General features: G+C 46.0%; 51 protein-coding genes, 1 pseudogene and 1 riboswitch (2 of these 53 running past the window's edge). Of the genes and pseudogenes, 12 read left to right on the forward strand and 40 right to left on the reverse strand.

Annotated features, from left to right (window positions below; translation table 11 throughout):
- The 3 genes in view from E0496_RS01405 to E0496_RS01415 are tightly spaced (at most 53 nt apart) and all read right to left on the reverse strand, a layout consistent with a single transcriptional unit that may run on beyond the window.
- On the reverse strand, nucleotides 1-1106 hold the 5' portion of the coding sequence (locus E0496_RS01405; protein ID WP_141499844.1) for a sensor histidine kinase. 670 nt of this gene lie to the left of the window's left edge; the window shows 1106 of its 1776 coding nt (coding positions 1-1106); its start codon is at nucleotides 1104-1106; the stop codon falls past the left edge of the window.
- Nucleotides 1107-1109: 3 nt separating this feature from the next.
- Nucleotides 1110-2684, reverse strand: coding sequence for a response regulator transcription factor (locus tag E0496_RS01410; protein WP_338325809.1), 1575 nt, complete (start codon nucleotides 2682-2684; stop codon nucleotides 1110-1112).
- 53 nt (nucleotides 2685-2737) lie between these two features.
- The gene (locus E0496_RS01415) at nucleotides 2738-3643 is read right to left on the reverse strand and encodes an ArsR/SmtB family transcription factor (protein WP_141499845.1); all 906 of its coding nucleotides are present in this window, start codon (nucleotides 3641-3643) and stop codon (nucleotides 2738-2740) included.
- A 161-nt stretch (nucleotides 3644-3804) separates the two neighbouring features.
- Here E0496_RS01415 and arfA point away from each other — a divergent pair, with 161 nt between their 5' ends.
- Nucleotides 3805-5316, forward strand: coding sequence for an arabinosylfuranosidase ArfA (gene arfA, locus E0496_RS01420; RefSeq protein ID WP_141499846.1), 1512 nt, complete (start codon nucleotides 3805-3807; stop codon nucleotides 5314-5316).
- An 89-nt stretch (nucleotides 5317-5405) separates the two neighbouring features.
- On the opposite strand, the gene E0496_RS01425 is transcribed toward arfA, so the two are convergent.
- From E0496_RS01425 to E0496_RS01470, 9 genes are all read right to left on the reverse strand, one after another.
- The gene (locus tag E0496_RS01425) at nucleotides 5406-7022 is read right to left on the reverse strand and encodes a glycoside hydrolase family 5 protein (RefSeq protein WP_141499847.1); all 1617 of its coding nucleotides are present in this window, start codon (nucleotides 7020-7022) and stop codon (nucleotides 5406-5408) included.
- Between the two features lie 26 nt (nucleotides 7023-7048).
- Nucleotides 7049-7885 (reverse strand): carbohydrate ABC transporter permease, encoded by an 837-nt coding sequence (locus tag E0496_RS01430; RefSeq protein WP_141499920.1) that lies wholly within the window; start codon nucleotides 7883-7885, stop codon nucleotides 7049-7051.
- Between the two features lie 17 nt (nucleotides 7886-7902).
- On the reverse strand, nucleotides 7903-8790 hold the full coding sequence (locus tag E0496_RS01435) for a carbohydrate ABC transporter permease (protein WP_139997571.1): 888 nt from the start codon (nucleotides 8788-8790) through the stop codon (nucleotides 7903-7905).
- 32 nt (nucleotides 8791-8822) lie between these two features.
- A complete protein-coding gene (locus E0496_RS01440; protein WP_141499848.1) occupies nucleotides 8823-10094 on the reverse strand; it encodes an ABC transporter substrate-binding protein in 1272 nt (423 codons plus the stop codon).
- 106 nt (nucleotides 10095-10200) lie between these two features.
- Nucleotides 10201-11292, reverse strand: a complete 1092-nt coding sequence (locus E0496_RS01445) for a response regulator transcription factor (protein WP_141499849.1) — start codon at nucleotides 11290-11292, stop codon at nucleotides 10201-10203.
- Complete coding sequence (locus E0496_RS01450; RefSeq protein WP_141499850.1) at nucleotides 11285-13063, reverse strand: sensor histidine kinase; 1779 nt, start codon at nucleotides 13061-13063, stop codon at nucleotides 11285-11287. The genes E0496_RS01445 and E0496_RS01450 overlap by 8 nt, the downstream gene beginning before the upstream one ends.
- A gap of 700 nt (nucleotides 13064-13763) precedes the next feature.
- Entirely contained in the window at nucleotides 13764-14024 is a 261-nt protein-coding gene (locus E0496_RS01460) for a hypothetical protein (RefSeq protein WP_139997563.1), read from the reverse strand.
- 288 nt (nucleotides 14025-14312) lie between these two features.
- Nucleotides 14313-14936 carry a hypothetical protein gene (locus E0496_RS01465; RefSeq protein WP_141499851.1) on the reverse strand — a complete coding sequence of 208 codons (624 nt, stop codon included), beginning with the start codon at nucleotides 14934-14936 and terminating at the stop codon, nucleotides 14313-14315.
- A gap of 356 nt (nucleotides 14937-15292) precedes the next feature.
- On the reverse strand, nucleotides 15293-15871 hold the full coding sequence (locus tag E0496_RS01470) for an O-methyltransferase (protein WP_141499852.1): 579 nt from the start codon (nucleotides 15869-15871) through the stop codon (nucleotides 15293-15295).
- A 359-nt stretch (nucleotides 15872-16230) separates the two neighbouring features.
- Here E0496_RS01470 and E0496_RS01475 point away from each other — a divergent pair, with 359 nt between their 5' ends.
- The 7 genes from E0496_RS01475 to E0496_RS01505 all read left to right on the forward strand — a co-directional run bounded on the left by E0496_RS01475 (nucleotide 16231) and on the right by E0496_RS01505 (nucleotide 22801).
- Nucleotides 16231-17892, forward strand: coding sequence for a PucR family transcriptional regulator (locus E0496_RS01475; protein ID WP_141499853.1), 1662 nt, complete (start codon nucleotides 16231-16233; stop codon nucleotides 17890-17892).
- A 182-nt stretch (nucleotides 17893-18074) separates the two neighbouring features.
- Complete coding sequence (locus E0496_RS01480; protein WP_141499854.1) at nucleotides 18075-18887, forward strand: ABC transporter ATP-binding protein; 813 nt, start codon at nucleotides 18075-18077, stop codon at nucleotides 18885-18887.
- On the forward strand, nucleotides 18887-19768 hold the full coding sequence (locus tag E0496_RS01485; RefSeq protein WP_241674494.1) for an ABC transporter permease: 882 nt from the start codon (nucleotides 18887-18889) through the stop codon (nucleotides 19766-19768). Before E0496_RS01480 ends, E0496_RS01485 begins: the two co-directional genes overlap by 1 nt.
- A 42-nt stretch (nucleotides 19769-19810) precedes the next feature.
- Complete coding sequence (locus E0496_RS01490) at nucleotides 19811-20812, forward strand: ABC transporter substrate-binding protein (RefSeq protein ID WP_141499855.1); 1002 nt, start codon at nucleotides 19811-19813, stop codon at nucleotides 20810-20812.
- Between the two features lie 20 nt (nucleotides 20813-20832).
- Nucleotides 20833-21015 (forward strand): hypothetical protein, encoded by a 183-nt coding sequence (locus E0496_RS01495; RefSeq protein ID WP_141499856.1) that lies wholly within the window; start codon nucleotides 20833-20835, stop codon nucleotides 21013-21015.
- Nucleotides 21015-22412, forward strand: coding sequence for an amidase (locus tag E0496_RS01500; protein ID WP_141499857.1), 1398 nt, complete (start codon nucleotides 21015-21017; stop codon nucleotides 22410-22412). The genes E0496_RS01495 and E0496_RS01500 overlap by 1 nt, the downstream gene beginning before the upstream one ends.
- Entirely contained in the window at nucleotides 22409-22801 is a 393-nt protein-coding gene (locus E0496_RS01505) for a RidA family protein (RefSeq protein WP_141499858.1), read from the forward strand. The genes E0496_RS01500 and E0496_RS01505 overlap by 4 nt, the downstream gene beginning before the upstream one ends.
- 283 nt (nucleotides 22802-23084) lie before the next feature.
- Here E0496_RS01505 and E0496_RS01510 read toward each other — a convergent pair whose 3' ends face one another.
- From E0496_RS01510 to E0496_RS01595, 18 genes are all read right to left on the reverse strand, one after another.
- The gene (locus tag E0496_RS01510) at nucleotides 23085-23327 is read right to left on the reverse strand and encodes a hypothetical protein (RefSeq protein ID WP_206669684.1); all 243 of its coding nucleotides are present in this window, start codon (nucleotides 23325-23327) and stop codon (nucleotides 23085-23087) included.
- Nucleotides 23328-23467: 140 nt separating this feature from the next.
- Nucleotides 23468-24967, reverse strand: coding sequence for a malate:quinone oxidoreductase (locus tag E0496_RS01515; RefSeq protein WP_141499860.1), 1500 nt, complete (start codon nucleotides 24965-24967; stop codon nucleotides 23468-23470).
- Between the two features lie 372 nt (nucleotides 24968-25339).
- Nucleotides 25340-25630, reverse strand: a complete 291-nt coding sequence (locus E0496_RS01520; protein WP_141499861.1) for a hypothetical protein — start codon at nucleotides 25628-25630, stop codon at nucleotides 25340-25342.
- 143 nt (nucleotides 25631-25773) lie between these two features.
- Entirely contained in the window at nucleotides 25774-26967 is a 1194-nt protein-coding gene (locus E0496_RS01525) for an MFS transporter (protein ID WP_241674496.1), read from the reverse strand.
- Nucleotides 26968-27101: 134 nt separating this feature from the next.
- Nucleotides 27102-28391 (reverse strand): amidohydrolase, encoded by a 1290-nt coding sequence (locus tag E0496_RS01530; RefSeq protein WP_141499862.1) that lies wholly within the window; start codon nucleotides 28389-28391, stop codon nucleotides 27102-27104.
- A 76-nt stretch (nucleotides 28392-28467) separates the two neighbouring features.
- Nucleotides 28468-29742, reverse strand: coding sequence for a hypothetical protein (locus E0496_RS01535; RefSeq protein WP_141499863.1), 1275 nt, complete (start codon nucleotides 29740-29742; stop codon nucleotides 28468-28470).
- A gap of 44 nt (nucleotides 29743-29786) precedes the next feature.
- The gene (locus E0496_RS36080) at nucleotides 29787-30125 is read right to left on the reverse strand and encodes a hypothetical protein (protein WP_141499864.1); all 339 of its coding nucleotides are present in this window, start codon (nucleotides 30123-30125) and stop codon (nucleotides 29787-29789) included.
- Entirely contained in the window at nucleotides 30122-31243 is a 1122-nt protein-coding gene (locus E0496_RS01545; RefSeq protein WP_241674498.1) for a nucleotidyltransferase domain-containing protein, read from the reverse strand. Before E0496_RS01545 ends, E0496_RS36080 begins: the two co-directional genes overlap by 4 nt.
- A 133-nt stretch (nucleotides 31244-31376) precedes the next feature.
- Entirely contained in the window at nucleotides 31377-32066 is a 690-nt protein-coding gene (locus E0496_RS01550) for a metal-dependent hydrolase (protein ID WP_141499924.1), read from the reverse strand.
- Nucleotides 32067-32097: 31 nt separating this feature from the next.
- Nucleotides 32098-32715 (reverse strand): cyclase family protein, encoded by a 618-nt coding sequence (locus E0496_RS01555; protein ID WP_141499865.1) that lies wholly within the window; start codon nucleotides 32713-32715, stop codon nucleotides 32098-32100.
- A gap of 56 nt (nucleotides 32716-32771) precedes the next feature.
- On the reverse strand, nucleotides 32772-33098 hold the full coding sequence (locus E0496_RS01560; protein ID WP_206669685.1) for a hypothetical protein: 327 nt from the start codon (nucleotides 33096-33098) through the stop codon (nucleotides 32772-32774).
- Nucleotides 33099-33309: 211 nt separating this feature from the next.
- A complete protein-coding gene (locus tag E0496_RS01565; RefSeq protein ID WP_206669686.1) occupies nucleotides 33310-33864 on the reverse strand; it encodes a TetR/AcrR family transcriptional regulator in 555 nt (184 codons plus the stop codon).
- 265 nt (nucleotides 33865-34129) lie between these two features.
- The gene (locus E0496_RS01570) at nucleotides 34130-34855 is read right to left on the reverse strand and encodes an MORN repeat-containing protein (RefSeq protein WP_141499868.1); all 726 of its coding nucleotides are present in this window, start codon (nucleotides 34853-34855) and stop codon (nucleotides 34130-34132) included.
- Nucleotides 34856-35185: 330 nt separating this feature from the next.
- Nucleotides 35186-35722, reverse strand: a complete 537-nt coding sequence (locus E0496_RS01575; protein WP_141499869.1) for a GNAT family N-acetyltransferase — start codon at nucleotides 35720-35722, stop codon at nucleotides 35186-35188.
- 29 nt (nucleotides 35723-35751) lie between these two features.
- The gene (locus tag E0496_RS01580; RefSeq protein WP_141499870.1) at nucleotides 35752-37050 is read right to left on the reverse strand and encodes a protoporphyrinogen/coproporphyrinogen oxidase; all 1299 of its coding nucleotides are present in this window, start codon (nucleotides 37048-37050) and stop codon (nucleotides 35752-35754) included.
- Between the two features lie 6 nt (nucleotides 37051-37056).
- Nucleotides 37057-38202 (reverse strand): glycosyltransferase family 4 protein, encoded by a 1146-nt coding sequence (locus E0496_RS01585; protein ID WP_141499871.1) that lies wholly within the window; start codon nucleotides 38200-38202, stop codon nucleotides 37057-37059.
- A 21-nt stretch (nucleotides 38203-38223) separates the two neighbouring features.
- A complete protein-coding gene (locus E0496_RS01590) occupies nucleotides 38224-39219 on the reverse strand; it encodes a glycosyltransferase family 4 protein (protein WP_141499872.1) in 996 nt (331 codons plus the stop codon).
- A 160-nt stretch (nucleotides 39220-39379) separates the two neighbouring features.
- Entirely contained in the window at nucleotides 39380-40264 is an 885-nt protein-coding gene (locus tag E0496_RS01595) for an SDR family NAD(P)-dependent oxidoreductase (protein WP_141499873.1), read from the reverse strand.
- A gap of 151 nt (nucleotides 40265-40415) precedes the next feature.
- Between E0496_RS01595 and E0496_RS01600 the strand changes: the two genes are divergently transcribed.
- A complete protein-coding gene (locus E0496_RS01600) occupies nucleotides 40416-40874 on the forward strand; it encodes a MarR family winged helix-turn-helix transcriptional regulator (protein ID WP_141499874.1) in 459 nt (152 codons plus the stop codon).
- A 67-nt stretch (nucleotides 40875-40941) separates the two neighbouring features.
- Here E0496_RS01600 and E0496_RS01605 read toward each other — a convergent pair whose 3' ends face one another.
- The 3 genes from E0496_RS01605 to E0496_RS01615 all read right to left on the reverse strand — a co-directional run bounded on the left by E0496_RS01605 (nucleotide 40942) and on the right by E0496_RS01615 (nucleotide 45667).
- Nucleotides 40942-42759: an APC family permease gene (locus tag E0496_RS01605; protein ID WP_141499875.1), complete on the reverse strand. Its 1818-nt coding sequence runs from the start codon at nucleotides 42757-42759 to the stop codon at nucleotides 40942-40944.
- Between the two features lie 135 nt (nucleotides 42760-42894).
- Nucleotides 42895-43053: riboswitch (cyclic di-AMP (ydaO/yuaA leader) on the reverse strand.
- A gap of 236 nt (nucleotides 43054-43289) precedes the next feature.
- The gene (gene ilvD / locus E0496_RS01610) at nucleotides 43290-44981 is read right to left on the reverse strand and encodes a dihydroxy-acid dehydratase (RefSeq protein WP_141499876.1); all 1692 of its coding nucleotides are present in this window, start codon (nucleotides 44979-44981) and stop codon (nucleotides 43290-43292) included.
- 5 nt (nucleotides 44982-44986) lie between these two features.
- Nucleotides 44987-45667 (reverse strand): GntR family transcriptional regulator, encoded by a 681-nt coding sequence (locus E0496_RS01615; RefSeq protein WP_141499877.1) that lies wholly within the window; start codon nucleotides 45665-45667, stop codon nucleotides 44987-44989.
- Nucleotides 45668-45825: 158 nt separating this feature from the next.
- On the opposite strand from E0496_RS01615, the gene E0496_RS01620 reads away from it, so the two are divergent.
- Nucleotides 45826-46236: a VOC family protein gene (locus E0496_RS01620; protein WP_141499878.1), complete on the forward strand. Its 411-nt coding sequence runs from the start codon at nucleotides 45826-45828 to the stop codon at nucleotides 46234-46236.
- 220 nt (nucleotides 46237-46456) lie between these two features.
- The gene (locus tag E0496_RS01625; protein ID WP_141499879.1) at nucleotides 46457-47557 is read left to right on the forward strand and encodes a GIY-YIG nuclease family protein; all 1101 of its coding nucleotides are present in this window, start codon (nucleotides 46457-46459) and stop codon (nucleotides 47555-47557) included.
- A gap of 8 nt (nucleotides 47558-47565) precedes the next feature.
- On the opposite strand, the gene E0496_RS01630 is transcribed toward E0496_RS01625, so the two are convergent.
- The 7 genes and pseudogenes from E0496_RS01630 to E0496_RS01660 form a co-directional block, all read right to left on the reverse strand.
- Nucleotides 47566-48009: a hypothetical protein gene (locus E0496_RS01630; protein WP_206669687.1), complete on the reverse strand. Its 444-nt coding sequence runs from the start codon at nucleotides 48007-48009 to the stop codon at nucleotides 47566-47568.
- Between the two features lie 197 nt (nucleotides 48010-48206).
- A pseudogene (locus E0496_RS01635) lies at nucleotides 48207-48422 on the reverse strand (NUDIX hydrolase); the annotation flags it as partial.
- Between the two features lie 157 nt (nucleotides 48423-48579).
- Nucleotides 48580-51720 (reverse strand): hybrid sensor histidine kinase/response regulator, encoded by a 3141-nt coding sequence (locus E0496_RS01640; protein ID WP_141499882.1) that lies wholly within the window; start codon nucleotides 51718-51720, stop codon nucleotides 48580-48582.
- A gap of 143 nt (nucleotides 51721-51863) precedes the next feature.
- On the reverse strand, nucleotides 51864-54152 hold the full coding sequence (metE, locus tag E0496_RS01645; protein WP_141499883.1) for a 5-methyltetrahydropteroyltriglutamate--homocysteine S-methyltransferase: 2289 nt from the start codon (nucleotides 54150-54152) through the stop codon (nucleotides 51864-51866).
- Nucleotides 54153-54260: 108 nt separating this feature from the next.
- Nucleotides 54261-55163 (reverse strand): LysR family transcriptional regulator, encoded by a 903-nt coding sequence (locus E0496_RS01650; RefSeq protein ID WP_139997526.1) that lies wholly within the window; start codon nucleotides 55161-55163, stop codon nucleotides 54261-54263.
- A gap of 148 nt (nucleotides 55164-55311) precedes the next feature.
- Nucleotides 55312-56175, reverse strand: a complete 864-nt coding sequence (sigJ, locus tag E0496_RS01655; RefSeq protein WP_141499884.1) for an RNA polymerase sigma factor SigJ — start codon at nucleotides 56173-56175, stop codon at nucleotides 55312-55314.
- A gap of 33 nt (nucleotides 56176-56208) precedes the next feature.
- On the reverse strand, nucleotides 56209-57396 hold the full coding sequence (locus E0496_RS01660; RefSeq protein ID WP_141499885.1) for an NAD(P)/FAD-dependent oxidoreductase: 1188 nt from the start codon (nucleotides 57394-57396) through the stop codon (nucleotides 56209-56211).
- A gap of 211 nt (nucleotides 57397-57607) precedes the next feature.
- On the opposite strand from E0496_RS01660, the gene E0496_RS01665 reads away from it, so the two are divergent.
- Nucleotides 57608-57671, forward strand: partial view of an LLM class flavin-dependent oxidoreductase gene (locus tag E0496_RS01665; protein ID WP_421923010.1) — the start only. The gene runs 1004 nt beyond the window's last position; only the first 64 of its 1068 coding nucleotides appear in the window; the start codon lies at nucleotides 57608-57610; its stop codon lies off the right edge, out of view.

Below are 57671 nucleotides of genomic sequence, written 5' to 3' on the forward strand. Positions count from 1 at the left end.
TCAAGCATATAGTTGTAAGCCCGGCCAAGTTCCTTAATCTCATAGCTCCCGGAAACCTCGATATAATTGTCAAAATGATTCGTCGTAATGCCCGACATTTGTCTAGCAAGCATCGTTAATGATTTAGTCAACCTTCTGGATATAAGAAAAACAATGATAAGAGCCACAAAAACAATCGCAATGCTGATCAAAGCAATCATTTTAAAATCTACGATTCCTTTAAGCACTTCCTGCTTATTGATCAGGTTAACCAGATAAAAGTCATACACCGGCAAATATTCAGATAACACAAGGCTGCTGCTTCCCAGTACCTTCACGTCCTTGAAGCTTAGCTTTTGCTGCTCGATCTCCTTGGCGTAGCTCAGCATTTCCTGTTCCTCTTGCCCGATTAAGTCATGGCGGTTGCTGGAGACGACCATGCCTTTGCGATCCAGAATCACAACATCATTGCCCTTGCTTGTAAAACTTGAATAAAATCCCTTAAAATCGCTTTCTTTGATCGCGAAATAAAGCACACCATATTGATTGCCGCTCGTTCTCTCCATTAAAGCTCTGGACGCAACAATAACCGGATCATCAACAGATGAACCGGGCACATTTTCAGTATCCAATTGATAGATCAGCTTCTTTGGCTGGATAAGGGTATTGACGGTCAGGATGCTATTTCTAAGCTTTTCGAGCGAGCTTGGCCAATAATAGCTGTCTGTAGAGTGAAATTTTTTATTTACGCCAGAGATGGTCATCGTAACCGGATAAGCGGCAACACTCGATTGAATCCGATCCATCTGTTGGCTAGCCAGATAGTAACTTTCTAAGGAAGAGACCGTGTCCATTTCCGGCTTCGTCAGAAAGCCTTTGATGGCTCCGTTTTGCATTACATTGTTCGACGCAGTCACAACTGAATAGTTAAAGGACTCGAAATTGGCCTGAATCTGGTTAATGATTTTGGAATTTGTAATGCTAAAGGTGTTCATGAACAGCCGCTCGGACATTTGTATCATAAAGATGGAGGTCAGGAGCGACACCGATATAATGCTAACCAGCGTAACCATAAACATTTTGATAAACAAGCCGTGGAATTTAAATTTGTCCAAAAAAGCTCTCATCTGCTAATCCCTCTTCTTGCCCATGTATTGTTTTCGATAATGACTTGGCGATAAACCCGTCAGCTTCTTAAATACCTTAGTGAAATAACTATGGTCCGAATACCCAACCATGCCGCTTATTTCCGAAATAGATGCGGAATCATGCCGCAATAGGTCCGCTGCCTTCTCAACCCTGATCCTGTTCAAATATTCACTAAACCCTTCTTTATTATGCGAGGTGAAATAACTCGACAGGTAAGAGGGGTTAAAATGAAAATGTTTGGCCAATTCCGTCAAACTAAGCGGCTCAGCATAATGCTCGCGTATAAAATGCAGCAGCTGCGTCATATTCGCGTTGCTCCCCGCAGTTCCCCTTTTCTGAATAACCTCATCGGCTTTCGCAATAAAGCTTTGGAGCTGCTTGATCGCGTCGCTGGCATGCATCGTTTCTCCAATGGATTTGAAGTAGGCATATTTCGCTTCTTCCAAATTTTTCACATCGGAGTCCTGGCGACCGAGTAAAATCGTAATGTTAAAAATAACATTGCCTAAAAAAGACTTAAATTCAAATACATCGGTGGAATAGCGCGAAGCCTTGGCATGCACATCAGCAAGCAGTTCGCTAAATGCTTCTTCGTACTGTCTTCGGTTCATCCGTTCAGTGAAGTCGTTCATATTGAACTGAACCGCTTCCTCTGCGATGGGCGGTAGCTCGCTTTGAAAAATTAAATGTTGGGATGGCGGTAGGAAGAAACGATAGGCATTCAGCTTAAGAAAGCCTTCTTTATAGCACGTTCCGAGTTGACTGAGCTCGGAGAATGGCTCACCAAGCATCCAAGCAAGCTCTGGCAGTTGCTCGCCTGTGCCCGCCGCAAGCTTGCGCGCGATGCCAATCATTCTATGCTGGTCACGGTTATCCAAATTAACGAGCATCACAGCCATGCTTGCTTCGATTGGCAGATGATAATAAGCTGCATTCGGCAATTCCGAAGCGATCTCTACTGTCATTTTGTCATGCCAATAGGCAGCTTCCTGTATCTCCCTGCCCCTACCTTGCAGTTGCTTCAAATCAACACCGATCAGTCGAAAGGCCGCATGCGGGAAAGCTTCATTAATGACGGAGCTGTTCGTCTCCGCCTCATAGCCTGAAATAAGCTTATCAAGCACGACTTTCACAGACATGCCGCCTTCCTCCTCTGTCTGTACAAGCTTTAAGGAAGGAATTTTACGCGCGGTCCGCTTTACGATATCCAGCAGTTGGAAGGCTTCCAGCTTTGGTTTTAAAATATAATCGGCAACGCCGCTTTGAAACGTGGATCTCACATAATCAAATTCACCGAAGCTGCTCAAAATAATAACCTCAATCTCGGGGAATCGCGCCTTTATCACACGAGTCAGCTCCTCGCCGCCCATGACGGGCATGACGATGTCCGTAATGACGATATGGGGCGCAACGCGATCAATCAGCTCCAGCGCTTCCTTGCCATTGGAAGCCTCACCCACGATTTGAAAACCTTCATGTTCCCAATTGAGCAGGTGCTTGATCCCCTGTCTCACTAATAGTTCATCATCTACGATAAGTACGCGACAAGAAATCAAAGTTCCTCAACCCCCACATTCAATATCCGTTTGCTTGTTAGTGTAGCAGCAAATCATTCCTTATAATAGCTGCGGATAACAATATCCTGATCATAATTGCCAAAGCCTTTCCCATACAGCGTCAGTCCCCCGCGTCCGCGCGATACATCCTCTGCGCTAATCCGGAACGTCCACTGCGAACGATCCCATGATACATCCTCTATGGTCAGCTCCGAAATTTGCTGCCCATCGACGAAGCTGCCGCTCTCATTAATGCGCAAAACCTTCATTAACCCATATTGGTTGACATCCGAGTGCCACCACTCCGGCGAGAGCCTGCCTCTAAAGCTGCCAAAGTCGCCAGGGCTTGTCCATATGCCCATGGATTTGTCATTAATCGTAAACTCAATATCCGAGGGCCAGTTTTCATTGATGTGAGGAGCTTCAGAGCCGATCTCAAGAGAAATCTCAATTTCATTCACCACTTGGTCCTTGAAAAGGTAATTCGGGATTTTATATTCGACAAAACCTCTTGCAAACCATAGAATGCCTGCCTGAACACGTTCCGGATCTAAAAAGTAAGTCGGGTTATCGTACTGCCCGATCATTTTGTCTTTTGTCGCTATGCCACAGGTTGGCGCAGCCTCAAAATCGGTGTAATGACCAACCGGAATCGAAACTTCCGTAAATTTTCTAGCTTCAGGCTTCGATTGTGATAAGCGGATTTGCAGATACTCTGTAGATAGCGAGCAATATTTATAGGTACCGCCATTCACTCTTCTCATGCGATAACCAACTAGCCCTGCCTTTTGAAGCTTGTTGACATGGGTGCTCACGATTGCACTGCTTAAATACAGCGTAGCGGCCAGTTCTTTAATATGCATCTCTTTTGTATATAATAAATCGATAATTTGCAAGCGTACTTCACTGGCTAATGCTTCATACACACGAAGCGACTGGGCGTCGGTCGTTAAATACATCGTTAATCTCCCATCTTTAGAATTAGCAATTTAGCTAATCCTATTCCATTTCAATTGCTGCGTATTGATTGTATTTCTATATTATGATAAATATGATATAAGAAATCAACAAATTAAGAATTAATCATTTAATTAATTCAATTATAGGAGGATTGCATGATATGTCTATGAAATCAACCATGCTTATCGATAAAAACTTTACGGTGTCCAAAGTTGACCCACGGCTCTATGGCTCGTTTATTGAGCATCTTGGCCGCGCTGTTTATGGAGGCATTTATGAGCCAGGCCACAAGACAGCTGATGAGAACGGCTTCCGCCGCGATGCACTTGAAGCCATCCGTTCTTTGCAGGTTCCTATCATACGCTACCCAGGAGGAAACTTCGTATCCGGCTACAATTGGGAAGATGGCGTTGGCCCGAAGGCAGAGCGGCGACGGCTGCTTGACCTTGCTTGGTGGACGACGGAAACCAATGAAATGGGTACCAATGAATTTGCGGATTGGGCAAAGCTCGTTGGCTCAGAGGTCATGATGGCTGTCAATCTAGGTACTCGCGGGGTCGATGCCGCTCGAAATCTCGTTGAATATTGCAACCATCCATCCGGCTCTTATTACAGCGATCTCCGGATCTCGCATGGTTATAAAGATCCGCATAAATTCAAAACCTGGTGTTTAGGCAATGAGATGGATGGCCCGTGGCAAATCGGAGCAAAAACAGCCGTAGAATACGGACGGCTTGCAAATGAGACTGCCAAAGCCATGCGCTGGGTCGATCCAACGATTGAGCTTGTTGCTTGCGGCAGCTCATCCAGCGGTATGAGCACCTTTGCCGATTGGGAAGCAACTGTGCTTGATCTCACATATGAGCAAGTCGATTTCCTCTCCCTGCATACCTATTACAACAATAATGAGCAGGATTCGTCTAACTTCCTTGCCAAATCGCTAGACATGGATCAATTCATTTACAGCGTAACCGCTATTTGCGATTATGTGAAGGCTAAGAAACGGAGCAAGAAAAAGCTCATGCTCTCACTCGATGAGTGGAATGTCTGGAACTCCATCGGCAGCAGCCGTGCAGACGAGCGCTGGCAAATCGCTCCACCTGAATTCGAGGATGTGTATACCTTAGAGGATGCGCTAGCAGTAGGTTGCTTTATCATTACCTTGCTGAAACATGCTGATCGTGTAAAAATGGCTTGTATTGCGCAGTTAATTAACGTTATTGCGCCGATCATGACTGAAAACGGCGGCCCGCTTTGGCTGCAGACGACTTATTATCCTTATATGCATGCTTCCATTTATGGCAGAGGAACCGTGCTTCACCCGATTACCTCTTCGCCGAAATACGACTCGAAGGATTTCACAGATGTCCCTTACCTCGAAGCGATCAGCGTATTTAATGAGGAGCAAGGCGAAATTACCGTCTTTGCTGTCAACCGCCATTTAACGGAAGGCCTGGACCTAGACGTTGACGTTCGCAGCTTCGGCGAGGTTAGCATCATTGAGCATTTGGTGCTGGAACATTCGGATCTGAAAGCCGTGAACACAAAATCAAATCCCAATGAGGTTACGCCTCATAATCGCGGTAATGCGAAAGCCGATAACGGATCAGTGAAAGCCGTGCTAGGCAAAGCATCTTGGAACGTCATCCGGCTGCAAATCAAAAAAAGCTAAACCAATTCAATGCGGGAGCATATTGAATGAGCAAAAACCGCAGGAGCACATGCTCCTGCGGTTTTTTTCTTTTCATACGCCATGCTTAATTATGATATAGCGGCAATTCGAATCCACTGTATCGCTACCGGGTGCTCCTCCGCACGGAGAATGAGCTTTTGCAGGCCTTCTGCCTGGATTTGGACTTGTATGCGCACGTTCTGCCAATGGTCGCTCTCCAACTGCCGAGCTCCAATAAATGTATCATTCATCGAAGCCATCACTCTTGCGATGCCCGGTCCTCGAACGAGCAGCTCAAGCTCAATTGTTATCGGAGCACTAGCTACCGTAAATTCGTAAGCAACCCAATCGGACGGAGCGAGCTGAACATAAAGCCGCTCATCCGTTTGCCATTCCTCTCCCTTCATATGCTGAAAGTTCGGCGTTTCTCTCGCACTGTCCACAAATCGGATATCCACACCGTCCCCGCTGCGATATTCAATATTTTTATCCGCACGCCTGCTAATGCCGTAACTGATTCCTTCTCCTTTATAACCGTAAAAAATAGCCGGTATCGTCACTGTCGCCCTACGGAACAACGCATTGACAACTTCAGGACGATAGGTACAGTTCTCGATTCGTATATTGTCTAGATAGGCCCACAAAATGTGTTCCACCGCTTCCGCGCTTGGCCTCGCCCCGCCCTGCATATAATCGATAAGCTGCTGCCAGTTCTCTGGCATATTAACCGAACACGGGGAGTTCGTACAATCGAGCTTCTTCCACGTCCAGAAGTTCCACGAAATATCGTGATCCTCATACAAGCGGAAAGCTCCCGTAAACCAATCACAGTTGTTTTCCCCGCCCTCACCCATAAAGATCGGAAAGTCCAGCTCCTCGCGCTTGTCCAAAAACGGCTGGATACTCTCCGTATCCGGATTGTTCCAATACTTGTGGAATTGCAGCATCAGATTATCATCGAGCCGCTCGTCGAAGATGGACCAATCCGTCGCCCAATGCGCACCTTCCAATATGATCATATGCTGCTGGTCCACTTCCCGAATGGCCGAGATGATGTCCTTGTACAGCGGCATAATTTGCCCGTTATATTGCGCGAACCAATTGGGAAGCGGCTCATTCAGCAGATCATAACCCGCAACAATCCATTCATCTTTGTAACGATTGGCAAGCGCTCTCCATAAATCAACCGTCAATTGCTTATTTTGTTCGTTTAGAAACAGCTCCGGCAGATCATTCGCGGAATCGTCTATATTCGTCCCCGTCTGCCCCCCAGGTGCCCCATGTAAATCCAGAATGACATAAAGGGAATGAATCCGGCACCAATCAATTACACGGTCAATAAGCGCCAAACGATTTTCTTTGATTTGCAAAACAGCGTCGTCCTCGATTAGAAATCTGGCGTTAATCGGCACGCGCACCGAATTAAAGCCTTCGGCCGCAATTTTCTCAATGTCCGCTTCCGCTGTATAACGATCATAATAAAGCTCCCAGAATTCATCAGCTTTCTTGTCGCCGATTAATTCACTAATCATTCGCTCGATCCGTCTCGGGCGGTCGCCTTCATCAGGAAATCGCCACATGTAGCCCTCAGGCAGCAGCCAGCTCCCAAAACCGACACCTCGCAGCAAAATTTCTTTCCCGTCTCCATTGACCACTTTTTTGCCCGATGCTTTTAGAAATCCAGATACATCTTGATTTTTCTCCATCTCCGTCTCAAACCACCCTTTCTCTATTAGCCTTTAATCGCGCCTTCGGCAATTCCGCTTAAAATATATTTTTGCAGCAGCAAGTATACAAGCAAGATCGGCAGCATCGTCAATACCAAAGAGGACAAGATCGCTGACCAATCGTTATTGTACTCGCCAAACAGCATATTCGTGGAAATAAGCAGTGTATAATACTGTGATTTGGTCAGCATCAGAAGCGGCAGCAGAAAGTCGTTCCACATCCAAAGTGCGTTCAAAATTGCAACCGTCGCCGTAATTGGCATAAGCAATGGTAAAATGATAGCCGCATACAATCGAAATTCCCCGCAGCCGTCCATGACGGCCGCTTCATCCAAATCCCGCGGTATCGACTTGACGAAGCCATGATATAAGAAAATCGCAAGCGCGACGCCTAATCCGATATAAATAAAGCCCAACCCGTAAGTAGTGCCCTGCACCTTCAGTTCTTTGGCAATTTTGACAAGCGTAATTAAAATAGAATGGAAGGGTATCAACGAAGACAGCACGAACAAGGAAAACAAAAATCGGCTGAGCCTTCCTGGCGTTCTCGACATTTTGTAACCAGCCATAGATGCGAACAAGATGATGCCTGTTACACCGATCAGCGTGACTACAATCGTGTTCCAGAAGCTTCTTAAAAAGTCGATTTTATGATATGCGTCAGCATAATTTCCAAACGTTATGGAAGTAGGGAATGAGAGCACCCGATTCAGCATTTCTCCATCTGACTTCAGTGAATTGAGAACAGCCATGTAAATGGGAAACAACGTGATAACCGCTGCAACAAACAAGAAAAGCAGGATAAAGGCATGACCGGTTTTGTTCCCCGTCGCTGCTAGCATCGATTTACGCTTTGCCACTATGCCTCCACCTCTCTTCTTTTCATGATCCAAAGCTGTATAACCGTCAGAATCAGCACAATGACAAACAATATGATTGCTTTCGCGCTAGCATAGCCGTACCTCTGATTAAATTTAAACGCTTCCTCCACGATGTTAAGAGCAATGACCTGCGTTGATCTGCCGGGTCCTCCGCCTGTCAAGGAATAAACGGCATCAAACACTTTGAATGAGGAGCTGAGCGTCAAGAAGATGCCGATTGTCACTGCAGGATAAATCATCGGCAGCGTAACATAACGGAAAGTTTGCAGGCTGCTAGCGCCGTCAATGGCGGCTGCTTCTCGCAAAGAAGCCGGAACTCCTTGCAGAGCAGCGATATAAATGACCATTTGGTAGCCGACCCCGCCCCATAGAGAAAGAATAACAATCGAATAAAAGGAGAAAGCCGGATCTCCGATCCATGATTGATCCAGGATAAGAAGCCCCGTTTTCTCGGCTATAATCGGAAGCACCTTCGTAAAGATAAACATCCACATAAAACCGCCAATAATTAAGCTGAGCATATTAGGCATAAAGAAAATCGTACGGAACAGCACCTTGCTCTTTCTTCGTGATTCTACGAATACCGCGAGCAGCAAGGCAATTACATTTTGCAAAACAACCATGTACAGTACGTATTTAAAGGTGAACCAAACCGACTTTATAAAATAAGGGTCATTCGTCAGCGCTTCGGTATAATTGGCGAATCCCACCATATCGTAGGTGGGATTCAAACCGTTCCAATTCGTTAAGCTGTACCAAACGCCCCCAAAGGCAGGAGCGATGGTAAACACAGCATAAAATAATAAGGCCGGCAGTACGAAGGCTAGAAGGATGACTGTTTGCTTGTTTTTTCTGAGAACGCTCATCTTCGTCACTCCTAATCAGTCATTGGCCCTCGTTATTTCGCACTTTGAACCGCAGTAGCCCACGCCTTATCCATGCTGCTGATAAACTGGTCCTTCGTCACTTCTTTGGCAAAATAGCTCTGAAGCAGCTTCGCCTGCTCGTCAGTTACGCCATTAGGCAGCTTCAAATCTTGATAGGCCTTGCCTTGTGCCACATATTCCGATGCTTCATTAACCCATGGGAATACCTCATACTGATGCACGCTGGAAACAGGGTTGAATTTCAATTCTTGGAACAACGTGGAGGAATCCTTCTCGTCATAGAAGTAGTTGAGCAAATCCAGCGCGACTTCTTTGTTTTTGCTCGTTTTGGATACAGCTAGCGTAGTGGAAGTAGACAAATTGATCATCGTACCTGCTGCATTATTGCTGACAGGAAGCGGGGCAACCCCAAATTCCATCTCAGGGTTAACCTTTAGAATCGTCTCCGCATTCCAAGGCCCCTGTACCCACATGGCCGCCTTGCCATTCGCAAAATCAGTAGAGCCCGCTTCGTTTCCAACCTCGAACGGTTTTGCGGTGCCATTTTCCATAATGAGATCGATGATATTAAAAATGTCTGACACATCGGCGTAGGAAGCCTCGCCTTTGTTCATCTTCTCAATCCAGTCCTTATGCTCGGATGACACGATTCCGCCTAGCGACAAAGCAGTCATCAGCTGCGGAACCCATGATTCCTGGAAGGCCAGCAGAAACGGCTTCTTATCCGCCTGCTTCAGCTTCTCCACAACCGCTTTCATTTCATCAAGCGTTTGCGGCGGTGTCAAGCCAAGCTCACTGAACATCTTCTTGTTGTACAGATATCCCCATGACAAGCTCTCCAACGGCAGCGCTATAATGCGTCCCTCATTCATCACCGTATTTTTTACCGTATCGTATAAGGTTTCCGTTGCCGGCTGGCCCGTAAGGTCCTCCAAATACCCGGCTTTGTCATACGTGCTCAAATCATTCGCATGAACGTCAAAGATGTCAGGCGCATCGTTCGACGCCAGTCTTGCTTGCAGCACCTGCTTAGCCTGATCAGGATTCGGCATTTCCAAGTCAATGGTGACTTCAATATTTTTCTCCGCAAGCTCCTTCGCTTTGAACTGCTCGAAGTATTTCTCGAATTGATCCTTGAATCTTGGCGAACCGATCTGAACCTTCAATTCCACCTTCTGTACTTTCGATCCTTTAGGATTGTTACCTTCATCATTCGAGCCGCAAGCAGCAAGCGACGTGACCAGCAGTGCACTAGCTAGACCAAGATAAAGCGTTTTCTTCATGTTGAGTCCCCCCTGTTTGTTTGGTAGCCTCTTCAGTATAGTCAGGCAGGAAGCAGGAAGCATTACAACCGATTAGCGGCTTTTATTGCACAATATTGATAGCGCTTTAATCCTCTTTTCCCGCTTTCTTGGCCTCGCCTGGCGTCACGCCAAAATGTTTTTTGAACACTCGGTGGAAATACGGAAGCTCCGGGTATCCGGTCAGTTGTGCGACTTCTTTGATCGATATATGAGGCTGAAGCAGTAATTCTCCAGCCTTCTCCATGCGCTTACGGATGATATATTCCGTCAGATTCTCTCCGACTGCCGCTTTGAATGTACGGCTCAGATGCTCCTTGCTGACATAAAATTGCAGGGCAACGCTTTCAAGCGCGATGGGATCTAAAAAGTGGCAGTCCAAGTAGTTTTTCACCTCGGCAATAACAAGGCTCCCTTTCGTTTTCTGGATTGCCTCGATTTTATCTATTGCTTCGCACCAGAGAGTGCCTATATTCCTTAATGCCTCCGCTATTCCTGCGTAAGGGACGCTTATCTTTTGCCGAGTAGTTAGCAACAGGTTATCGGATTCGTATTGGATTAGAAAGTGTCCAAGCAAAGCTTCAAAATCAGCGACCAGCCTCTCCAATTGCTCCCCGCTAAGCCCTTCAGGATACGCCTCGTTTATAAAGCGTTCCATTTTGCCCAATGCCTGCAGCACCGCTGGTTTGTTCAGCTCAAATAAACCGGCAAGCGCACGCTGCTTAAGCGCTGAGTAACGATCTGTTTCAGGCACGCTTGAGAACTGAAGCAACGGCTGCAGCAGCATGACTGCCGGCTTGCTCTCCGCACCAAGCTCCTCGACACATTTTTGCAAAGCACTATTTAGCTCCATAGGATCAACCGGCTTCAGCAAATACTCCACGGCCCTGGATCGAATGGCCTGCTTGAGATAGATGAAATCGTCATACCCACTCATCACAATGATCTTCAATAACGGGAACTGATCATTGATTTGTTTTAGCAGTTCCACCCCGTCCACGCCTGGCATGCGCATATCCGTAATGATAATTTGGGGAGCAAGCTCGTGAATAAGACGCAGCCCAGACTTGCCATCCTCTGCCTCCCCTGCGATGAAAAGCTGCAGGCGTTCCCATTCTCCTAACGCTTTAATGACCTCTCTAGCCCAAGGCTCGTCATCGATAATTAATACTTTATTCATGCTGTTCCCCCTTCCATGGCAAAGGCAGCTTAAGTGCTAGCAAAGTTCCTTGTCCAGGCCTGCTGAATATCCGTAGTGAAGTACTCTCGCCAAAATGCAGCTTCAGCCTTGAGTTGACGTTTTGCAAACCAATTCCTTTGCGGATTTGCGGCTTCTCCTTCTCCAGCACTGTCCGGTCAAATTTAAGTGCGCCACCTTCCTTTAACCCCGCACGCAGCATGCTGAGGCGCTCCTTATCCATCCCTGCCCCGTTGTCCAAAATAAAGATAGCCATATGGTTCTTGATCGCCTTCACCCTAATTTTAATTTCCCAGCTTCCTTCCTTCGGCTGCAGTCCATGCTCGAAAGCATTTTCGACGAGCGGCTGCAGCGTAAATCTAGGCAAATGGACACCGCGTCCTGAACCATCGTACTCGATGGTAACCGTACAGCGTCCGGTAAAACGCTGCTCTTGAATGAACAAATAATTACGAATATGCTTCAACTCATCTTCCAGGGTGGCTGCATCATATCCGGAGCTTATCGAGTATCGCAGCAAATCGCCAATCACTTGCGTTATTTTATAAATTTCAGGAGCTCCTTTGACTAGTGCTATGCCCCCGATCAGATTCAGCGTATTATTCAAAAAATGAGGGTTAATCTGTGCTTGAAGAGCCATCAACTGCGCGTTCTTCACCTCTATCTCCTTCTGGTATTCGTTCTCAACGAGCTCCTTCATCCGCTGCATCATGGAATTGTAACCTCTCTCCAGCAGCCCGATTTCATCCTGGCTTTGGACTGAGGTTAGCTCAAACTGCTGGATTGGCGTTAGCCGCATCGTCCTTGCTAACGAGACAATCGGCCTTGTAATGCGAAGCGATACCATAATGGAAAGGATAATCGATGCAAGCGCAAAGAGGAGACCTGTAATAATACCCGCTCTAACCGTATTGTTAGCGCTCTCAGTAATCGTCGTAATCGGCAGCGCTTTAATAAGCGTTAGTTCCCCATCATCGACACGTTTGCTGAAAATATAGTAGCTGTCTGTTTTCTTGATTTCCAATTCTTTATTCAATAATGGACCATAGCTCAAAATATCGTTGAGTGGCGACAAGCTCTGTTCCATCGTGGAGCCCGAAAGCAGTTCCCCCTCATCGTTGATTAGGAATACCGAGCTGTCATCCTCCGATTTCAAAATCGTGCTCACTTCCTTCCAAACATCCTTATTGATACGGATAGAAAGTCCACCAAGCAAATGCTGATCCGCAAATTGGTTCATGCTGTGAAAGGCATAGATTCCGGTACCGGATTGTTTGAAATAAAGGTTGATCGGCGCTTGCAGCAGCCGGTTCCAATTCCCTTTCTGAATATCAAGCGAATAAATAAGTCCGCTGCTTGCATAATTAACGGAATAAACCTTGTGGCTCTGGTGAGTATAGAGTGCCAGCTCATCTATTTTTTTGGAGTTTGCATAAAAGGCCTTTGTTAAAGTTTCCTGAATATACTTTTGCGTTCGAAATTGTCCACCTCCGTTCTGAGCATCGACCGTATTTAAACCTTCAATCAAGGACTCATTCACTTGAAGCGAATAAAACAAAACATCAATTTGCCGAATCAACTCATCCAAATATTGATCCGCCCACATCATGCGAGAACGATTGGCGTCAATAATTTCCTTCTCCACCGAATTGCGAGTATTGTTGGTCGCAATCCAGGTGACTGTCAGCACAGGCAGCGTAGTCAGACAAATCATAAGCAGCATTAGCCTATATCGGATGCTGGTGCGTTTCATTTTCCTCACCCCTCTCTATCACGCGCACATTGATCTGATCCCAGTGTACCAAATCAATAAGCTGAATCATTGGATTGATTTAGCCATTAGTATTGCACAATATTGATACCTAGCATTCTTATCTTATTTGCCTATTCGAAACCTCTCAACATCTGTCTCGCAAGGCACTAGCACAAGCATATTATAAGGGAGATTCATATTGTATAGAAGACTACTAGGGAAAGGAGCTGACAACATTGTCTTGCAGACCATTTTGTCCGACAGTCCGAGTATACGATCCGCCAGTAACGGTAATTAATGATGTTTTCCATCCACAAATCGTAGAGGTTGTTCATCAAGTAAACGTTGTATCCCGCCATCACTGCGTCCCTGTTGAAAAACATTTCTATCAATATTGCTATCAAAACGAAAATGCATCTGAACAAGAGCACCGCTCTAACCGCTCTAACCGTTCAAATCGTTCGAATCGTTCCCATAAACATCACAAAAGCGGTAAATCTCATATCTCCAAAATTGCCAAAGCAAAAAAGAGATCAAGTAAATAGCAACTTTTGCTTCTGGTATGCATGCGAAAGAGAGCACTGCCTTTCAGTGCTCTCTTTCTACTTTTCTAGATTGTTTTTTACCCCACCGTTGTACACAAAAAAAAGACCCATTCCGGTCTCTTTTCTTTGAAATCAACGTTGAAACGAACCATTGATTAATAATAGGATTCCTTCCGCATTTCTGTAAAATGAAATAGTCCCGAACGATGATTGGAAGATCTGATTTTCTCGATGATTTCGCATAAATAAACCATCGCGTCAGTATCTCTCGTCGACGAGGCGATCTGATATAGGGTGTTAAAGCTTCCAAGGGCATTTTCTTTGTTAACAGCCCCTGTCTTCAGGTTCATTAAGACGCGCTCGATTTCGCTGTTAACGAACCATACAATTCTTTTTTTCAGATTTGAATTAATCATGAGCAACCCTCCGCTGTCAATGAAATAGTACCTGTTAAGTATAGCTCGTTGACAACTAAAACTCTGTCGAAGCACGTAGTCGAATAAAATTTTTTTCATCCAAATTCATGTCGATTAATTTATACAGATCACCCCGATCAGAGGGACCATCGTAGAGTTAAAGGACAACTTCCAGCTTATTGACATCTACCGCACAGCCAGTAATTTCAATATTCAATTGCCCTGCAGTTCTTTTCACCGTCAACTAATGGTACACAATTACTGTTCTCATAAATGTACCTCCCCATTTTAGTCCGATAGCGATATCTTAAAAACGATGGCCCATTTTACATCTTTGAGCATTTCCTGCGTGAATGAGACGGTTTGCATGCCATTCTCAGATGCTTGCATCCCCCATACGGCAGCCTCTTCCGCTTCATCGATGACCAATTCATTATTGCCCAGCACGATTGGCATACTTGAGCTCACCGCAATGTCAGCTGTAACCTCATATTCCGTGCTTGATGTTCCACCTTGATCATTTAATGCCACCGTCACATTGTATTTGGTCTTTTTGGGGGTAATCTCATCCGTCTGTTGTTTGACAGAAACGACTAATTCACCATCCATAACTCTATCCCCGTTTTGGGATTGTTGAAGGGCAGAGCTTAATGAAGATTGCTCTGGCTCTTTTAGCGCTCCGTTTTCCCATACTTCCATACTTACCCGAACGTTTGACTTTGTCCCTTTATAGTTCAGTTTAACGGCTCCCGACATCGACCCTAGAAACGGCTGATACCGCTTGGCATCCCCTTCAAACAATTCAAAGGGTTTAACGGTCAAGACCCCACTTTTTTCGGAGCTTGCCTCCGAGCACCCTGATAAAACCACCAATAACATAATGACGGAACAGACCATTCGTAAAAATTTCAATTCTTCATCCCCTTAATCCAAATCGATGCTATATATTTGAAGTACATAACTTAAAATACAAATTTTTCCGCTGCATGAGTTCATCATGGGTTCCCTCTTCAACGATCCTTCCGCTTTCCATCACAACTATGCGGTTAGCGAGCCTCGCTAATTCCATTTTATAGGTAATATTGTTTGCTCCGTTTATGTTAGAAAACCAGTCTTTAAGCTGATCGGAAGACGGAGTACCATCCGTTATTGCGATAACTTTTGGCAGCTGCACTCGGGCTATACGAAGTCGGAGCCCTATTATTTTGAATGGATTGACGGTGATTTGGCGCAAGAGGATTATGGAGAAATGGATCTCTATAACCCTGTCACTTCTTCGCAGCAATGATTAATCCTGTAGACCAATTGATCTTGGTGAGGATAAGATCTTCCCTGCTATCCAAGTATTGAATCAGATGCTCCACTTTGCCAGCATGCCCCTCCGACCAGGTAGATACCGGGATTAAATCATCAATAATATACAATCCACCTGGGCTGAGCAATGCTAATGTCTCGTCGAGCGTATTGTATTTTCCTGGCCAAGTATCTGCAAAAATAAAATCAAATGTATGGCCTTTAAATTCTTTTATAAATACGGTCCCATCCATAGTGAAAAACTGCACTCTTGAATCGCTGCCTAGATGCGTTCTAGCTATATTATGCAGCGATTCATCAAGCTCCACCGTCAATAACGAGGATGCGGCGTCCATGCCGTCCAAAATCCAACTCGTTGATAACCCCGCACCGGTCCCTAGTTCCAGTAATCTCCCACGCTCACATGATCCTGCTAAAGTTCTTAATAAACTACCCGTCTCCAGATCGCAGGACATCTTAAAGCCAGCCGCTTCAGCATCCGCAGCAATGGCTTCCGCTTTCATCGGTTTCTTTATGTTTTGAGTCCATAACATGATTTAATACCGCCTTTTCTAATAGATATTAGCTTAAAATGATATGGTTTATATATTACCACATTCATACAAAAAAGGAGATTACTATTTGCTTCAAACAAAAGATTTGTAGATCAATCATGTTTATGAATTGAAGAGTCATCTATACAAAAGGTTTAAAAACACTCCCCCATTTTAGCCATTTCGTACAATAGATCCTTTACATCCTTTCTTTTTCATGTTAATTTTACTGACATAAACGTGAGTGATCACTTTCTACCTTGACGGTTAACGCTTATTTCACAGTGAAATATAAGAATTATATTACGTTAACTAACTTAAAAGGACTTATATAGCGAAAAAGAAAGGTGCTGGTATCTATGCTTCTAAATGATTTGCTTACTTCCTCCATTTTCTTGAATGCAGAAGTTATAGCCGGCCGCGACGGTCTCCTTACACGTGACGTGTCATCTATTAATATTATGGACGCACCTGATATTGTCACCTTTCTTAAGCAAGGGGACCTTCTATTAACGAACGGTTATATTTTGAAAGACCGTCAGGAAAACCTGACGGAATTTATTATCGGCATGCACAGCAAAGGCTGCGCCGGGCTCGCGATCAAAACCAAACGTTTTGCCATAAGCATTCCTCAGGAGGTTCTAGAGGAAGCGGACCGCCTGCGTTTTCCCATTATCGAGCTATCCATGATTGAAACTACGCTGGGCGAGCTCTTTCAGCAATCCATCAGTCTTATTCTTGAAAACAAAACGCATGAGCTTCATTATGCTTTAACCATCCACAAGCAGTTCTCCGATATGATTATGCAAGGAAACGGGCTTGAGCGAATTGTAGACAAGCTTGCTGACCTTCTTGCTGCGCCTGTTCTTCTGTTCAATAGGAAGCATCAAGTATCGGCCTCTTCCCATCATTTTGACAGTGTCCATATGGAGCAGTTGCCCGTAATAGCCGCCAAAGCGCTAGCTGAACTTTCTGGCCCGCTTTCCGCGATGTCCCTTTGTTTTCCCCCTATCCTAACCTCCCAACATCGCCAAGCAGAACTCTTCCCTATTCAAACGTATCGGCATGATGGCTGTTTGCTTGCCTTCATTCCCACCTATCCGCCATCCAGCTTGTCCTCACTCGCTTTAGAGCAAGCTGCGCATGTCATAGGCCTTGAAATGACGAAAAAGCAGGCTGTCAAAGAACGCTCTAGACGTTACAAAAACGAGTTTTTCTCCGACTTAATTGAAGGTTATATTGCTACAGAACAAGAAGCGCTGCACCGCGGCAGCAAATATGGCTTGCAAGCGGACGCTGCTTCCTTGTTGATTGTAGCAAGGCCCGACCAACCGCCCTCTCAGGGACAACGAATGCTTGAAACCGTTATGGAGGAGCGACTGAGCGCCGATCGTGATGCCCTATACGAAATCTTAAAGGCCGAATTTTTGGGGCTAGATGTCACTTTTGTCATGTTTACCAAAAATGACGGATTTGGCGTGCTGGTAAAGCAGCCTTCAGCATGCTGGAATGAAGTCCTTTTTGTTAAGCAGCTGGAACGAGCGGCGGAACGCATGTACGAAAGCGATCAGATCAGCTTCTCCTTCGGTATCGGTAATCCGTTCAACAACGTACTCGATATAGGCATGTCCTATAAAGAAGCCCAGAAAGCACTGCAAGCAGGCTATCAGTTAAAAAAGCAGCGCTTTGTGCAATCGTACCAAACGATGGATGTCAGTCGGCTGCTGCGGATGCTTCCCCAAGAGGAGCTAAGGTTGTTTTATGATGAAGTGTTCAAAGCTCTGTTCAATAAAGAAGAGAATGACCAGAACGAGCTTTTGCGCACGCTGAGGGCCTTTTATGATCACCACTGCCAAATTATTGATACCGCAAAGGCTCTGTTTGTGCACCGCAACACCGTTATTTACCGTCTAGAAAAATGTGAGAAACTCACCGGCCGCAGACTAAAAGACCCTCTAGAAAGCCTTCGTTTTCGAATGGCTTTCGCGATAGAGCCGATGTTAAAAACACTTCCCTTGTAAAAGTAAGTAAAGCATTATTTACTGAAAACGCTAGTTTTTAGTCAAAACGGCTAAATTAACAATTCGTTTATAGTTTTTTTGACCAATGACAGATGCTCTTGAAATCATTATGATAGACACATAGAACACATGTTATAAAAACTAACATAAAGTTTGTATTGGAGAGAAGGGAGTTGGAACATATGAGCAGTGCAGCCTATCCCGCTACAACTGAAACACCTGCCATTCAAGTACAGGACATAACCAAATCCTTTTTGAATGCGGAGGGTGATGAAATTCATGTATTAGCCGGCATTACGATGGATATTCCGCAAAAGGAATTCGTTAGCATCGTTGGTCCCAGCGGCTGTGGCAAAAGTACGATATTTAACATTGTCGCTGGCTTGCTGGAGCCCACCACAGGCAAAGTTCTGGTAGGAGGCGACGAGATAGGCCGCAAAACCGGCCATGTCGGTTATATGATGCAGCGTGATCTGCTGTTGCCTTGGCGAACGATTCTGGATAATGTCACGATCGGGCTTGAAGTAAAAGGATTGCCGCGAAATGAGCGGCGCGATCTGGCAATGACCTATTTAGAGCGCTACGGTCTCGACTCTTTCGCCAAGTCCTACCCCTCTACGCTGTCCGGAGGCATGCGGCAAAGGGTTGCACTCATCAGAACGCTCGTTACTCAGCCTGATATTATTTTGCTCGACGAGCCGTTCTCAGCCCTTGATTACCAGACCCGGCTTGTGCTGGAGGACGAAATTCTCTCTATCTTAAAAAACGAAGGAAAAACTGGCGTGCTGATCACGCATGATATTGAGGAAGCTATCTCTGTCTCCGACCGCGTCTTCGTTATGAGCAAGCGTCCTACCTATGTGAAGAAGACTTATCAGGTTGGGCTTGCCGCGGAGCACGGCTCAGCGATGAAAGCAAGAACTGATGCCCGATTCAAGCAGTTTTTTGAAACCATTTGGTCGGAGCTTGATATTCAAATGGGGAGGTCAAGCTGATGGAAAACGCATCGCAAGGCATGAAGCTGCAAGACTCAAAAACGGTTTCCGCTGGTCAGAAACGGCGGTTAAAACCGCATCAAGCAGCCGCTATGAAGCAATGGTCCTCCGCAATGGCCTGGCGCTTCGTCATCATAGCCGTTATTATCGCAGTCTGGGAAACGGCCGTACGCATGGAGCTTGTTAATGCTTTTCTGCTCGGCTCCCCTACCGCCATTATCCAGACAGCCGCCTCTATGCTGCAATCCGGCCAACTGGTCAGTGATGCATTTGCAACGGTAAATGCTACCGTTATCGGCTTCGTGGCGGGCAGCCTTCTCGGCTCCCTTGTCGGACTTCTGCTTTGGTTCTCCAGCAAACTGTCGCGAATTATTGATCCCTTTGTTGTCGCCTTGAACGGCGTGCCGAAAATCGCGCTTGCGCCTATGATCATTATTTGGTTCGGCTCAGGTATTTTCTCCAAAATCGCGCTTGCGTCCGTCGCTACCTTGATCGTAGCTCTATTGTCCGCCTATCAGGCGACACATCAAATCGACCAATCGCAGATTCATTTGATGAAATCATTTGGTGCAAACCGGTCACAAATTTTCACAAAAATCATTGTTCCCTCGTCGCTTCCATGGATTATCTCCGCATTCCGCATCAACATCGGCCTTGCCCTTGTCTCGGTAGTTGGCGGCGAATTCATCTCGTCAAACAAGGGACTCGGCCACATGATATTCGTGGAAGGCAACCTGTTTAATTTGCCCGCGGTGTGGGTTGGGGTATTTACCCTGATGCTCGTAGCGACCTGCCTCTACACCTGTGTCAGCTTTATCGAGAAAAAATTATTGCCGTGGAACGATAGTACGCAGGCATCAAATAAATCTGCCGGGGTCTAATGTGTCGAACCAGCTAATTGAATCATAAAGGAGATCACAACAATGAAAAAAACAGCGGCAAAACTGATGGGACTTTTACTTATTAGCACCTTATTCCTAAGCGCATGTGGTACAGAATCGGCAACCCCAGATGTTGAAGCGGCAAGTGATACCAAAAAAGACGTCATCATGGTTTCAGAGGTTTATCACAACTTGCTTTATCTCCCGCTATACGTAGCCAAAGAAAAAGGCTTCCTTGAGCAAAACCAGATTGAGCTCTCGTCGATTACGGCAGCTGGAAGCGGCCCTACTGCTCTTGCCTCCGTTATTTCAGGGGAATCCACTTTCTCCTTCCACGGACCTGAGCATGTCGCCTTCGCCAAGGCAAAGGGCGGCGATGCCCGCTCCTTAAGCATACTATCCGGCAGCGCCCCGGTATGGGCTGTCGCCAATGCAGGTACATCGATTGAAACGGCAGAGGATTTCAAAGGAAAAACGATTGTAACCGGCATTGCGCCGACCAGCTCCAACAGCCTGCTTCGTAAGCTGTTCGCCGATCATAACATTAGCTTGGAGAAGGATGTCACCATCGTCGAAGTTCAAAACGGCTCTGAGCTAGGCACATTGTTGGCAGGCAAAGCGGATATCGCTGTTGTCTATGAGCCGCAGCTCGATCAAGGCTTGCTGCAAGGACTAGAAATCGTATATGACTTTACGAAAGATTACCCGGACTTTGCTTTTGCAACCTTGAACACATCCTCTAAAGTGATCAAAGAAAATCCGGATCTGGTCCGGCGAATGGTCAATGCCATTGAGCTTGCGCTTGATTACATTCACTCCGACGCAGAGGGAACAAAGGAAGTTGCCAAAAAAGAGTTTCCGAACCTCGACAGCGCGATTGTTGAAAATGCGGTACAGCGCATGATTGACAGCAAGGTTTATCCGCAGGATGGCACGCTCACACCATCAGCGTTCCAAGCGGCAATCGATATGCAAAAGTTTATCGGCAATTTGAAGGTTGATGTCAAATACGAGGATATGGTCGATACAAGCTTCATGCCTTAAGAGAAAGGAGCCTGCCTGCTATGGAAGCCGAACATCGAGATGAATACCTTGCGTTTATCGCACAGGAGAAAAACAAATATAAGGACGGATATGTGACGAGCGAGGAAAGGCAAAGCTTCGAACAAGAGCGCCTTCTTCTCCGCTCCTTCCGGCTCCCCAATGACATCATGCCAATATCCGCCGCCAGAGGAGTGCTTGCCTGATGATATCTACCCAACTGCATGAACTGACATTGGCCGAGGCCGGATCGCTTATCCGAAGCAAACGCTTGTCGCCAACAGAGCTTACCGAAGCCTATATTGACCGCATTGAATCGAAAAACAACCGTGTACAAGCTTGGGCGGCGATTACGGCTGACGCTGCCAGGAAAGCAGCCTTGACCGCTGAGAAGCAGATCATGAATGGTCATTACCACGGACCGCTTCATGGCATTCCATACGGGGCCAAAGACATCATATGTACCGAAGGGGTGCGGACGGGCGCGGGTTCTAGCGTAGATCCTGAATATGTTCCGACAACTAATGCTGCTGTCATTGAACGGCTGGACACAGCTGGAGCCATACTGCTCGGCAAAACAACCACAACCGAATATGCCTATCAAGGCGGCGAACCGCCGACACGCAATCCATGGAACCTCTCTCATTCCCCTGGCGGCTCCAGCTCTGGGTCGGCCGCTGCTGTTGCCGCCGGAATGGCCTCTTTTACGCTTGGCACGCAAACCTTTGGCTCGCTCATTCGGCCGGCAGCCTATAACGGACTGACCTGCATGAAGCCCACCTTCGGTCGGATAAGCCGGTTCGGTGTGTTCTACGCCAGCTGGTCGCTTGATCATATTGGCACCTTCACCCGAACCGTTGAAGATACCGCCCTTACGCTGGAGGCGCTTGCAGGACATGATTCGCGTGACCCAGCTACGCTTCCCGGTGCTGCTCCCCTCTTCACCCAAGCGCTTGACACCGATATTAGAGGCATGGTCATCGGTTTGCCTGATACTTTCTTTGTAGCCGAGGACCCTGCGATTACTGAGGCATTGGATGCTGCTATTCAAGTCTTGGCTCAATTAGGGGTGCAGTTCAAAAAGATTAAGCTGCCGGACTGCATGGATGAAGCGATGGCTGCCCACCGCATGACCATGCGGGCCGAAGGCGCTGCTTACCATATGGATAAATACGAGACACATGCCGACGATTATGGTCCTTCCATGCGGGAACAGCTTGAACTGGGCTATGAGCTTAGCGCCGTTGATTATTTAAGAGCACAGCGCGTGCGTACCGTATTTCGAAATGATATGATGCGGTTATTTTATGAAGTCGATGCCATTTTGACACCTTCGACACCGACTCTCGCTTTGGCTGGTTACAAAACCGGAAGCCCCATGTTTAACGGTCCATTTACAAATGCCGGATTGCCAGCGATGACGGTACCCATTGGCTTGGAATCTTCGAGCCAGTTACCCATTGGAATGCAGTTAGCCGGTCCTTTGCTGGGGGAAGACAAATTGCTTGCAATCGGTCATCGGTTCCAGCAAGCGACGAATTGGCACCAGATGACCGCAGCATTAATGGAACAAAATAAATCTGGAAGCAGGTATCCGCTATGACTACGATTATCACATCTCCGCATGCTCCAAAATTCCCGCTCCCCTTCTCCCATGCGGTTCGGGCAGGTGACTTTGTTTATGTCGCAGGGCAAGTTGGCGTAAATGCAGAAACACTCGAGCCTGTAGGAGACATTCGCGAACAAACCGCACAATGTATACGCAATATCGAGTTTATTTTACAAGAAGCAGGCTTATCGCTGAATCATATCGTGAAGGTGACTACACATCTCAGCCAAATGGAGGATCAAGCTGCCTACAATGAAGTGTATGCAGACTTGATTTCCGCTCCTTACCCCGCGCGCATCACTGTATTCAGCGGACTCGGGCCTTACCTCATTGAAATGGAAGTTATGGCTTATTCGCCATCCAAACGCGGGGAAGCTGTTTGATCCTCTTGCCGAACGGATAAGTATACGGAAAAGCTGATATGAGGTGAACAAGCGTGAGTGAATTCAAAAAAAACGAAAAGGGAACCTTAAAGAAGGGTAAGCGGGATCATCCCGAGCAGTATCCAATGGAAAGAAGTACAACTAACGCTTAATTGACTCAAAAAAATAAAAGCAGCAGCAGCCGTGGACAGGAATTGAAGTCCATGGCTGCTGCTGCTGTTCTACTATGTAAAATTCTTTTGTTCCTATGATAATTAAGTTCCTGCGAAAAAGAAATTTGACTTCACAAAACCCGAATGGAATACTGATGCATGGCATCAGGAAGCCCTTTGAATGACAGAATACCATTGCTGATTAAAGTCCAAATTCTATACTCAATAATCACTTTTTTAGTTTCGCCCTTTTTTATCGCATTCGTGCCTGATCGCTGTCGAATAAGAATCTTGGTAGCAATGCGAGATCCTAAATAAAACGGAATAGCTAAATATACAAGATAAACCCATATAACAACCGTATCAAATCCCATCATAGAATCCCCTTCATTTCTTTATAATCAAGCGTATGCAGGAAAACAAACCAATGAATCATTTTAAAAAAAGAACCTTCAATCTATAAATAGATCAAAGATTCTATAAGTTAATATTGCTAAATTTCCGCATCCAAAAATTAATTATAAGCCAGCTCTTTTTCGCTAAGACCAAGCGTCTCAGCTGTTGAAGTATGAATCTCGTGCAGAAGTTCTGGATTTTCCATTAAGGACACGCCATAAGAAGAAATCATTTCTTTAATTTTCGGTTCCCACTCTTTCACATGCTGAGGGAAGCATTTCTTAATGACCTCCAACATAACGTGAACCGCAGTAGAAGCGCCTGGAGAAGCACCTAGCAGCGCCGCGATTGAGCCATCAGCAGAACTAATGACCTCTGTACCAAATTGAAGTGTACCTTTGCCTCCAGCTTCAGTATCCTTGATCACTTGCACACGTTGGCCAGCCACGACTAAACTCCAATCCTCGCTTTTGGCGTTCGGGATAAATTCACGCAGCTCTTCCATCCGCTTTTCTTTGGATAACATGACTTGCTCGATCAGGTATTTTGTTAATGACATGTTTTTGGCACCTGCGGCCAACATCGTTACAAGGTTATCCGGCTTTACGGAAGTCACCAAATCTAGCATTGAACCAGTTTTCAAAAACTTAGGCGAGAAGCCGGCAAACGGTCCAAACAGCAATGATTTTTTATTCTCGATAAATCTTGTATCCAGATGCGGAACAGACATTGGAGGAGCTCCAACCTTTGCTTTTCCGTATACTTTTGCATGATGCTGCGCTACAACATCCGGATTATCACACACCATAAATATCCCGCTTACCGGGAATCCTCCAATATGTTTCCCTTCAGGAATACCGGATTTTTGCAGTAAATGCAGACTTCCTCCCCCGCATCCGATAAAGACAAATTTTGCATTGTGGCGCTCGACGTTGCCTATGTCGTTTCGTACTTTCATTTCCCAAGAGCCGTCGCTAGTACGTTTAATATTATCAACGCTATGCTTGTATTTGATATCCACATTTTTACTCTTTAAGTGATCAAATAAAATGCGCGTTAAAGCACCAAAGTTGACATCCGTTCCAGTGTCAATTTTGGTTGCTGCAATAGCTTCATTTGATGGACGACCTTCCAAAATAAGCGGAATCCATTCCATCAGTTTTTGAGGATCATCAGAAAATTCCATCCCTTGAAACAGAGGATTATTAGACAATGCTTCAAAACGTTTCTTTAAGAAAGCTACATTTTGTTCCCCTAGTACCATACTCATATGAGGCAATGGCATGATAAAGTCCTGCGGATGACGAATGAGCTTGTTGTTTACAAGATAAGACCAAAATTGCATGGAAAGCTGAAACTGTTCATTGATTTGGATAGCTTTGCTAATATCTATAGATCCGTCTGGTTTTTCGACAGTGTAATTAAGCTCGCACAGTGCCGCATGCCCTGTTCCTGCATTATTCCATTCGTTAGAACTTTCCTCTCCAGCATTTTCGAGCTTTTCAAACACTTTGATATTCCATTCCGGCACTAATTCTTTCAGCATTGTCCCTAAAGTCGCGCTCATGATGCCGGCACCTATTAAGATGACGTCTGTTTTAGTTTCTCCGTTGCTCATTATTACCATCCTTATATCCTAAAATTTGCAGAAAGTATGTAGGCGCTCCTGCTTAGGCGTCACACCAGCCCAAGGCGCGACCTAGTCACAAACCTTTTCTGATTTAATTATAACCCTATCATAGTGTAATACAATTATTTATAGATTGAAATATCTACAATTCTCTGATAATTATAAGCTATTTAAAAGCTAATAAAAAGTGGGAAGTCCGTCCACAGTGCCTTAGGAACATAAAAAAAAGGAGGCTCTAACACAGCTGCTTGCAAGGATCATGGCTTTAGTTTCCCTAATGAAAACGAACATAAGACCCGCAAGAGGGCGGCTTCATTAGAGAAGTGTCCGTTCTTACGGGTCATTTTTTAAAAATAAGAGTTATTTTTTCGAACGATTTTTGGAAGATGATTTCGTGCGTTTCCCGCGTTTCACATTCGAAACCATAACATTTTTCTCCGTATGCGTGTAATGTTGCTGATAGACGGGACAACAATGATGCTGCTTCACCGTTTCAATATTTTGCACAACATTGACAAGCTGCGGATGGAAGTAGTTCTCGTATTGCGTAATTGGAGGATCATAGATCGTCTGAGTAGGACAATCGGGACAGAATTCAGTTTCATTCACGCCGCCTACATTACCCATGTTATAATAATTATTTCGGTTCACAATAATTATCTCCTTCCTATTTTGGAATACACCTTATTGTATTCACCGGGAAGCCATACGACCTGTACTTTTGACCCGGAAGGCGTTCGCCCCCCCTGTTTATGCTGGAGGAAGGACGAGAGACTTGCCGTGTAGCGATCTTGTTAGGCCATAAAAGATGGACTCGCTTGCTCTTTCGGACGAAAAGCAAAGCCGAGAAGGGCAAACACGAGAAATGCAGCACCCAAAAATAAAAAAATACTATAAACCGAATAATAGCGAATACCGTATCCGCCAAGTGTCGGCCCCATAATGCTTCCTATGCTGAAATGGATAGATGCGATCACATTTGCAGCCGGCAGAATGGCCCGCGGCAAAATATCTGCGGCATAAGCAAGGCCGAGCGAATAAAACGAGCCTACCACGCCTCCAGCAATAACGAATAACACAAATAAGAGCACAACATGGTCTCCAGCGGCAGGTATTCCGAAGAAAGCAAGCGAGCCGATAATGCTACATGTAACAAGCACCGGCTTACGGCCGATTCGGTCACTCCATATCCCAAGCGGAAGCTGTAGAATCAAGCTTCCAACGCCAAAGGCAAGCAGTAATAATGAAATCCAATGCTGGCTAAGCTCAATTCGGAGTCCGTATAATGGGAAATTGCTATTCATTGAAGCTTCCATTAATCCGTACAGGAAACCTGGAATGAGCACGAACCAAGCGATCCGGTATGTTCTCACAAAACGATTGCCTGCCGCAGCATTCTTCTCCGATCGTTCCGGCATCTCATTTTTCATTCTCAAAACAAGCAGCAGCACCACGGAGAAAAACAAACAAGAGACGAGAAACGGAACGGATCTGCCAAATGGCAGCAAGTTAATACCAAGCGGCCCTATGCTAAAGCCCAGTCCATAGGCCATCCCATACAAAGAAATATATCTGCCCCTTCGATCCGAAGGACTTGAGCTTACAATCCATAGCTGGGTTGCATAATGAAGAGAGCTGTCACCTACGCCTACCAGCAGCCGCAAAATAAACCAAACGGCTAACGAATGAGTAAACGGAAAAAGAATACTTGCCACGGTAACTAGCGCGATTCCGACGAGAATGACCTTTTTATAGCCATAGCGCATAACTGGTCTTTCTACAAAAAACATCGTACAGAAAATCCCGATATACATTGCCGCGGAGTTGATTCCGTTCATATCCGGCGAGATGCCTGACTCCTCGAGCATGATCGACAGCAGTGGAAGCAGCAGCCCTTGACTCATGCCCGCAACGACGACCACTAATAGCAGTGTAATTAAGCGATAACGAAAAGAAAGCGAATCTGAAGCCGTAACATCTGATGACAAACCTGTTGCACTCCCCTTGCGATAACAATTGGGCTCTTTAACCCTTACACATTGTATACTTGCTTGTTACGCCTGACAACTGCCAACTTATTTACAGAGACGTTAATACGCCATGCCTAACCGAATGGAATGGATTAAATTCCCTTTACAATCCGCTTCGCGCGAGTGGTAACTTCTTCGAAAAGCTCTTCCTCATTTATCGTCAACAAGACACGATTTTGCATGAGTACTTTACCGTTTACAATCGTGGTGTCAACATCACCCCCATTGACGCTATAAGCAAGCAGTGACTCGATTTGATGCACCGGCTGCAAATGGGCTTTTTTCATATCGATTAGAATAATATCCGCTTTTTTCCCTATTTCAATTGTTCCCACCTGGTGATCTATGTTCAACAGCTTTGCGCTTTCGCTTGTAGCCATGCGCAGCACCTGCCTCGCCGGCAGCTTGGCAGGATCGCCATAGTCTAGCTTTTGCAGCCAAGCCGCAGCCTTTATCTCTTCAAACATGTCAATAGTCGTCGCGCTTCCCGCTCCATCCGTTCCAAGACCTACAGTTATTCCCTGATTGATTAGTTCCGAGATGGGAGCGATCCCGCAGCCCAGCTTCAAATTGCTTACGGGATTATGCGATATCCCGCCGCGCATCCCTTTTAACCTTCCGATATCCTTGCGGGTAACATGTACACCATGGGCCAAAAGAACATGACACTTCTCGAAGAGGCCGACATGATACAAATATTCGGTGGGAGACATGTTGTATTTATCCCGAATTTTAATTACTTCTTCAACAGTCTCCGCCAAGTGGATGTGAATGGGAAGCTTCAGCTCATCAGCTAGATCCGCTATTCGTTTCAAAGATTCCGGCGGGCAAGTATAAGGAGAGTGCGGACCAAGCATCGTTGAGATTCTTCCTTCTGCTTTCCCATTCCATTGATGCACCAAATCAAGAGCTTCCGTCAGCCGCCTGCCACCATCATCCTCTAGAAATACCATGCCTCTGGACAAGGATGCGCGCATCCCCACTTCCATCACCGCCGAAGCAATTTCATTCATATGAATATACATATCGGCAAATGCCGTCGTCCCCGATTTTATCATTTCTGCCATAGAGAGCTTCGCTCCCCAATAAATATCTTCAGGCGTCATATTCGCCTCTGCGGGAAGCATCTTTTGTTCCAGCCAGTCCATCAGCTTCAGATCATCCGAAAAACCTTTCAACAGACTCATCGGCGTATGCTGATGGGCATTGATAAGCCCCGGCATGGCGAGCATTCCCCGTCCTTCAATCACCACGTCCACCTCATCCGAGATAGACGTTTCAAGCTTAATAATGGTATCCCCCTCGATTAAAATATCTCCGTTCACCGGGTCTTGGTCACCGTGCATCGTAAGGATCATCACATTTTTTATTAACGTTTTCATAAAAAAGCCTCCTATTATGGTTGATAATAGAAGGTTAAACGATGACGTAACGGAAAGGTCAATCCTGTATATTTTTCTACAAATCACGCAAAGCCATAATCTTGCCGCTAGACGCATGAACGGCTTCATCGCAATCTAACTTCCCACACAATATATATTTTTTCAGCTCAACATGATAAACATAATAGGGCGTTAGATGAATTCGCTCTCTTAACCGGACTAGAGCCTCATCTTTGTCCAGCCTTATTGGTTCAGATGCTTGAAATCCATCAAACGTATCCAATAAGCCTTCATTGTCCATAAAGTTCAAAACTTGATGCCGTTCACGGTCCATCATAATCAAGAGCTTTCTTTGGAAAACCTTTAAGTCCTGTTTTCCCGCCTTTAGTGTCGCATGAATCATCCCTTTTTCACGGTGCAACTTTTGAAGCAGCCATTTTCCGGAATCGCCGCCATAGACCTGACGCAGAAAATGAAGGATAGCCTTCCAACATTCCTCCAGATCAAGCTCGGTTATCGGCAGCGCATCCGGATGTTTTTCGCCTGAGCTAGCCTGTTCAAAAGTCAGCTCCTCCTGCCACCTTATTTTCTTTCGCGTAAACGAGGCATTGATCGGTGTTTCCCATTCCACCACTTTATCCATAACGACAGAAACACCCCATTTGGAATTGAATTCGAAAGGAATCGCTGACAATCCGTCATTCGTTACAAAAATCTCCTCTACACCATATAGAGAAATCAAGTTCCTATGTTCATGAATAGGTACCTCCATAAGCTGTATTTGCTCGGTGAGCAGTGGCTCTACCCTGTCAAGTGAAAGTGAATAACACTCTACAATAACTTCGTCCACAGAAGGAAAATAGCCAACCTTTGTGTACTTCGTCAGCCTGCCTTCCTGGTCAAACTCGAGCTCTATACTAGCTGGAGGCGAAAGCGCAATGCCATCGATACAGCCCGTAAAAGAGTAGGTCCGCTCGTTTTGTTTGGCAAGCTGCAAGTGTACGCCAAAGCGCAGCCCCGTCTCAGCTTCAATCCACTTCTTGATTTCCTTATCTTCCATAGAAGAGAACATACTCCGGCTCGCATAAGACTTTCCACCAACAAATAATATGCTATTTACCACAGAACGATCGATATCCAAATCAATGACTGCCGTTCCTATAGGATTATAGTCTGAAGTATCTTGTTCCTGCTGCGTATGATGACCGGGGAACCATTCCATGCTCAAGCTGTAAACCGTTTCATTAAACTGGTTGATGCTGCGATAAAGATGATGCCTTTCCAGCGTATAATGCTCTAAACCAAATTTAAATATTGCCCATTCTATGTATGACTCTATCTTAGGATGCATGATGATTAACCTCGTTATTCTAATTTTTTCGCATGTATGGAGTCCTATTCAGATTGTGAAACCCTCTGGGCACTTCTCATCTGTATGCTGGAAATAAAATACAGAAAGAGTGCGAGTCCAAATCCATTCCAGAGGGAAGGGATATTAGCTACCGTTAAATAAAGTCCATACGGAAACGACCATATCCCTACCATAAACATGAGCGTTGGTTTCTTCAGGATAGAAGCAGCTACCCCTATACAAGCTGGAAGGATTAACATGACAATGACGATAAAAATGGTGCTTTTAACAAGCGGATCGGCAGCATAAGGGTTACTTAGGAACGCAGATGCCAGAGCCATACTGCTCAACGAAGCTAATAAGCCAGGTACGGAAACTTTCATTGGACATCACTTAAGCCGGCTTTATGCTGCAAAAATTGCTTCAACTGCACAATGCCGTCAAATTGATTGATAACAACACCGTTGGCTTTTAAATGGCTGACCAAGAACTGGATCAACCGCTCAACCGCTTCATACAACGGCATGTAGTTATCAGGATCAAGGAGCGCGACCAGATCCGGAAGACCAAGCTTGTTATAACTCATATGAACATCTTCGCTTAAACCCGGCCAGAAGCCATGCTCTCCAAAATACAAAGCATGGGCAATTTCCGCCTGTGCGCCTGCGGCTGCAAAAAAAGCGAGGTCGTAGTCTCGGTTCTCACACGCAGTCAAAACTTTATCCAGTACGCCTTTAATTTCTTCATAAAAGCCGGGCAATCTCTCGGCATATGACGCTGGCTGCCGGTAGGCTGCTCTTTGATCAGATAACAAAGCAACGATTTCCTGTGCTAGCTGACCGCATGCGGCTCTCAACTCGATTGGCGAAGCCGCTGTCATGATTTGCTTCATTAACGGCTCTAATTGCGCAGGCTTAAGAGCCAGCTGCATGATTTGTTCTTGATTTTTCCCCCAGCCCTTCGTCAAATAAGTGCGATTCAACAGAGCAAGGCTTTGGAGCAGCTTCGTCAGCACCTCGTAAGCTTCCATTCGGTAAGCGCCAATAGGAGTGGAATCCTGCCATTGGTTCATTTTATGCAAATGAACATACGCATCGCGAACCTCTGCTTCTGCTTTGCCAATCAGCTTCATGCCTTGCTGAGATTCTAATCGAGTTTTCTCGCGAAGCGCCATGAAGCGAGCCTGATCCTCGTCTGAACGAACATATAACAGCTTGCTATTGGCGATTATCGTGGTTTTGGGCTCTTCAAAGGTCGCCATCCGTTCCGCCCGCTCCCAGCTAATCGGCCAAAAATCAAAGCTGATGCCATCTAAGACAAATTGAAGGCTTGCTTGGTATCCAACAGTCGTAGCTGGAATAAAGAAAAAATCAAGATCTGACCGTTTCGTTGCCGTACCGTCAGCATAAGAGCCGTAATAGGCAATCACGGCAATGTCCTCCGGACATTGATTCTGAATATGCTCCACAAGTGTATGTGCTACTTCAAATATATTTTCCACTGCAATTTCACCTCATTAGGATAAGTTCCAACTCTTAACATTCGGCATTCCTATTGGGAATTCCTTTCCAATTATCAAAATGGGCACAAAAAAAGCAGGTTCTTCTGAAGAAGAACCTGCTTTTGAGATGCTGCTACACTGACATTTTCTCACCTGGCTTCAGGACGAGCCCTTGCTGGCCGCTCGCTTGCAGCCTTTCAACGAAGCTTTCCGCCTCCTGACGTATGACGGGAAAGGTATTATAATGAACCGGAACAACGACTTTAGCCTTGAACCATTCAGCCGCTTGCAGTGCGTCCTCCACCCCCATCGTATAATGATCGCCGATTGGAATAAAGGCGACATCGATCGCGTGACGTTCTCCGATCATTTTCATATCGCTGAACAAAGCCGTATCACCTGCGTGAAGAATGTTCACCCCGTTGATCTTCACAATGTAGCCTGCCGGCATGCCGCCATACAAAATGCGCTGTTCCTCTTCAAGGACAATGCCAGAGGAATGGAACGCTTGGATCATCTTCGCTTGGGCAAAGCCCAGGTCGATCGTACCGCCAATGTTCATGCCCTTGGTTTTGACACCTTTCCAGGACATATAAGCGGCCAACTCGGGGTTTGCAACGACAGGAGCATCATTTATTTTGGCGATCAAATCGGCATCCATAATATGATCGGCATGGGCATGCGTTAACAAAATCACATCCGTCTTGATCTCTTCCGGCTTCGTCACCGCCAGCTCATTGCCTCTTAGAAAGGGATCGATCACCAACGATTTATCTCCTGCAATAATTTGAATACTGGAATGGCCATGATAAATGATTTCCACCATCTGAGTATGCCTCCTACATTCTATTTTGTTACGGCTTCAGCCGTGCAATAACGCGCGCAATCGATGAATCCGCTTGAATAGCAAGCGGAAGAGCGATAATTTCAAATGCGCCCCTATTTACCAATTGACCGACGTTCGTTAAATTTTCAATGATGAGAATGTTATTTTCAAAAAAAATCTTATGTACCGCAAAAGGATCCTGATCAGGAGATGGCGTATCCAGCCCAATCATCTTCACATGTTTTCTAACGAGCAGCTCTGCAAATGCTTCTGTTAAAATCGGATGCTCCGTAAAATAATCCGGCTGGCCATAACGTTCGCTATGACCTGTATACACAACGACGATATCGCCTGCCTTAAGGATCTGCTCGTATTCTTCCTTATAGTCAACTAATTTCTCGCCGTAAACATTAAGCAAGACAGCATCTCCTACAAATCTATCCACCGGAAATTCATGAATATGCTTCTGGATGTCCAACAAATGCATAGGGCCATCAATATGCGTACCTGCATGCATATTAATCGAAAGCTGATGGTTATTGTACCCATCCATGCCCATTTGCTTGGAATGCTCCAACGCCGTCTCTGCATCTCCGGGGTACACCGGCTGACCCTGTTGAATGATATGCGTAAGGTCGATTATCATGCTTGTCACCTCCTACAAAAACTATATCATAGCGTCCTCTCTTTCGAAAATCATCCCTACATCAATTCTTCACGGACATGCAATAGTCCAAGCAATAGCCGATTTTTGGCTTCTTGAATCGAGGTTCCGAAGGCGACAGAGAATATTCCTTCATGTGTGCCGCAAAGGACATAATCATTTTGACTATCATCCTTCGTATACGTAAAGGTTTGATCTGATACTCTAACAGGTTCTTTTCCCTCCATACCGATCCATAATTCTGCCCCTGCCGGAAGGGTTCCAGCGATGGTGTGAGCGTCAAGCAGCTCTGCTTCCAATAATCCCTCTGGAGTCATTACGCAGAAGGTTTTTTCGTTAAAGGCAGCCACCTGTCCTTGATTCACAACATAAAAGGTCAATATGCGCGGTACGGGCAATGGAAGCTGAATCTGGTAGGGTGAGTATTTTAAAGTAGACATACATCCCGTTAACACATATCCACATCCTAAATCCGTAATGATAATCATAAAACCGAGTGTTGATGTTATCAGTTGATAACATCATTATATAAAGAAGTTGCTCTGCCTGCTTGCAGCAGAATACAGCTTCTGTAAGCTATCTTTTTAATAAACCGTCCATAAATATGCTAACGATTAACTCCGCTTGCTGATTGATCATATGCGCGTGCTTTGCCGTTCCGTTCGTTCTGAGCATGCCTAGGAACAGATAGGAAGCTATAGTCAGATCCTGTCCGCCAGTGGTCAGGCTGCGAAGCATTTGTGATTGTTGAGCTTCTCGCAGCACATCGGCAATCGGTGCAATCATATGGGATAGAAACTGCTCTTTGAGAATTAGTTGAGCATCTTTGTCTATATTATGGGCCATATCATATAACATAATATTTGTATCGGTCTTAATATGCAGCATATAAATCGCAATTTCGATCAGCTTCTCGCGTACGGAATCTACACGGGAAATGGATTGGATCAATCCTTTATGTATTGAATTCAGCTCATCAAGCAAAACCGCCAGATAGAGATCCTCTTTATCCACAAAGTGACGGTAAATTGCAGGCTGGCTCAAGCCAACTTTCTTAGCAATTTGCCTCGTAGAGACGGCATCATATCCTAGCTCCATAAATAGAGCGCGCGCGGCTTGAAGAATTAGCATCCTAGTGTCTGAGTGTTGGCTCATTGGTTATGAACAGCAAAACAATCTGCTCCTTCTGCCTCCTTGTAGTGTAATTGTTATCGAGTGATAACAATACTAGCATACGTCTAATTTCCCTGCAAGTGAGACAGCGTTCTTGGGTGTACAATCACTTGAATCCCACCCTCACAAGTGGTCCTCTCCACAAGAAAAAACGACAAGCCATCGAGAATTCGAGGCTTATCGTTTTGGACTAGCTTCTAAGAAATAGGATTTCCGTTTTCCCTTATTTCAAAGGAACACGCGCAGCCAAGCGCTCTAATTTATCCAAATGAGTATTAATTTCGGATTGAATCCCTTTCAAATACTGCAGCGTCGCTTTGTTTTGTTTGACTAATGACGGGTTTTCGTTAAAATCGATCGAATAATTTTTAATCACTTTTCCTTTTGAATATTGAATGGTATGAAATTCTCCGTTTTTCCATGCTTGCTTCATGTTTACGTTCGTGCCGAAAATTTGCAAATTCATTTTGGCATCCTTGTAATTAAAGCTGTAAGGCTGCACGCCATCGGAGTGAGCAACCGAGAAGCCGAATACGAATTTATCGTTTGCGAAGGTACCCGATTGAATTTTATGGTATTCGACCGTATTGTCAAAGCCCGTAATCTTCGTCGTCAACGCGCCGTTACCCGCTTTCAAATCATTTTTCCATTCGCCATCATATGTAACCAGCATGTCTTTGCCGTCGCTTGTATATTTGTTCACATATTTGCCAACTCCGGAACGTTTGCCGTTCACCCAGTCACCCGCATACGATTTCGTTGAAAACCAGGTCATCGTTCCTTTGCCGTGCGGCTGTCCATTTTTTAATTCCCCATAGTAAATTACATTTTTTGCAACCTGTAAGTATTCCTTTTTTGCTGCCGCCTCCGCTGTGGGTGCTCCCCAAGCACCAGTCGTAAATACAAATGCTAATGCCATGCTGAGTACCAAATATACAGTCTTTTTCATGACCCATCACATCCCCATTCTGTTTCTGTTTTTGTTTACGTTCATTCTATTAGGATAATAAACAAGATATGCGATTCCGAAACAGGGACAACAAACAAAAAAATATCCCCTCAAACAAGGGGGATAGTTCCTGCGGCATGGCGTTTTTCGATTTACAAAATAGATGCTGAATAAGACATAATATAAAATATTATTGAATACAGCTGAAATGACATAAATAAACCATATTTTTCTGAAAAACAAGCGGTTATATCGAGGTATCGCATTGATTAGCAGCAGAATGCCACGGGTGCTTTTCACGTTCTCGAGAAAAGCACCCGTGGCATATCATTAGCGGTCCTCCGCTGTCATGGCAAACAAAGCATGGTCCTCCCACAATCCGTTAATGTGCAAATAATGTCTAGCCAGACCCTCCTGCCTAAACCCCGCCTTCTCCAATACCCGGATAGAAGGCAAATTTCTCGGCATAACAGCAGCTTGTACGCGATGAAGGCCCAACTGCTCAAAAGCATAAGCTAAACATAAGGAAACAGCCTCCGTCATCATTCCCCGCCCATTGCAAGCCTGATCGAGGAAATAACCGAGAAAAGTATTTTGAAAAGGACCGCGCGCTACGCCGGAAAGCTCAATTCGGCCAATCAGCGTATCCTTATCGACCGTAAATACGCCAAAGGCGTAGGCCTGATCATTTTGAGCCGCCAATCGGCCGCTTGCAATCATGCGAGCCTGTTCCTCAAACGTAAAGTAGCTCTCCTGCCGCAGTGGCTCAAAGGGCTGCAAAAAATGCCGATTCTGCTGTCTGAGCGCAAGGAGCTTGTCCGCATCCTCGACCTCCAATAATCTTAAATAAATGGTCTCACCCTTCATGCGATAAAACTCTCCTCTCTGGTTGTCTGTTACTTCATAGGAACGAATGAAGAGCGTTCTGTGCGAAAAGCTTGGTCTGCATGCCTGCTCTGGAGATATTCAGCCAGTTGGACAGCCTGCTGCATATCCTCATGCTGGCTGGACCAATGCCAGCTTCCATAGCGCCCAATGCTGTATATCCCGTTGCTCTCCAAATAACGATGAAGAACCGAGGTGATCTTCTGATCCGGCATGCAATAATTTTGCTCCAAGTAAAACGTTCGTAAAGCGACAATATCGTCAGCTTCATCTATTATACCAATCTCCGTCAGCTCTTGTATGATTTTGGGCAGCAGCAGTTGCGCCTCGCTCTTCGTATTAAAATGCAGCGGAGAGCATTCTACATAAATAGAACTGTAACCCGATGGCGCCAACAACGGCTCGATATTGCTATAAAAGCCCAGCCTGTAAAAATGATATTTCAGCTCAGGGAAGTATACCCAGCTTTTATGCTCATGAAATGGCTTTTTCTTGATGCCCATATTCAGAATGAAACCTTTGCTGGATGTCAATTGCTCCGCTAAACGGAGATATTCAGGTTCAATATCCGATATTAACCGAATGAGCAATGGCAGAGGAATCGTGGAAACGATAGTCTCCCATGCGTGATTTTTATGTTTTAGCTGCATTGTCTTACGGCTTAGACTTATTGCTTGCACGCCTGTATTGAAGCTCACGTTCACATGCTTAGACAAATGCAGCGGAATCGCTTGGGCTCCTGCATCTCCTTTCGGGTACAGAAAGGCATGGTTATAACCGTCCGTATTGCCGGTTAACCGGACATTACGCACCGTTTCATATTTTCCTGCAGCAATGCTCGCCAGTTCTTCTTTGCCAAACATTTTTCTGTTATAGTCCCGAAAGAAAGCATTGTATAACGTAGGTCCGTAGGAGTTGATCAGCATCTCAGCGTAATTGCTGTATTGCAGCTTCTTACCTCCGATCTCGCGCAATTCTTCGTCTACCCTCCCGACAAAGCTCCTGCTCGGATTTTGTTTATAGCTCTGCTGAATCGGGTAATCGTACAATCGTCCCTCCAAATAAACATAGGCGTGCCTGCGATGCGAAATTAACGGGAGTCCATCCAGCAGCTTAAGCGCTCCAGGAGCCGATTGATGATGAAACCAATGACCTCCAACGTCAAAGCCGAAGGTTCCCGCCTCCGTATCCACTTTGTACGATAGGGCTTTCCCACCTAACGATGCATTCGCTTCAAATACCGGAACATTGCCATATGCTTTTGCAAACGATAATCCAGTCACGCCCGCTCCGATGACGGCTAAGGCCATGTACCATCACCCCGTCACTTTTTCGTTTTTGGCAATCGGTTCGGCTACTAGTCCCATAGCCGTTTTAATCGAGGTATTCACGATACGTACGTCATACTTCTTCACAGCAAGCTCACGACTCTTGAGGCCCATTCGCGGAATGATCCGGGGCTCCACAATAAATTTCTCCATAGCCGCTGCTAAAGCCGGTGCATTTCTTACTGGAACCAGAAAACCATTATACGCCTCGACCACCGTTTCCCTGCACCCCGGAGAATCAGCTGTTATGATCGGCAAGCCCATCGCCATCGCTTCCAACGCAGATTTCGGAGTTCCTTCCCGGTAAGATGGCAGAACAAACACCGAGGCTCTTTTTAAAAATGGCCGCACGTCCTCCGTCTCCCCCAAATACTGAAGGATTCCCTCTTCCACCCAAGATTTCAGCTTGGAGGCGGGTATCGCTGTCGGATTCTTATCCATAGGGCCGAGCAGCTGAAATACCACGTGCGGATACTTCACTTTAAGCAGGCGTGCGGCTTCGGCATATTCTTCGATCCCTTTATCGCTAATCACTCTCGCCACAACTAAAAAAACGAAAGGCTGAACAGGTCGTATACTCATTCTGAACCGGTCAATGTTGACGCCTGCTCCGTTCACCACTAGAGCTCTGTTATGCTTTAAAATACTTTGATGTTGAAAAAGCCGCAAATCATCTGGATTCTCAAACAACACCTGTTTACAATGGTCTACGGCGAAGGTGTATAGTTTTTTCACAACATGAAATAAGATCGAACGCTTCTGTCCGCCCAAACTGAAGGTATAACCAAGACCCGTTACCATTAAAAGTACGTTTCTAGACTTTGTGAATGCCGCAGCGATAGATCCATACAAGATTGGCTTAATGGAGTAAAAGCAAAATAGGTCCGGCTGATGTTTTTTAAAAACCTTGATCATCTTATAAATACTGAACAGGTCATAAAACGGATTTAAGCCTGTATTTTTTATTGGAATGGCTTCAAAAGCAACCCCAATCGACTGGAGCTCGTCCTTATAGGGATTCGAAGGCGCTGCGGCAATGACTTCATGTCCTTCGAGCGCTAACGATTGAATCAAATCCCAACTGAAGTTTTTATAATATTTAGCGTACGGAACAACGATCATAATCTTGGCCATTTCAGTCTCCCTCCATTCGAGTTAGGAATAAATATCCACTTTGCTCAAAGAGAATCCAATCAATGAAAAAACGGTGACCGCACACGGTGCAATATATACGCCATGCTGGCTGTTCATCGATAACCAAAAAGCGACTAAGCACAAAATCATTCCGACACCATACGAGTACAGCACAGTTTGCTTGATCGTAAAGCCTGCTTTCACCATTCGTTTGGCAAAATGGTCATCGCTTCCTTGCAGTGGGGATTTTCCAGCCTTTAATCTCAAAATCGAAATATAAACGGTTTCAAATATCGGAATTGCAAGTAGAAGGACAGGCACAAGCAGATGATGTTCTTCCCTGATCTCGATCCATTTGACCGCCGCGCATGCGAGCATAAATCCTATGGCCAGGCTGCCAGCATCGCCTAGAAATATTTTGGCAGGATAAAAGTTGAACGCAAGAAACCCTAAACAAGCTCCTGCTAGCGCTAGCATTGCAGCTCCAAAAACAATTTGCCCCGCCAAGAACAGGAGCACCGCCAGAAAAAAGGCTGCGATACCGCCAATTCCGGAGGCTAAACCATCCATGATATCCACTAAATTAAGAGCATTGGTAATGCCAATAACCCAGATCAGCATGATCATGATGTTCAATAAAGGGTGCTCCGTGAGTTGAAGCCCTAATCCATAAAGCATCACAATTGCTGTAGCCAAGCCTTGAAAGCTAAGTTTCATCAGTGGCTTTACAGCATGAAAATCATCAAATAAACCAATGGAGAAAATAACGAACAAACCTAGCAGCATACCCGTTTGCTCAGCATTTATCGTCAGGTTGTACAAAATAATAATGAGGCCGAGCGTCAGGTAGAGCGTCATAACAATAGCCGCCCCGCCCAAATAGGGCGTAGGCTGACGGTGCTTCTTAAGCGCCTGATCCGGATGGTCTACGATCCCGAATTTTTTGGCTAACATGATGGCAAGGGGGGTTAACAGCACGATGATAATGGCTGCAAGTAAAAAAACGGTTAGCTTCATCCCCGCATATTCTCCAATGATCACACATTACCGCCATTCTTTATAAAGAATAATAGTTCTTTTTAAAGAATATCATAATCATTCACTGGATAGCCAGCCTATCTTACGTCCCATGTTGCAAGCGACAAGAATTGTCGATTCCCGCCAAATTCATCGATTTTTAGAATATGGTGTCAATCAAACCTTTTTGATGCAGCAGCTCTTTTGTATCCGTCCACAGCCTCACTTGAAGCGAGGGATCTCCAGCAGGATCAACCGGAGTAATTGGATTGCCGGTTCCTACATTAAAGTATCCCCCTGTTACCTTCTCATATTGCGAATCAACGATTAACCGAGTAATAATGTCAGCACCCTTACGCGGATCACCAAGATGCAAAAAGTTCAAAAGACGCTCAAGTATGGAAGCAAACCATAGCTCTCGTCCGAGCCCCGTCACATTAAATCCAGGATTCAGCGCATTTACGCTTATTCCCGTTTCTTTCCATTGGCGCGCCAGTTCCGCTGTGAACATAATGTTAAACAGCTTGGTTTTTCCATAAATCGCTGAAGAGCCTCGAGAAGTAAACATAGCGGTGTTGGTAAGGTCTTGTGGCAGCTTTACTGCACCATGATTACGCGAGGCTTCCGACGCTACATTTACAACTCGGGCTTTCTCCGCATTTCGTAAGGACTGGCGCAATGTATGCGTGAATAACCAAGGGGCTAAATAATTCACAGCTACCATCTCCGCAAAGCCCTCGGGGGTTACTCGCTGTTCAAACGCATGCAGTCCTGCATTATTCACCAGTACGTCTATTTTCGGGTATGCAGCAGAAATCTCCTGACCCAATCGACGGACGTCCTTCATGATAGAAAGATCCCCAAAATAAAAATCCAATTCGGCGGTTGGCATGTTCTCTTTAATTATTTTTTCAGTCGCATCCGCACGTTCCCTGCTCCTCGCCGTAAGGACAAGGTGAGCATCACGCTTCGCCATCTCAATGGCAACGAGTTGGCCCAGTCCACTTGTTGCTCCGGTGATTACAACAATCGGTTTTGTTTTCATCGTTATTCTCCTTTGTGATCTGTTCTAGGTTTTGACTATCCATTAAAGCTGGTTTATTATTGATATATGTCAACTATATTGATTTGATTGATATATGTCAACTATTTTACCGGCGTTGTGCCCATTATACATGGAAGATAGGTGAAATCTAATGAATGAGGATCATCTCAAACAAACACCTAGAACACAGTTAGAGCTGAAGCTAGGTGAACAAATCAATGCGCTGATTACCTCCTCGCATGCGCTAAATGTCAAAACAGCAGCTATTTTCGATCCTACCCTACAGCCTGCCGCTTTCCATATCGTCCGTTGGCTGTACGCTTACGGCCCGACTAGCGCTGCTAAATTAGCGGAAGCAACGGCAATGGATCGCAGCTCCGTTAGCCGACTCGTCAAACAATTGGAACACTTGGGATATGTAATGAGGGAATCCTCCCCCAATGACCGTCGTGGAATTTTTTTATCACTCACGGATAAAGGGAGACAACAAACGATTGACGCGCTCAAAGAGAAGGAATTTGCCTATTATGAGCGCATTTCTCGGTGGAATGATGAGCAGCTTGAACATTTTATCGATTTGCTTAAGGAGTTCAATGGGGTAGACCTATAAACCAAAGAGGATGCCCTGGCCATAAATGGCTCGCTGGGCACCCTCTATTTGTTTTTGTATTCGCCTGTTATTTCTGAAGATGGTAAGGCACAGTGGCAATAACGACATCCTTCTGGTTAAACAAATAAGCGCGCAGCATTAAGCTTGTTTGGTTATGCAGAAAGTAATGCCACCAGTGCTTCGTAATAAACTGCGGGATAAGAATCGTAATGTGATCTGTTTCTGCCGTTTTCCACTCAATCGTATCGATAAACTTCATAAGTGGCCTGATAATGCTCCGATAGCTAGACCTTAGAACGATGAGCCGGACGCCAGGATTCCATTCTGCCCATTTTCTCTCCATCTTCTCGATATCCTCGTCATCAAAGCCCACATACACGGCAACGACATTATCCGTCAACGATTTCGCATACCCCAAGGAATGGTTAACGACTCTTGTAATTCCGGCTACGGGAACGACTATCGTGCTTCCCTTTATCGTTGGCTTATCGCTCGCCATATTAATCCGAAGCTCATCGGCCATATTCCGGTAATGGCGGTGGATGCCGTAAAACAGGAAAATAACCGCCGGCAAGAAAATAAATACGACCCACACATGGCTAAACTTCGTAAAAATAAAGATGAGCGTAATCGCCAACGTCGTTATCATGCCAATCGTATTGATCGTGAAGCGCAGTCCCCAGCCCTTTGGTTTTAACTTCAGCCAGCGCAGCATCATTCCGAGCTGAGATAGGGTGAACGGGATGAAAACACCTACCGCGTACAATGGGATTAAATTTTCCGTATTACCGTGAAAGGCGATAACAAGCAGGGCCGAGAGTATTCCTAATATAATAATTCCGTTGGAGAAGCCCAGTCGGTCTCCCCTTGCCATGAACATATTCGGCATATACTTGTCTTTGGCGAGCATATAGGCTAGTAGCGGAAATGCGGCATAGGCAGTATTCGCCGCAAGAAACAAGATTAAGGCGGTCACGCCCTGAATGATATAATAAACGGTTCCTCTGCCAAAGGTGGCATTGGCGATCTGCGACACAACCGTTTCCTTCTCGCTTGGGATAATACCATACCAATAAGCAAGCAAGCTGATTCCGATAAACATGGCGCCAAGAATCGTTCCCATCATAATAAGCGTAGTTGCCGCATTCCGCTCAGCAGGCTGCTTAAAATTCGGAATCGCATTGGACATCGCTTCGACGCCCGTAAGCGCGGAGCAGCCTGAGCTAAACGCCTTCAGCAGCAGGAACAAGCTAATATTGGAAACCGCTGCGCCCATCTCGGGAGCTGCGGCATGAATGCCACCTGATAAATATTTAATAACACCTGAAATAATCAGGATAAATATAGCGATAACAAACAGATAAACAGGCATCGCCAGCACTGAGGCCGACTCCGTAATGCCGCGCAAATTAATAATGGTAAGCACGAATATCATAACGATCGAGATCAAAACGCGCTGATCATGCAGCGACGGAAAGGCTGACGTGATCGCATCCGTACCTGCGGATGTACTTACGGCCACCGTCAAAATATAATCAACCAGCAACGAGCCTCCAGCTAGCAGGCCCGTTGATATTCCCAAATTGTCTTTGGCAACGATATAGGCCCCGCCGCCTGTTGGATAGGAAAAAATCGTCTGACGATAGGACAGAATAAGAATTAGAAGCAAGCCTAGGACAGCTAACGAAATAGGGATCGAATACCAGACAGCGGTAAATCCGGCGACCATCAGCACAATTAATATTTGCTCCGTGCCATAGGCGACAGAGGATAATGCATCGGAGGAAAGCACCGCCAGAGCTTTTAGCTTGGATAGCTTCTCTCCTTCAATTTCCGTGCTTTTCATAGGACGCCCGATAATAAACCGTTTGAATCTGCTGACCATGACTACTTCCCCTTTGTTTGCCTATAAGATAAATGGATTGCAAAGCACTTTATGAAAGAAAAGCACAAAAAAAGCCGCAGGAAAGTAAGGACTCTCCCACGGCTTTACCAAAAAAAGGTTGGTATTCACGTGTTAAGTTCCTCTTTTGGACGCTTACGAGGTTAGCTGACGGATTCGGGCGCAAAAGTCGCCCTACCCCTGGCAATTGCCAGGCGATTCACCCCTGGGATATGACCGTTAAATCTATCCCTATGGTTTCCCCGTTTCTTCTTCAGAATTCAGCGATGAAGGTTAAAAACGAATAAAAAAATAAAACATGATGGATTACGTTCTGAATCATACTCCTTCCGATGAGGGAAGTAAAGAAACAGAAAGGATGATATTGGTTTAAAATAATATCTCACCGATTCATTTAAACGCTTACATAGTCATTAATCTCTCCGTAACCCTCTGATACTCGTTCTATCTCTATTCTACGAAAAAAAGCGAAGCAGCACGGGCTTCTGCTTCGCTTTAATTATTTTTACGTTTCACATATCTAAGTCCGTAACGGCTCCTTTGGAAGCCGAAGAGACGAGTTTGGCGTATTTCGCAAGCACACCGGACTTAAACTTTGGTGCTGGCTTCACCCATGCAGCCTTTCTCGCTTGAAGCTCCTCAGGTGTAACGGCAAAATGAATTTCCTGTGATTCACTATCGATTGTGATTAAATCCCCTTCCTGCAAATAAGCAATCGGTCCTCCTACCTGCGCTTCCGGTGATACATGCCCGACCACAAAGCCGTGTGAACCGCCTGAGAAACGGCCATCCGTCAGCAGAGCGACCTCTCCGCCTAATCCTTTCCCCACGATCATGGCTGTAACGGAAAGCATTTCAGGCATACCTGGGCCACCCTTGGGCCCTGCATAACGAATAACCAGCACATCCCCTTTGACGATTTCATCGTTCATGATCGCGGTGGTTGCTTCCTCTTCCCCGTTATAGACCCGCGCCGGACCGGTAAAGGTTAGCTTCTTGAGGCCTGACATTTTAGCCACTGCACCATCGGGCGCGAGATTTCCTCTAAGCACCACTAAAGGTCCTGTCGGCTTTAGCGGCTTCTCGAAGGGACGAATGACCTGCTGATTTTCCGTCAACGGCTGGGCTTCCGCCAAATTCTCGGCTAGTGTTTTCCCTGTAACCGTCAAACACTCGCCGTGCAGAAGACCTTTTTCGAGCAGCATCTTCATCACGCCCGGTACGCCGCCATTATCATTTAAATCCTGCATGACATATTTGCCGCTTGGTTTCAAATCAGCAAGATGGGGAACTTTCAGGCGAATTCCTTCAAAATCATCCAAGGTCAAATCCACCTCAACCGAGTGAGCCATCGCCATCAGATGAAGCAGGGCATTCGTTGAGCCACCCAGCGCCATCACCAACGTAATCGCGTTCTCAAATGCTCTCTTGGTCATAATATCCCGCGGCCGGATATCGTTCTCAAGCAGTTGGATTACCGTTTTCCCGGCCTCTGCGCACTCCACTGCTTTGTAAGACGATATGGCTGGCGTCGAAGAAGAACCCGGTAAGCTCATACCCAGCGCTTCAACGGCAGAAGCCATTGTATTGGCCGTATACATCCCACCGCATGCTCCTGCTCCAGGACAGACGCTGCACTCAATTTCATGAAGCTCCTCGGCGGACATTTTTCCTTCCTGATATTTACCTACTGCCTCGAATGCCGTTACGATATCAACATCTTTGCCATCATGCTTGCCTGGCTGTATCGTTCCGCCATATACATAAACCGCAGGCAGATTCATTCTGCCGATCGCCATCATGCAGGCAGGTGTGTTCTTATCGCAGCCGCCGATGGCTACCAAGCCGTCAAAACGCTCCGCGTTTACGACAATTTCAATGGAATCGGCGATGATTTCCCTGCTTGGCAAAGAATAAAGCATCCCTTCATGTCCCATGGATATGCCGTCAGATACCGTTATCGTATTGAAAATCAAAGGAGCGCCGCCACTTTCCCTTACCCCTTCCTTAGCCTGAAGCGCTAACTTGTCAATATGTACATTGCAGGGCGTAACCTCGCTCCATGTGCTGGCTACTCCGATCATCGGCTTCTTGAAATCCTCATCCTGAAACCCTACCGCTCTCAGCATCGCCCGGTTCGGCACGCGATTTACCCCTTCGCTGATCACCTTGCTGCGTATTCGCAAATCCTTCTTCGTCGTCATTGGAATCACTCCTCATTGTGTGTTATTAATCCATATAGCTCGTTCATCGGCCGCAGTAAATTTTGCTTCATCATGGCTGCCGCCCTCAGCTTGTCTCCTTGCCTCATCGCCTCGATGATTGCCGTATGTTCCTGAACCGATGAAAGCGTTGCATGAACGGGCTGCTTCAGAAATAAATATTTGAATCTTCGAATGTGAAGTTGCAGGGATGAGCTGAAGGTCGAAACGTAATGATTTTCTGATATTTCAATGATGCCATTGTGAAATTGCTCGTCTAGCTCCATCGCCTGATAGGGTTGTCCGCTTGTAATGGCCTCCGCAAACTCCATATTTATCACTTGCAGCTCTTCGATCTGTTCTGCAAGAATAACCGTCGCAGCCGTCTCAGCGGCCAATGCGTGCAATGCCGCTAAGGTAGGATACATTATCAAAATATCGGATTTCGCCATACTCTTTACTTTTGTATAATTCCCAGGATGTACCTCGACTAACCCTTGAACTTCCAGCAGTTGAAGTGCTTCCCTTACTGGTGTTCGGCTGACGCCAAGCGCTTCTGCAAGCTCGGCATCCCCAAGTTTCTCGCCCTGCTGAAGCGTTCCGTCAATGATCCATCTTTGAATCTGTGAATAAGCACGTTCCTTGGCTGTTATTTTGACTGGAGTGGGGTAATGGCTTGGTATGGGCATGCGAAACCTCCTTTGAATAGAAATATATCGCATATATATACATATATCAATGTTTTTTTCCTGCTGATGAACATCGCAATCGGAAAGAAACGTTTCTTAAAGAAATGTGCTAGTATGGAAATAGCTTTTCCCACTTTTAAATGAGAGGATGCTGTAAAATGGCAAAACACTTTACTTATATCACATCGGAGGACGCACGGACACAAGCGGAATTTTATACAGAGGCACTAGGCGGTGAAATCCTCTCCATCATGACGCATGGGCAGCTTCCTGATGGTTCAGAAGAACTTAAGGACAAGGTTCTTCACTTAAGCTTTATTGCGGGTGGGGTTACCTTCTTAATGTCCGATTCCGTGTTCGCTCCTGTGATTCGGGGAAATAACATTCACCTAAATCTGGAGTTCGAAGGAGAGGAAGAAGCTCACAAAGCCTTCGACAATCTCTCTCAAGGAGGTAAAATAAGTCAACCATTAGCACCTGCTTTTTGGGGCTCGTTGTTTGGAATTGTGGAAGACAAATTTGGTATGCTTTGGATGATTACGACTGCACCAAATGGCAGTCCTGTTTAATTGACAAGTGATCTATCTAGCATTGTTGCTTATACAGAAAGAGGCCGTCCACTGCTGTGGTCTGGCCTCTTTTGTCTGCAGACAGACCTCACCCGCATCTCCACAAAAATGACAACATTGCCTATAAAAGCCGCAAGGGATGCCCGGCTCCCCTGTCGAATAAACATGATAGCCAGTTTCTTTTCAGCACAAAATAATAGGATTAGGAGGAAGATGTGAGATGTCATTCTTATTCATTGCTGCAGACTATCCCCAAAGTCCGGGCTGCTACCTTATGAAAGACGCAGGAGGACGCATTCTCTATGTTGGCAAGTCTAAAAGCTTGCGAAGCCGCCTTCGCTCCTATTTTAATAAGAACCAGACGAACAAAAGATTGAGGCAGCTCGTGAGCGAGATTGCCTCCATTGAAATCGTGCTTGTCAATAATGAAGCTGAGAGCCTGCTGCTTGAAAATAATCTTATCAAGATCCATAAACCTCCGTTTAACCGGGCGTTAAAAAGGGACAACAGTGGTTATGCGTACTTGCAGCTTACCAGTGACCGTCTCCCTCGCCTCGATGTCTACTATCGGGACCGTCGACAGAAGCAGCAGATTCGTTTGCCTGAAACGATGCAGCGGCTTGGTCCGTTCAAAAGCGCGGCTTTCCGGGATGCGCTGCTCGCCTTCGTAACGGAGCATTACAGCCTCCGCACCTGCAAAGCCTTGCCGAAGCAGGTATGCCTGCAGTATCATATCGGCAAATGCAGCGGCGTATGCGAAGGGAAAATTTCAGAGCAGGATTATCTGGAAAATACGCGCCAAGCTGCGAAATTGCTCGAAAATGGCGGACAAGGGCTGATCGAAAGGCTGTATGCACAGATGGAGCTTTACGCGGAGAAAATGGAGTTCGAGAAAGCCCAGCATCTGCTGTTCAATATCCGAATTCTTGAGCGTTCTGCTGACAAGCAAATCGTGGATAGAGAGGCTGTCATTGACCAAGATGTTTTGTACTTCGGGGAGACCCACGTCATGCTTGCCAAAGTGCAGGAAGGAATGCTGCGCGACTTTCAATTGTTTGAACTGGAGGGGACGGCAGACACTGCTGCCTGCGACCGATTTCTTATGCATCGTTATACCGCAGAAAAGCCTGACGAAATCATCGTCAACGAAATTGCCGACCTTAACAAAGTCCGCTCCACCTTGAACCGTAGGGGCAAAAAAACGCTTACCATAACGCAGCCCAAACGAGGGCTGAAATATGAACTTCTGAAGCTTTGCAAAAATAACTACGATTATCGGATGGAGCAGATGAAGCTAGAGCCGCTGCTCAAAAAGGCCTGATGACTGGTTTATTTAAGTAAAAATTGTCCCATCATAGCTTTCATTAGACGGTTAGATAGCTGCAATGCATTCATCCTATCGCTTGCGGGAGCTGAGATCATCAAACCATCGTTGCCATCCCAGCTCCCACCGCCTTCTCCGTCTTTTGTATAAACCGCGATAGTAAGTTCACTGAAATCTTTATTAATATATAACTGACCATAACTGTACATCTTTGGCTGCCCATTCTCGTAATAGCGGTATACCATTAATGCGCTACGATTCTTTTCAAAATGAAGCTCCAATTGATCCTGGTTCTCCGGTACGGGGATGTGCTCACCTTCAATCGATAGTTTGCCCTTAAAAGTCTGACGACCAATAAGGCTGCGACTTAGCTTGCCATCGATATGTATGCTAACCGGTATCACCGTTTGCTCATCGTTCACCCCAAGCTTATACTTAACTCCTTCCATAGTAAGGAGTAAGGGTTTGGGCGTTAGCTGCCTCACCCCGTACACTCCGATTAAAATAACGACAAGAGCAGCCAGTGACCAAACTAATTTTCTATTGATGGTAACTCCCCCCTCTCTGTATAGCTGTAGCCTAAACGTTCTGCCATGTTGATGAATACCACTTCAATAGTGGTAACCCTGTTCTATATCGTCCTCTCCGTATTTGAATATACGCCAATCAATTGAGAAACAACGATTTCTATTCCGCTTTCTTCATGAACCTCCCTGATCAAGGCCTCCATTAAATCTTCTCCAGCCTCTACCTGCCCACCAGGAAAAACCCATCCGTCATGCTGGGTCTTTACCAAAAGTATGTTCCTTTGCTCATCTTCCACAATTCCGCCTACTGCCACAATATGGGTGGGCATTACCATGATTACAGCCTCCAATCTGAATAAAAACTATGAACTAGACTTCAAAGCTCCCCTATTCTAAACGTAAATAACTGGAAAATAGTTTCTATTTTTTTCTCTAAATTAGAAAGAATCGCACTAAAAGGAGCCACCCTGTTGCAGAGTGGCTCCTTTTAGTCTATTGCTGCAAGTCTCGGTTCGGAATGACATAGGATACGGTCGTACCTTGACCGGGACTGCTTTGGATCGTCAAGCCCTTTCCATACATTTGAATGAGACGCCGATTCGTATTGGAGAGCCCAATTCCACGTTTTCCTTTCACAGGGGCATCCAGCAATTGCCGAACGACCTCCTGCTCCATTCCATTCCCATCATCTTTGATTTCAAACAGAGTTGCCCTTCCCTGACGCACGATGCGGATTTGAATGGTGACTCCTTTTGCTTGGCTTAAGAGGCCATGTTTAACTGCATTTTCAACTAGCGGTTGAATCGTAAGCGGCGGCAGCTGTAGACCAAGATCCGAATCAATCTCCCATAAAATGGTCAAACGCTCTTCAAAGCGTTCTTTCTCGATGTATAAATAGGCTTGAACGAGCTCCAATTCATGCGTGAGTGAAACAAGCTCACCGGAATTAAGAAAATCAAAGCTGATTCTCAAATAGGAGGTAAATGCCTCGCCGAGCCTCTGCATCTTCTCCGTATCCAGATCGCTTAGCGCCATAATCGAGTTAAGCGTGTTGAATAGGAAATGAGGATGAATTTGCGCCTGAAGGTAGGCTGCTTCCATTCGCAGCCGCTCATCTACAGATTGCTTCAATGAAGTTAATGACCAAACACGATATTTAAGCTCCAATGCATCCACAGGCTTAGTCACATAATCATTAGCTCCTGCCTGGAAGCCGACATAAATATCAGCTGGCTGGCTGCGGGCCGTTAACAGTAGTACGGGAAGCTCCGAGATCGAAAACTGCTCCCTTACTTTCCTTGTCAGCTCATAGCCTGACATATGCGGCATCATCACGTCAACAATCATCAAATCCCATTGCTCCCGTCCAAGCCAATCCAGTGCCTCATGAGCGGACATGACCGAGCGGATACTGTATTGGTCAGCAGATAAAATGCTATCGAGCACTTTTAAGTTGATCGGGTCGTCATCGACTGCAAGTATCTTAAGTACGGAACCCGCTGCCGACGCTGCTGCGACTTCAAATGTAGATAAATAGCCTACTCCATTAGGCTGAGCATGCCGTGCCGCTAACGGCTCAATTACAATTGGCCGTTCCATGCCAAGATGCTCGGCCGGAAGTCGTGCAGAATCGGCGAGCGGCAGCACGAAGCTGAAGATAGAACCTCTGCCCGGCTCCGATTGAACGGAAAATTCTCCTCCATGCAATTCAACCAGGTGCTTGCAGATGCTTAACCCAAGGCCAATTCCCCCTCCGTCGTTGATCCCATAGAGACCTTGCTCATACGGCAAAAACACGCGTTCCTGCGTTTCCTTATCCATGCCGGCTCCCGAATCAGAAACACGAATGATGAGCTTATCTTTTCCCGCTTCCGCTGTTACCCTCACAAAACCTTCATCCGTGTACTTAAGCGCATTATGGAGCAAATTAAATAAAATCTGCACCAATCTTTTCTCATCTGCCCAAACAGGAGGCGTTGATTGTGCGACCTGCATCTGCAGCTGAATGGGCTTTCCTTCTGTCATATAGACGAGCATATCCATGACTGCTGGAACAATGGATTGAATAGAGAGCGACTCTTGCCGCAATAGAATTCGCTTATCCTGCAGCCTTACCACATCGAGCAAATCATCCAGCATATACGACATCCGGCGGCTAATCGTCACAAGCAGCTCCATATCTTTGTAGCTTTTCCCTTGAATGGATGACTGCTCGTTCGCCAAAATGGTCTGTGCAATACTCAAAATGCCATGCAGCGGCGTTCGGAGCTCGTGGGAAGTGTTCGCAAGGAACTGGTCCTTCATTTTATCCGATTTCTTCAATTGCTCGTTAAGCTTAATATTTTCATCGGAATTTCGGAAATACCGTTTGAACCAATACGTAGAAAAACCGACCATTGCCGCAATGATATCGATAGGATAATAAATGTTATCAATGATATTGCTAGCCGTAAAAACTCCCCAAATGACGCTGGATAAGATGCTCGTTGCGGCAAGCAGCAAGAAAACGGCATCGCGATGATTTCTTACAATCATTTTGCCGATGACATACATAAACCAGACCATAGGCAGCGCATAAAAGGATATAAACATATAGTGCTTGTATGTCCAATAAATGACAGACGTTGGAGCAGCCAGCAAACAGATCGTATACCCTGCCAGAAGCGCCGTATAGATTTTAAATAATCGAGTGCCCGATTTATCCTCGGAAAAGTTTCTGGCTAGCGCCAGTATAAAAAAAGAAAGAAACATATAGGACAGCAGCCTGATTTTGAGGCCCCATGCATAGGAGACAGGCAACCAAATCAACAGAAGCTTGTCATGATCAGACACGATCGTGATTCCAGCCATCAATAGCAGTAAGAAAAAGATGAGAAACGCTTTTTGCTTTGGATTAAAAAGAAACAAGATAATGGCATATAAGCTGTGCAGCAATAAAATAATAAAGGTTACCATTTGGAATCCAATGGAATACATCCGCTCATTATCGATAGCCGCTTGTGATCCGAACCGAATCGATCGAATTATACCGCCTTTATACGGCTGCTCAAAATTAGCTGCCCGCACAAGCAGCTCGATTTCGGTGACCTCTGTCCCCGCTTTATAGGATTCCGTATAGGTCATTACTTTGGACTTGCTCCCTGCTGCAGTCTCCGACAATTTCCCGAATGCGGGAACCTTCTGACCGTTAATTTCGATCTGAGAAGAAGCTTCGATCTGTTTGACCCAAAAGGAATACGGATAATCTGGAGAAGAATCCAGCAGGATTCGGAGCCGATAAGTCCCATAGCCATAGGAGTTGTCGGATCGATTTGAAAATGCGCCGCTCCAGTCACCTGGTACTTGGATATAGGTGGTCGGTTCATTCCAATCCTGCTGCGTATCTTCGTGCTCAATAAAGGCTTCCGGATAAAATTCCCACTCGCCATTTAACTGAATAGAGCGTGAATGTTCAAAATCCCAGCCGCGCATATCCAGTACGCCTTGAGCAGCTAGGGCATGGTCAGGCGTTTTCTGCAGACTCATCCAAAACCAGCGCAGCCCGAGCAGAATAGCAAGGAACAATATTATAATAGTGACATGTTTCCATAAGGTATAGGTTCGTTTTGGCATCATATGGGTAAAATTCGACATTATTTTTACTTTTCCTTTTTTTGATGCCAAACTATACTGCTGTATCCATAGCAAAAGAGCCGCCTTGCCGTAAAAGTTGTTTCTACGGTAAGGAAGCTCCTATTTTATTAGCATACGTGCATTAGTGTTGGTGTAAGGTAAATCTACGCTAGGGATGCGTGCTTGGAGCGAGCGATTTCCGTTGCTACGACCATGTTGCGGAGTGACTCGACCGTTTCGTCATAGCCACGCGTCTTCAAACCGCAGTCCGGGTTGATCCAGAAGAGCTTCGGGTCAAGAACGCGCAAGGCACGCTCAATCATGCTCGTCATTTCTTCCACGCGCGGAACGCGCGGGCTATGAATGTCATACACGCCAAGGCCAATGCCTAGCTTGTAAGTGTTTTCCTCAAAGCTGTGGATGAGCTCACCGTGGCTGCGCGAGGTCTCGATGGAGATCACATCGGCATCCATCGCTTCAATGGAGTCAATCATGTCATGGAACTCGCAATAACACATATGCGTGTGAATTTGCGTCGTGTCTGCAACCGTGCAAGTTGTCATACGGAATGCCTTGACTGCCCATGCCAGATACTCTGCTTGATCTGCTTCTTTCAACGGAAGCCCTTCACGAACTGCCGGCTCGTCAACTTGAATCATGCCAATGCCTGCTTGCTCAAGCGCTTCTACTTCCTGTCTAAGAGCATAAGCCAGTTGGTAAGCAATTTGTTCACGAGAAATATCATCACGTACAAATGACCAGTTCATGATCGTAATCGGTCCAGTCAACATGCCTTTGACAGGACGATCCGTTTTCGATTGCGCATATTGCGTTTCCTCGACGGTCATCGCTTCTTCGAAAGCGACGTCGCCATAAATGATTGGCGGCTTCACGCAGCGTGAACCATACGATTGCACCCAGCCATATTGTGTAAATGCAAAGCCAGCAAGTTTCTCACCAAAAAATTCAACCATATCTGTACGCTCGAACTCACCATGTACCAAGACATCGATGCCAATTTCCTCTTGCAGCTTGATCCAGATATCGATTTGCTCACGAATGAAATCAGCATATTGCTCGTTGCTCCATTCCGCTTTGCGCCATTGCTGGCGAGCCTTGCGCACTTCCGCCGATTGCGGAAAGCTGCCGATCGTTGTTGTAGGGAATAGCGGCAATTGCCATTTGTTTTGTTGAGCGACATGACGCTCAGCGAAAGGCAGACTGCGTTCCGGTTGTTTCGTGCTAATCGCGGCAACGGCTTGTTGAATATCATTGCGATTACGCTCGCCCGATTGTTTAAGTCCTTCAAGTTCGCGGTCGCATTGCTCCAGCTCTGCTGTAATCGAAGCTCCACCTTGCGTTAGTGCTTTAGCAAGCAAAACCAGCTCATCCAGCTTCTCGTCAGCGAATGCAAGAGCATTTTGCAGCTCAGCTGTCAGCTTCTTCTCGCTTTTCACCGTTACCGGAACATGAAGCAAGCTGCATGATGATTGTACGATTAGTTGATCATCCGTTACTAGTCCGGACAGCTCTTCGAGCAATGCCAGCTTCTCGCGAAGCGAAGCTTTCCAAATGCCGCGGCCATCGATAATACCTGCGCCCAGAACCTTATCTGCTGGGAAGCCGTGTGCTTTAATCGAAGCGATGTTGCCTGTAAAGCCATGAACGAAATCAAGGCCGATTGCTTTAACCGGAAGAGCAACGATTTCTTTGTAATTCTCTACCGATTCAAAGTACGTTTGCAGCAAAATATGGAGTGCCGGTACAGCCGCCGCAAATGCCTCGTAGATTGTTTTCAGACGCGCTAAATCCTCCGAATCAAGTTTAGTCACTAGAACCGGCTCATCGATTTGCACCCACGCAACGCCTTCAGCCGCAAGCTCTTGCAGCACTTGCACATAAAGCGGAATGAGCTTAGCGATCCAAGCATCCGTCTCTGATTTGCTGTATCCTTTGGAAAGCTTCAGGAAAGTCAGCGGCCCAATGATAACTGGCTTGCCTTCGATTCCGAGCTTCTCCTTCGCTTCGCGGTAAGCAAGAAGCGGTTTATTTTCGGTAAGTACAGGAGCTGCGCCATCGAGCTCAGGTACGATATAGTGATAATTCGTGTTGAACCATTTTGTCATTTCGCTTGCCGTTGCTTCCTTCGTTCCACGGGCAATGCCGTAATAGAGGGACAACGGCACTGCGCCGCCGTCATAAGCGAAGCGTTTTGGAATGATTCCGAACATGGTAGCCGTATCAAGAACTTGATCATAATAGCTGAAATCATTTACGGCAATTAGATCGATCCCTTTTTCCTGCTGCTTGCGCAAGTGGTTCAGACGAACTTCCTGCAGCTGCTTCTCAAAATCCGATTCCTCCAGCTTGCCTGACCAGAACGCCTCAAGCGCTTTTTTCCATTCTCTATCTGCACCAATTCGCGGGTATCCCAAAACACTGCTTTTTGTCATCTTGTAAGCTCCTCTACAACTTGTTACAAGAAAGATACCATGGTTTCACAGATATAGTGTAACTGTAATAAACTATAGCTAGTTATAGCTTTTGGCTATACCAAGAAATTAAGGCGAGGTTGCTTCTATTAGCGCTTCTACATAGGCTGATCCCAGCTTCGAGAGCGAAGCGTTTTTATGTGAAATCCAGCCGACATTGATCGTTTCCTCGCAATCCAGCGGTACAGGGATAATTTCGTTGCCATTGAGGTCTTTGCTAAGCACGCCTGTCGAAATCGTGTAGCCATTTAAGCCGATCAGTAAATTAAATAAAGTAGCACGATCGTTCACACGGATGCTTTTCTTATGCGACATTGTGCTTAAAATTTCTTCGGAAAAATGAAACGAATTATATTCTCCTTGGTCAAAAGACAAATAAGGGTAGTTTTGCAGCTGGTCAATCGTAACGATTGACTGCTTGGCGAGCGGATTTTTGATGCTGATGAAAATATGCGGTTTAGCCATAAACAAGCTGTTAAACTGCAAATTGGCCGTTTTGAGCAGCTTATTAATGACTTTGCCGTTGAACTCATTCAGATATAGAATGCCAATCTCGCTGCGCAGATTCTTGACATCCTCTATGATTTCATAGGTTTTCGTCTCGCGCAAGGCGAGCTCGTATTCCTCATGGCCGTATTCCTGTATCAGGCTTACAAACGCATTGACCGCAAAAGCATAATGCTGGGTTGATACGGAAAAATGCTGCGGGGAAGGCTTCGCGTTCAGGTAACGGCTCTCCAGCAGCTCCGCTTGCTCCACCACTTGCCGGGCATAGCTAAGAAACTCGACTCCCTCCTTCGAGAGCGAGATTCCTTTATTCGACCGATCGAAGATCGCAAGCTGCATCTCTTCTTCCAGCTCCCTTATCGCATTCGACAGGCTGGGCTGGGAAATAAACAATCGCTTGGCGGCTTCGTTGATCGAACCCCGATTCGCGACCTCAATAATGTATTTTAATTGCTGCAGCGTCAATGAAATGCTCTCCTTTATCGTAAAGACCCGCTTCCGCTCAACCTATTCTCTTATCGGTCGGCAGATGAACGGGCCATTTAGTTCAGATCAAATTTGCTAAACTAATCGTTCTCACTATTATAGTTTATCTGATCCAATCGCTCAATTTTCACCTTTCTAAACGCTGCAGTTTATCCGGGTTTCTGATTAAGTACAGGCTGCGAATTTCATTATTCTCCATATGCAGCAGCGCTGCCGTCTCGATTCTGTTGCGTGTCCTTACAATTAGCCCTGGCTGGCCATTCATTTCCGTCAGCTTAAATTCGAAGCCGCCCTCCTCGTTGGCGCCTTTTTGAATAATGCCAAGCAGGAAACGGATAACATGCTCTCGGGATTGGATAGGATGAACGGCAGACAAAGCTTTGCCCCCACCGTCCGAGATCAACACGGCATCCTTAGCAAGCATGGTGACGATTGCATCTAAGTTCCCTTGCTCCAGTGCAGTCAGAAAGGCGCGAATCCATGGCTCGCTCGCCGTTTCCGTGAAACCGGGCGTTTCTGCGGAAACCCCCATTTTGCCTTGTGCACGGCTGTAGAGCTTTCGGCAATTGGCTTCCGTTTTGTCCACCTGCTCTGCAATCGCGGCATAATCAAAGCCGAGCGCTTCCCTAAGCACGAATACCGCCCTCTCCGAGGGAGACAGCCTCTCCAGCAAGACAAGCATGGCATACGACAGCAGCTCGCCCCGCGCAACCGCTTCATACGTTTGGTCATCGGATGTTAAAATAGGCTCAGGCAGCCATTCCCCGAAGTAATGCTCACGCCTTCTACGGGCGGATCGATGCAAATCACGGCAGCGGTTCGTTATCATTTTGCACAAATACGCTTTAGGTTCTGCCATTCGCTCTAGCGGAACCTCATAGGCTTTCACAAACACGTCCTGCACCATATCCTCCGCATCGGCAGCCGAGCCCGTCAACTGATAGGCAAGCGTAAACAATAATCCTCTATACTGCTCATACAGCTTCTGCATCGTCTCACTTCCCATCTTGTATTCCTTTGTTCCCTATTTTAGCAGACTTGCCATATCCCATGAGTACTTTCTCATTTTCCAGCCCAGCTTGCCTGTGAAAACCATATCGATGCCCCATTGGCGCGTCCAAGCCATGCCTCTATCCGGGCCCAGGCCGAAGCAGTAAAAATCCATAAAGCTTTTATGAACGGGCGCAGGACGTCCCGCTAAATCAGCAGCGATAACCTTGGCCAGACGAGCTGCTTGCGCTGTCGCTTCCTTACAGGTTTTTCCGTCCAACCGCCCGCTGCCTGCATCTTGAATTTGGGCACAATCGCCAATGCTGTAGACCCCCTTCGCGCCTTTCACGCGGTAGCTTTCATCCACCACCACGTAACCATCCGCCGTCACCGGTACGCCAACCGTCCTCAGCATTGGATTCGGCAGCAGGCCCAGCGTCCAAATGCATAGTCCAATGGGCTCAACCTCGCCACTCGACAGAGTCAGCATACCTTCGTTCTCCCTCAATACTTTACTTCCATGTACGACCGTAATGCCATAGGAATGAAGAGCAGCTTCCAGCTTCGTGCCTACTTTGGCCGGACCATCCGGGAATAGTCGCTCTCCTGCGTTAAACAAACGGATCGCAACCGCTTTTGGGTCAAGACCAAGCTGCCTTGCATCTTCCCGGACATGATGAGCCAGCTCTGCTGCTGTTTCAATACCGCTAATGCCCGCTCCCGCCACGGCAATGCTCATCAATCGCTGTTTCTCCTTTAAATTGCTCTCCCGAACAGCAGCCTGCAAATTCGAACGCCATGCTGCCTTAATGCCCTTCGCTTCAGCCAGCCCCGTAAGGGCTATGCCACCTTGGGCAGCCTCTGGCTGTCTCACTACGCTGCCGATACCGAGCACAAGAAGGTCATATTCGAGCGTGTGCTCCTTATCTCCCTTAGCTATTTGATACACCAACCTTTGGGATTGAGTATCTATTCCAATTACGTTTGCTTGAACGAACTCTACCCCTACCGGGAACATGCTGCTGAACGGAATCGTAATGTCCTCATTACCCGCAGCAGGTTTAAATAGCAGCACCTTGCGTGTATGGTAGCTGTTTTTATCGATCAGAATAAGACGAAGCCGTGGAGCATTCACACCATTCTTCATCGTTTTTTGAATTTCTTTCACCGCATGTATCCCTGCGTATCCCCCGCCAATGACCACACATGTCAACGTCTTCATCGTCATCACTCCTTCTGTTTGGCAATAGAACGAAATAGCGGCTCGTTTTGTGACAAATGAGAAGCGAATATAAGATATTTTCTTTAAACGGAAAACTAACCTTACTCGAATTAACTTATCTTTCATTACATAGCGCATCGCAAAATGCTTACTTTAGTTGAGAAACCATAAATAATTTAGTAAACTAAAACTATTGAAAGGGGAGTTATATATGGCCAATTTGGCTGCTGGAATGGAAATAGGAATAAGTACGTTCTTGGAAACAACACCTGACC

Source organism: Paenibacillus luteus, assembly GCF_006542765.1.
Classification (GTDB): domain Bacteria; phylum Bacillota; class Bacilli; order Paenibacillales; family Paenibacillaceae; genus Pristimantibacillus; species Pristimantibacillus luteus.

What these genes read in the sequence shown, in the direction of transcription:
- E0496_RS01415 (WP_141499845.1), bottom strand. Translation starts at nt 3,643, where the DNA reads ATGTATTTAACGACCGACGCCCAGTCGCTTCGTGTGTATGAAGCATTA.
- arfA (WP_141499846.1), top strand. Translation starts at nt 3,805, where the DNA reads ATGTCTATGAAATCAACCATGCTTATCGATAAAAACTTTACGGTGTCC.
- E0496_RS01425 (WP_141499847.1), bottom strand. Translation starts at nt 7,022, where the DNA reads ATGGAGAAAAATCAAGATGTATCTGGATTTCTAAAAGCATCGGGCAAA.
- E0496_RS01430 (WP_141499920.1), bottom strand. Translation starts at nt 7,885, where the DNA reads ATGCTAGCAGCGACGGGGAACAAAACCGGTCATGCCTTTATCCTGCTT.
- E0496_RS01435 (WP_139997571.1), bottom strand. Translation starts at nt 8,790, where the DNA reads ATGAGCGTTCTCAGAAAAAACAAGCAAACAGTCATCCTTCTAGCCTTC.
- E0496_RS01440 (WP_141499848.1), bottom strand. Translation starts at nt 10,094, where the DNA reads ATGAAGAAAACGCTTTATCTTGGTCTAGCTAGTGCACTGCTGGTCACG.
- E0496_RS01445 (WP_141499849.1), bottom strand. Translation starts at nt 11,292, where the DNA reads ATGAATAAAGTATTAATTATCGATGACGAGCCTTGGGCTAGAGAGGTC.
- E0496_RS01450 (WP_141499850.1), bottom strand. Translation starts at nt 13,063, where the DNA reads ATGAAACGCACCAGCATCCGATATAGGCTAATGCTGCTTATGATTTGT.
- E0496_RS01460 (WP_139997563.1), bottom strand. Translation starts at nt 14,024, where the DNA reads ATGATTAATTCAAATCTGAAAAAAAGAATTGTATGGTTCGTTAACAGC.
- E0496_RS01470 (WP_141499852.1), bottom strand. Translation starts at nt 15,871, where the DNA reads ATGTTATGGACTCAAAACATAAAGAAACCGATGAAAGCGGAAGCCATT.
- E0496_RS01475 (WP_141499853.1), top strand. Translation starts at nt 16,231, where the DNA reads ATGCTTCTAAATGATTTGCTTACTTCCTCCATTTTCTTGAATGCAGAA.
- E0496_RS01480 (WP_141499854.1), top strand. Translation starts at nt 18,075, where the DNA reads ATGAGCAGTGCAGCCTATCCCGCTACAACTGAAACACCTGCCATTCAA.
- E0496_RS01485 (WP_241674494.1), top strand. Translation starts at nt 18,887, where the DNA reads ATGGAAAACGCATCGCAAGGCATGAAGCTGCAAGACTCAAAAACGGTT.
- E0496_RS01490 (WP_141499855.1), top strand. Translation starts at nt 19,811, where the DNA reads ATGAAAAAAACAGCGGCAAAACTGATGGGACTTTTACTTATTAGCACC.
- E0496_RS01495 (WP_141499856.1), top strand. Translation starts at nt 20,833, where the DNA reads ATGGAAGCCGAACATCGAGATGAATACCTTGCGTTTATCGCACAGGAG.
- E0496_RS01500 (WP_141499857.1), top strand. Translation starts at nt 21,015, where the DNA reads ATGATATCTACCCAACTGCATGAACTGACATTGGCCGAGGCCGGATCG.
- E0496_RS01505 (WP_141499858.1), top strand. Translation starts at nt 22,409, where the DNA reads ATGACTACGATTATCACATCTCCGCATGCTCCAAAATTCCCGCTCCCC.
- E0496_RS01510 (WP_206669684.1), bottom strand. Translation starts at nt 23,327, where the DNA reads ATGGGATTTGATACGGTTGTTATATGGGTTTATCTTGTATATTTAGCT.
- E0496_RS01515 (WP_141499860.1), bottom strand. Translation starts at nt 24,967, where the DNA reads ATGAGCAACGGAGAAACTAAAACAGACGTCATCTTAATAGGTGCCGGC.
- E0496_RS01530 (WP_141499862.1), bottom strand. Translation starts at nt 28,391, where the DNA reads ATGAAAACGTTAATAAAAAATGTGATGATCCTTACGATGCACGGTGAC.
- E0496_RS01535 (WP_141499863.1), bottom strand. Translation starts at nt 29,742, where the DNA reads ATGCATCCTAAGATAGAGTCATACATAGAATGGGCAATATTTAAATTT.
- E0496_RS36080 (WP_141499864.1), bottom strand. Translation starts at nt 30,125, where the DNA reads ATGAAAGTTTCCGTACCTGGCTTATTAGCTTCGTTGAGCAGTATGGCT.
- E0496_RS01555 (WP_141499865.1), bottom strand. Translation starts at nt 32,715, where the DNA reads ATGATAATCGACCTTACGCATATCATTCAACAGGGTCAGCCGGTGTAC.
- E0496_RS01565 (WP_206669686.1), bottom strand. Translation starts at nt 33,864, where the DNA reads ATGCTAATTCTTCAAGCCGCGCGCGCTCTATTTATGGAGCTAGGATAT.
- E0496_RS01570 (WP_141499868.1), bottom strand. Translation starts at nt 34,855, where the DNA reads ATGAAAAAGACTGTATATTTGGTACTCAGCATGGCATTAGCATTTGTA.
- E0496_RS01575 (WP_141499869.1), bottom strand. Translation starts at nt 35,722, where the DNA reads ATGAAGGGTGAGACCATTTATTTAAGATTATTGGAGGTCGAGGATGCG.
- E0496_RS01580 (WP_141499870.1), bottom strand. Translation starts at nt 37,050, where the DNA reads ATGGCCTTAGCCGTCATCGGAGCGGGCGTGACTGGATTATCGTTTGCA.
- E0496_RS01585 (WP_141499871.1), bottom strand. Translation starts at nt 38,202, where the DNA reads ATGGCCAAGATTATGATCGTTGTTCCGTACGCTAAATATTATAAAAAC.
- E0496_RS01590 (WP_141499872.1), bottom strand. Translation starts at nt 39,219, where the DNA reads ATGAAGCTAACCGTTTTTTTACTTGCAGCCATTATCATCGTGCTGTTA.
- E0496_RS01595 (WP_141499873.1), bottom strand. Translation starts at nt 40,264, where the DNA reads ATGAAAACAAAACCGATTGTTGTAATCACCGGAGCAACAAGTGGACTG.
- E0496_RS01600 (WP_141499874.1), top strand. Translation starts at nt 40,416, where the DNA reads ATGAATGAGGATCATCTCAAACAAACACCTAGAACACAGTTAGAGCTG.
- E0496_RS01605 (WP_141499875.1), bottom strand. Translation starts at nt 42,759, where the DNA reads ATGGTCAGCAGATTCAAACGGTTTATTATCGGGCGTCCTATGAAAAGC.
- ilvD (WP_141499876.1), bottom strand. Translation starts at nt 44,981, where the DNA reads ATGACGACGAAGAAGGATTTGCGAATACGCAGCAAGGTGATCAGCGAA.
- E0496_RS01615 (WP_141499877.1), bottom strand. Translation starts at nt 45,667, where the DNA reads ATGCCCATACCAAGCCATTACCCCACTCCAGTCAAAATAACAGCCAAG.
- E0496_RS01620 (WP_141499878.1), top strand. Translation starts at nt 45,826, where the DNA reads ATGGCAAAACACTTTACTTATATCACATCGGAGGACGCACGGACACAA.
- E0496_RS01625 (WP_141499879.1), top strand. Translation starts at nt 46,457, where the DNA reads ATGTCATTCTTATTCATTGCTGCAGACTATCCCCAAAGTCCGGGCTGC.
- E0496_RS01630 (WP_206669687.1), bottom strand. Translation starts at nt 48,009, where the DNA reads ATGGAAGGAGTTAAGTATAAGCTTGGGGTGAACGATGAGCAAACGGTG.
- E0496_RS01640 (WP_141499882.1), bottom strand. Translation starts at nt 51,720, where the DNA reads ATGTCGAATTTTACCCATATGATGCCAAAACGAACCTATACCTTATGG.
- metE (WP_141499883.1), bottom strand. Translation starts at nt 54,152, where the DNA reads ATGACAAAAAGCAGTGTTTTGGGATACCCGCGAATTGGTGCAGATAGA.
- sigJ (WP_141499884.1), bottom strand. Translation starts at nt 56,175, where the DNA reads ATGCAGAAGCTGTATGAGCAGTATAGAGGATTATTGTTTACGCTTGCC.
- E0496_RS01660 (WP_141499885.1), bottom strand. Translation starts at nt 57,396, where the DNA reads ATGAAGACGTTGACATGTGTGGTCATTGGCGGGGGATACGCAGGGATA.